A 57,671-nucleotide genomic window follows, 5' to 3' on the forward strand; every position below is an offset into this window, starting at 1 on the left:
AAGTCGGAACTGACCGACTCAGGCTCTAGTTACACGCTTGGCAACAAGACATTAACAGAGTGCGAATTAGTCCTTGAGTATGTTTGACTACATTTTAAGGAACAGATGACCGTGTGGCCAAATACTTAATTGGGCAAGGCTATGTCAGCCAGCAACAAATTGATGAATTACAATGTGCTTTAAATCCATTAAATTGTGCCGATTTAAATCCAAAACAGAATTATATTGCCTAGGGTTTGTTGAGCATTGCATTAAAAAACAAGGCGTGCCAATGGCACGCCTTGTTGGTTCGTCTATCTGCCAATTTAGACAGTAAAATCAAATAATGTGCCTTAAAAAGTTACTCGCTTATAGTCACGGTAAGCAGGCTTCCAAAAGTTTGCTTCTATTGCCTCTCGTAATGCCTCATCACTCATGACAGCTGCAACGCCTGCATCCATTGCTGCTTTTGCGACTCTAAATGCAATAAATTTAGACACCTGCTGAATTTCATTTAAATCAGGCAATAAATCTGCGTTTGGATCCTGCAACAATGGTGAGCAGTCCGCCAGCGCATTACTTGACGCAATCAGCATACTGTCTGTCACACGTGTAGCCCCTGCAGCGATTACTCCTAAGCCTATACCTGGGAAAATATACGAGTTATTGCATTGGGAAATATTATAAAGTTTGCCCTGATAGTTCACTGGCTCAAATGGGCTACCTGTTGCAATTAAGGCCTTGCCTTCAGTCCACTCCAAAATATCGGCAGGAAATGCTTCAACTTGTGAGGTTGGATTTGACAATGGCAACACAATTGGACGCTCGCAATTGGCAGCCAAGGTTTTAATCACCTCTTCAGTAAATAAACCCGGTTGCCCCGAAACCCCAATCAATACCGTTGGCTTGGCGTTTTGAATGACGTCCAACAGCGAAATCACACCTTCAGGATTGTCCCAATGTGCAACACGTTCAGGACTTTGTGCCAATTTACGTTGGAAATCGAGTAAGTTTGGCTGATTGCTGGTGAATAAACCAAAACGATCCACCATATACACACGGGCACGTGCTTCAGCATCGCTCAAGCCTTCCACCACCATTTGCGCCACAATTTGCTCGGCAATACCACATCCTGCAGAACCCGCGCCCAAAAAGGCAATGGTTTGATCTTTCAGCTGCTTGCCTGCCGCACGTGATGCAGCAATTAAACTGCCCACAGATACGGCAGCTGTGCCCTGAATATCATCATTAAAACAGCAAATCTGATCACGATATTTATTCAGCAAGGGCATGGCATTTTTCTGAGCAAAATCTTCAAACTGAATCAATGCCTTTGGCCAACGGCGTTTCACCGCATCAATCACCTGATCGACAAATTGATAGTATTCCTCACCACTAATACGTGGCTGATTCCAGCCCATATAGATCGGATCATTCAGTAATTGTGGGTTATTGGTGCCGACATCTAAGGTAATGGGCAAGGTATAGGCAGGGCTAATACCACCACATGCTGTATATAAAGACAGTTTCCCAATTGGAATACCCATGCCGCCAATGCCCTGATCACCCAAGCCTAAAATACGCTCACCATCGGTAATCACAATCACTTTGACATTCTTTTTATTGATGTTCTGCACAATATCATCAATATGGGCACGGTCTGGATAGGAAATAAAAATACCCCGATGACGGCGGTAAATATCGGAAAAACGCTGACATGCCTCGCCCACAGTTGGGGTGTAAATAATAGGCATCATTTCACTCAAATGCTGTTCAATCAGGTGATAAAACAGGGTTTCATTGGTGTCCTGAATGTTGCGCAAATAAATATGCTTGTTGATGGCATCGCTAAAAGCAGAATATTGCTGATACGAACGCTGGCTTTGTTCTTCAATATTTTCAATTGCATGTGGAATTAAGCCATGCAAGTTAAAACGGGTGCGTTCTTCTTCTGAAAATGCAGAACCTTTATTTAATAAAGGTAATTCTAAAAGGCCGTTGCCCGCATAGGGAATATATAAAGGACGTTTCTGCTGCAAATTTGCGGTTGTCATTGTTCATCTCATTCTAATCGGTTGCTGATGGCGCATGGATTGAGATGCACCATCTGACATCTGACTAGCTTAGCCCGAATTGCAGCAAATAGGGCATTTAGAAGTTTGATAACCAAATCTGAATGATTTTTATTTCTGATAGCCCATGTTATCTAGGCATCGAACCTCATTTATTTGGGTGGTTGCAGTGGCGTCATATCTACAATTAAGCCAGTGAACTTACGCACCAAAGGCAGCACACATAATACGACTGGAAAAGCAAACGCCCAAGAAATCATCCAGTTATGCAACCACAGGGTAAAAAATCCCTCAATCCAGCCCAAATTTCGGACCATGTTAATCAACGAAATGATGCCACTCATCAGACATGATAAAAAGAAAGGCATCACCACCGTGGCCCATTTCATGGGTAATTTGGGTACATTGCCAAAAATCATTGCACGTTGTTTCATGCTCCAGCCTTTTCGCCTCACTGAATGCCGCATACTATGCCATGAATTGCTTGCTTAAAGGATGATTTTTCAGGCAATTTGTTCATGCTTAGCTACAATCGCTGAAATTCGATAAAGCATACAATTGCACTCCCCTAAAGCCCCTGAAATTTGCTATATTTAGCGTTTTTCTGCACATCTATTTTTCGACTAAATATGAATACGGCAATACAAGCAGCGCTCGATCATGCAGTGCAATCCCTTCAAGCTGAAGGTGTACTCCCATCTGACTGGAACAATACGAGTAATTTAACCCGTACCAAAGACCGCAGCCACGGTGATTTCGCATCAAATATTGCCATGATTGCCTCTAAAGCTGCAGGCATGAAGCCACGCGATTTAGCCGAAAAAATTCTTGCTGCTTTGCCTGAAGTTGCAGACATCAGCAAAGCAGAGATTGCAGGTCCTGGTTTTATTAACTTCTTTTTAAATGCCGACCAGCGTTTTAGCGTTTTAGACCAAATTCAAGCACAAAAACAACAATTTGGACGCAGCCAAATCAATGCAGAAAAACGCATTCAGGTCGAGTTCGTTTCTGCCAACCCAACCTCAAGCCTGCACGTGGGTCATGGTCGTGGTGCGGCTTATGGTATGACAGTTGCCAATTTACTTGAAGCCACAGGTGCCAAAGTTGACCGTGAATACTATGTCAATGATGCTGGCCGTCAAATGGATATTTTGGCGACGTCAACTTACTTGCGTTATTTGGAATTAGCAGGTCAAACGCTGGTGTTCCCAAAAAATGCGTATCAGGGTGACTACGTTAAAGACATCGCACAAAGCATTTTAAAACAGGATGGTGAACGCCATGTACGCCCTGTTGCAGATGTATATAACAATGTGCCGGAAGATGTGCAATATGCGGCAGAACTCGATGCCGATGGCAACAAAGTGGTCTTGTCGGGCGACAAAGAAAAACACATTGATGGTTTGATTTTCAATTCACAAACGCTCTTGGGCGACGATTATCGCGTGTTCCATCAAGCTGCGCTAAATGCTATTTTGGCCGACATTAAAGATGACTTGGGCGAGTTTGGCGTCACCTTTAACCAATGGTTTAGTGAAGCGTCATTGACTGAAAAAATTGATGAAGCCCTACAAACACTAGATCAACGTGGTTATCTATACGAACAAGACGGCAATATCTGGTTTAAATCGACCGCATTTGGCGATGAAAAAGACCGTGTGGTGAAACGTCGTAATGGTCAAACCACTTACTTTGCTTCAGACATTGCTTATCACCTGAATAAATTACAACGTGGCTACACAGACCTAATTGATATTTGGGGTTCAGATCACCACGGTTATATTTCACGTGTGAAAGCGGCCATTGATGCACTAGGCTACGACTCGAAAAAATTAACGGTACTATTAGTGCAGTTCGTGAGCTTATGGCGTGGCGGTGAAATGGTACAAATGTCATCTCGTTCAGGTCAGTACGTGACCTTACGTGATTTGCGTAAAGAAGTTGGCAACGATGCTGCGCGTTTCTATTATGTCATGCGCAAATCTGAACAGCACATTGACTTTGACCTAGATTTGGCCGTTTCACAAAGTAAAGACAATGCGGTCTACTATATTCAATATGCACATGCACGTATTTGTCGTATGCTCGAAAAAGCTGCTGCTACGCAATTGAATTTTGATGCGACGACTGCACGTCAGTTTGCCGCTAAACTTGAGCTAGATGCTGAAACTGAAATTTTAGCCAAACTGGCTGCGTATCCTGAAATTTTAGTGCGTGCTGCCAACAGCCATGAACCGCATCAGGTAGGTAACTATTTGAAAGAATTAGCAGCATTGTTCCACGGTTGGTACAATGAACATAAAGTTCTGAATGATGATGCAGCCTTGACCCAAGCACGCTTATTGCTTTCAGTAAACATACAACAAGTCTTGCGTAATGGTTTAGAATTATTAGGTGTCTCTGCACCAGAAACAATGTAAAAGCCCAATAAAAGCATAACAAGAGGAAGTCCACGTGTTTGGAAAAACGCAACGCGGTGTATCTGAGCGACCGAATAAGCCTAAAAAACCACTAATTCCAACGTGGTTAGGCACGCTCGTGGTGATTTTAATCGTGTTGTGTTTTGCTGTAGCCTTAATGCTATGGAAACCGTGGGCACCTGTGCAGCCTAAAGGGCAAATCAATTCTGAGCATTATCAGGAAGATACCAACAAAGACTATCGTTTTTATGATTTGCTGCCACAGCAACAGGTTACGCCAATTCCTGAGCAAGCAGTGCCTGAAACACAGCAACAGAATACCGTAGTCATTGTTGAAGCACCTGCTGCTGTAGAGGCTCCAGCGGCCAGCGAAGCCAATGTTGGTCTGACAGAAATGCCAGCCCCTGTGGTACAAGCCAGCTATATTCTACAAGTGCGTAGTTATACCGACCCAGATGCTGCAGATGCACGTCGTGCCGAAATTATTTTGAATGGTTTATCGGCAGATGTGGTGAAAAGTGTAGAAGCTGGTGAAACTTGGTATCGAGTGATTTCAGGCCCTTATGATTCAGCCGATGCTGCGGTAATTGCTCAGCAAACTTTACAGCATAGCGGCATTGATTCAATTGTCGTAAAACGCTGAGCCTCGTTGTTATCAATCGACCAAAATCAATTAAAAAAAAAGATGCCACGGCATCTTTTTTTAGGTCTGGATAACGATATGCTCACAAGAATCATTGCCAGATTTATATTAACTGCTGCTCACGTTCGCGTGCACGCTGAAATGCAGGACGCTGTTCCACACGCGCCAAATAAGCCGCAATCTGTGGATAATGATGTCCTGTACGGCTTTGCAATGCTTGAAGCGGGAAACCCATTTGAATATCGGCAAAAGAAAAATCCCCTGCAAAATAATCATGTTTGCCCAAATAATCTTCTAAATAAGCAATATGATCTTTTAAACGAGGCTGAATAAATCCTGTTTTAACACCTGCAGTAATTTTTTGCGCCATTGGTCGAACTAACCATGGCACATGCTGCGGCACATTGGTCATCACCAACTGCATCACTAACAATGGCATTAATGAACCTTCGGCATAATGCATCCAGTATTGATAGGCTTGCTGTGCTGAAGCCTGATGCGGTTTAAACTGCCTTTGCGTATCATAATGCTGCTGCAAGTACTCCAAAATTACTGCAGATTCTGCAATGGTCTGCTCTGCATCAGTTAAAATTGGTGCTTTACCCAATGGGTGAATCAGCTTCAACTCATTGGGCGCACTTAAATTGGGCTGACGGTGGTAAAACTTGATTTCATAGTCCAAACCCAGCTCTTCGAGCGCCCACAAAATGCGGAACGAGCGGGATTGATCAAGGTGGTGTAAAGTAATCATAAACGTCCTATTTTGTTTTTATTACATCTGTTTTAAGTGATTGTTATATCTTCTGTTTCACGCAACATTATAAAAAGGCATGGCCTGTATGCCTTTTTATAAGAGACAGATTCAACTCTAGGTTTAACCCAATTCAGTACGAATTTCCACACTGCGTAACAAGGTTTTAGTCACTGGTGTTTTTTGACAGATATTCAGTACTTTTTGCTGTAATTCTACATCCAATACCACTTCAGTTTGCACATGGCGTTCAATCCACTCCCTATAGATTGATATTCCATCATTTATTTTGATGCACGCATTTTTGCGGGGAAAGTCGGTGCTTCTAAACGTGGTCCATCGTAGTCTGGTATTGTGCCAAAACGAGGATCATGATTGATCCATTGCTCACGTGCAATGCTTAACTCTTCTTGGGTACGACCGACGAGATTCCACCACAACAAAATTGGCGACTCAAAAGGTAATCCGCCCAATAGCAACAGACGCGCACCCGCATGTAAATCTAGCTGAATTTCGGTTAAGCCCGGTTCAAGCACCAGCATATTTTCATCGTTTAATTCATGCCCATGCACAGTGGCTGTGCCTTCCAACATCATCAAACCATATTCAAACTTAGGATTCAGCGGCAAACGGGTTGTCGTGCTGGTTTCACTATAAATATCTACCCCTAGCAACTCACTATGTACCAATACTGGCGAAGTGGTATTTAAAAACTCACCGACTAAAATGGTAAATTCCACTCCATCTTGCTGAACCACAGGCAAGTCAGGGTAATGATCAAAACGTGGCGCCATATTGCGCTGATCATCAGGTAAAGCAATCCACAATTGCGCTGTATGCATGTGTGTTTCGGTGTCAGGAGCAACTTCGGTATGTGAAATACCATAACCTGCAGTCATTAAATTAACCTGTTTGGGACGAATCAATTGCTTAGTACCCAAGCTGTCGGTATGCATAATGCTGCCTTCAATCATCCAGGTGAATGTTTGCAAACCTATATGCGGATGCGGCCCAACATCTAAGCCTTCACCTTGTGGAAAATTAACAGGACCTGCGTGATCTAGAAAACACCATGCCCCAATCATGCGTTTATGCCGACTCGGTAAAGCACGTTTAATTAAAGTTCCCTGCCCAATTTCAGCACTACGCAGTGGAAATTCCTGTATAAATTGCTTGACGTACTTATCACAATCGTCTGAATTGGAAAGCTCGGTATAATTGCTATTGCTCATTCTATACCTCTTATATTTCTGTAAATTCCTTGACTATTAAATACGCTAAATCACTAACGAAGAGCAAGATGAAATTTGTTGTTCTGATTTTTATGGTCCAAACTTGAACTACACCTTAAAATATATGGCATAATTTTGACCAAAATTTAAAAAAAATAGAGAAAATACCCAAATTTAGGGAGGTTATTTTTTCTGCATTTTGCGCATAATCCTAACTATAAGTTGTCAATTTGAGTAAATATCGCTATGTCTGTAAAAGCTCGAATGGGGGAACAGACCCGTTCGAAGATTTTAAGCAATCAGGAAGCCTCAGAAAAACTTTTAAAAACAACTGAGTGTGATCTTGAAAACCGACAAGCAATTGAAAAAGCATTGCAGCACCCTGCTGCGCAACTTCCACCACAATTTGAAACACATTTTTATCAACACCAAAATTTACATCAGCGTCGTTATTTACGCCAAGTCAATTACATTGGGCAAATGACGTTCCTGCTGTATTTCTTTATCGATTATTTCATCATTCCAGATGTCACTACGCTCTCGGCCACACTCCGTCTCAGTGCTGTTGTATTGGCGCTGATTGGCAATTATTTCTGCTTTAAATTGATCAAAGATATTCGCCTGCTGGATTTAATTTTACCGGTCAGCGCCACACTGTGCTGCGGTATTTGGTTCTATATCCTGTCGCAATCACAAAGCCCTTGGATTTCCACTTATGTTTATGCCTCGGTCATTTTTGTACTCATGGCCAATCTGTGTATTCAAGTGCGTTTCCGCCCTGCGGTCTATAATTCATTGGTCATGAGCGTACTCATGTTTTTTGGGGTGATTTCCCTCACCAACTTGCAGGATGCCTTAGTTTTTATGGTGATGTATATCCCTGTATGTTTGTTGAGTTTGTATATCAGCTGGATCAATACCCTAAATGCCCGCCATCACTTTTTACGCAGTTTGCTGGATGACTGGAATTTTCATACCTTGCAAGCCTTGGCGCATACCGATGAACTGACCCAACTCAATAACCGACGTCAGTTTGTACACATGGCAGAACACAAAATTCATGCATGGCCTAAATCTGAATCGGTCTGCTTGTTGATGTTTGATGTCGACTTTTTTAAACAAATTAACGATACCTATGGGCACGATATTGGAGATCGAGTCTTACAAAATATTGCAGACATTGCCCGTAAAGAAATGCGCCGCAAGGATATTTTGGCACGCTTTGGCGGTGAAGAGTTTATTGCACTGCTTAGTGAAACCAGCTTAGATGAAGCATTGATGATTTCGGAGCGCTTAAGACAAAAAATTGCTCAGCATGAAATGTGCATTGATAAAAAATGTTTTAATTTCACTGTCTCCATTGGCGTGTCGAGTTTAAAACCACAACAAACCGACTTGCAGACCCTGATTAAAGAAGCCGATTTGGCCTTATATCAAGCCAAACAGCGCGGACGAAATTGTGTCATCAGCTTTGATGTGGGGATGCCTGAGCCCCCTAAATCTACAGTAAAAAAAGAAATTAAATCTTGGATTGTTTAGCATACATAAAAAAAGAGCACATGAAGTGCTCTTTTTTATGTGTAAGAGGAAAACCTAGCTGCCGCAAGCATCTTGCACCCATTTTAAAATCTGTGCTTTAAAATAGGCTCATGTCGTAAAACTGGCAAGCAGCAGTGCTGCTTGAAACCCCTAGCTGCCGCGCGCATAGCGCTTGGCGTAATTCAGGCACGAAGCAGTGCTTCGTGAAATCCCTGAATTACTCCCATTCAATGGTTGCAGGTGGTTTAGATGATACGTCATAAACCACACGTGAAACTTCTGCAATTTCATTCATAATGCGCGTTGAAATACGATCCACCAAGTCATACGGCAAGTGTGCGAAACGTGCGGTCATAAAGTCCACTGTTTCTACGGCACGTAGTGCGATTACCCATGCATAACGACGGCCATCACCTACGACACCAACAGATTTTACAGGTTGGAATACGGCAAATGCTTGAGCTGTTTTGTCATACCAACCACTTGCACGTAATTCCTGCATGAAAATGTCATCGGCTAGACGTAAAATGTCTGCATATTCTTTTTTCACTTCACCCAAAATACGCACGCCCAAACCTGGACCTGGGAATGGATGGCGGTAAATCATGCTGTGTGGCAAGCCTAAAGTAGTGCCAAGTTTACGAACTTCATCTTTAAACAAGTCACGTAATGGCTCAACCAATTCAAAAGCTAAATCTTCTGGTAAACCGCCCACGTTGTGGTGTGATTTAATCACATGCGCTTTGCCTTGTTTGCTGGCAGCAGATTCAATCACGTCTGGGTAAATCGTACCTTGTGCCAAGAATTTTACACCATCAAGCTTACGTGCTTCTTCAGCAAAAACTTCAATAAATTCACGACCAATGATTTTACGTTTTTTCTCTGGATCAACTTCACCAGCCAATGCACCTAAGAAACGCTGTTCAGCGTCGGCACGAATTACGCGAATCCCCATGTTTTCTGCAAACATTTGCATCACTTGATCGCCTTCGTTCAAGCGCAACAAACCGTTGTCTACAAATACACACGTTAATTGATCGCCAATGGCACGGTGCAATAAGGCAGCAACTACAGATGAATCGACACCACCCGATAAGCCAAGTAATACTTTTTCATTGCCAATTTGCTGACGTAATTGTTCTACACGCAAGTCGATGATGTGTTCTGGTGTCCACAAACCACGGCAGCCACAAATTTGATGTACGAAGTTAGACAGTAATTCTGCACCTTTAGCCGTGTGCGTTACTTCTGGGTGGAATTGAATACCATAGAAACGGCGTGTTTCATCAGAAATCATCGCCACAGGGCAGCTTGGTGTGCTTGCCGTAATTTGGAAGCCTTCTGGAATACGTGCCACTTTATCGCCATGGCTCATCCAAACGTGCAATTGGTTTTCACGGTCTTGCAAGTTACCAATCAGTTTGTCACGTACCAAAATATCGACTTCGGCATAACCGAATTCATGCACTGAACCTGCTTCAACCTTACCGCCCAGTTGTTCTGACATGGTTTGTAGGCCATAGCAGATACCCAGTACAGGTACGCCTAAGTTAAATACAATTTCAGGTGCGCGTGGACTACCCGCTTGGTGAACACTTTCAGGTCCACCCGATAAGATAATACCGTTTGGATTAAATGCACGAATGTCTTCTTCCGACATATCGTAGGCATACATTTCAGAATATACACCCGCTTCACGAACACGACGTGCGATCAGCTGGCTATATTGCGAACCGAAATCCAGAATCAGGATACGATCTTCAGTAATTTGAGTATTGGTAGTCATGACAAACAACTATAGAAAGGCAAACGAATTAAGCGCGCTATTCTAGCATTTTTCCACGCCTTGCGCACACTATTCAGACAATCCTAAAAATGGCTATTTTTCTTCGTGATATTGCAGTGACCACATACTCTAAGTTTTAAAAGACTATGCATTTCCTATAGCATAAAAAAAGCAACCTTCTTGAAGATTGCTTAAATTGTTGAGCTGATGTGGAAATCAATGACTTACTTTTTTGCTTCCAAAAGATGGTCTAGACTTATTTTGCCTGCACCGTAAAGCATGATGTAGAAGAAACCGCCAGCCAAACCACCACCAAGTTCTAGCAAAATCACCAAAGGTAGCAGTGAACCTGAAACACCCATAGCTTGCATATAGCCCACTGTCGCATCATAGCCTGCAATTTTGCCCCAACCAGATACAATAAATAAATACGCTAAAAAAGCACGTGAAAATAAACTTACAATGGCTTGCACACTGGCTTTTTCGACCACACTTTTTAACACAACATTTGGATTAAACATCAGATCACCTATATTTTTGATTCATTCTTGAAGACAAATACATCTTAGTTTTTCCAAAATTCAGGATAAATACGCATTTAAAAGACATGTTGTTGCATCTATGCAACGAAAAAGAACCGATGTGGCTGGTCTGGCATCCCTAAAATTGCTGTGAAAATTATTTACCTTTTCATACTGACTTTCCGCCTGTGGACTGCTAGGATTTGAGCACACTTTCGCTTGTTTTTCCCCATGGAACTGATTGATTTTATATTACACGTCGATGAACATTTGCTCGAATTCATCACCCAATATGGGGTATGGATTTACGCCATTTTATTCCTGATTATTTTTGTAGAAACAGGCTTGGTGGTCATGCCGTTTTTACCAGGCGACAGTTTACTTTTTGCAGCAGGTGCACTCGCTGCTTCAACAGGTGTGATGGATCCTTGGTTACTCGGGGTTTTACTATTCATAGCCGCAGTGCTGGGCGATACCCTGAATTATCATATTGGTAAATATATTGGCCCACGGGTTTTCGAGCTTGAATCACGTTTTATTAATAAAAAGCATTTGATCGAAACTCAAAAGTTTTTTGAACGTCATGGGGGTAAAACCATTATTTTTGCCCGCTTTGTGCCTTTTGCACGTACCTTTGCACCCTTTGTGGCGGGTGCAGGTAGCATGAATTATAAATACTTTCTGACCTATAACGTGGTTGGGGCATTTTGTTGGATTGCTTCGTTTATTACCCTAGGCTACTTATTTGGAAATATGCCAATTGTGAAAGATAATTTCACCTATTTAATTTTCGGTATTATTATTCTGAGTGTTTTGCCAGGGGTGATTGGTTTTATTCGCCAAAAACTCAAGAAAAAGCCTGCTTAAGTGTATGCTATTGGAAAAATTCAAGTGTTGAATACTCGACCTATAAGGATGCGCTGCGCATCCTTGGTTTGATCTTTACGTCGATTCTATATTTGTGCCTTTAAAAAAACCGTGCTACCACAGGCAACATACATACCACTAAAAGTAAGGCCGAACCTTTATAGAGCAAATCGGCTGTGACTTTTTTAGTTTCTCTGGCCAAAATCACCCGTCCAAATGACATCCAAAATAATGCGGTAGGCAACAACACCAAACTAAATAGCACATAGACCACAGCTACATTGGTCGGGTTATTCCAAGTTTCTACAGGGAAAATACCTGCAGCAAATAACAAAGCCTTTGGATTTTTAAAAGTTGAGAAAAATAATTGCGCAGGGCGAATGGTTGGATGCTTCTGACTGTGCTGCTCTAAATGCGACTGCTTCCATAAATGAAAGGCCATCCAAAATACATAGCCCGCACTCAAAATATGCAAAATATCAATAAAATACGGCCAGATTGGGGCACTTAAATGAATCAGCAGAGCCCATAAGCTAATTGCATAAGCATAGCCAAATAATTCTGCAGGAATCAGCATACTGGTTTTCGCAATGCCCTGTTGATGCGCTGAACTCGCCAATAATGCATTGGTCGGTCCAGGAATCATCAAGACCGCGATCATGGCCAAGACAAACCACCAACTTTCAATCATAAACACCAAAGTACGCCAGTCAAACAGGAGCACACCTTATATGAAAGCCATAAAAAAAGACAAGTTTTTCTAATACGCCAATACTGACCAAAGCGTATAAATATAACGACAATTCAATCTAAGTTTTTGTTTTTATATGTTTCATTTTAGGGAAGCTCTGAAACATTTTGCTAAAAAATTTTCAGCTATGGCTGTGCCATATAGGCACAACCACAGTGTTTTTTCTTAAGATGTTGCAGGTTTAAGCTTCACTATAATCGGGCAGGCTTTAAATTTTGCAGCCTGCACAATTGCTTCTTGCTCACCCAATAAACGTGCTAATTCGGTATTTTTGGTATTGGATGACTGTCCCATATTCACCGAAACACTTGGTCCAATGCCCCAACCACCTCGGCTGCCCCAGCCACTACCTAAGCCCACGCCGACACCAACGCCTGTACGTTTTGGTGCCTGCACACCACTTTCAATATATTGTTGAATGCGGTTATATTCACTTTGTAATTGCTGGCAATTCAAGGCCTGATAATGCGTAGGTGACACATAAATCGGCTTGACTGTAGTCGCACACGCACCTAACAACACACTACTGACCGCCAAAAGACCGATTGCAAATGTTTTCATGTTCACCTCTGTGTATCACGCTTGCTCAATTTCATTGAACAACGATTGATAGGCCTGCGTCAATTTATGATCTGTTGCCAAATGAATTAATGGCAAATTTTTATGATGTGATTCTTTCATCAACACTGAAGGCGGCAACATGCTGTTCAAGACAGGCAATCCCTCATCTTTAAGTTGCTGAACCACTTCACGCGGCAACTTGGCCTGCGCCTGAAACTGATTCACCACAATCCCTTCAATTTCCAGATGTGGATTATGATCATCTTGGGTTTCCAAAACATTTTCAATCAAGCTTTGTAAGGCACGTTTAGAAAACACATCACAGTCAAAAGGGATGAGCACCCGATCTGCCGCAATTAAGGCAGAGAGCGTAAAAAAGTTAAATGCAGGTGGGGTATCAATAAATACACGGTCATATTGATCAGACAATTGCTGCAGGGCATCACGTAGTTTATAAATTTTATGTTTAGATTCTAAGGCATGTGCCAAACCACCCAATTGTGGGCTAGCAGGAATCACATCCAGATTCTTGAACGGTGACTGATGCACATAAGCTTCTAAACCTTTGCTGCGGTTTTTTAAAATAGAGCCTAGCGCATTGCCCAATAAACCTTTGGACTGATTACCCCCCAAAACCTCTTCAAAATAATTTTCAATATTGGGTTCAAGCGCAGGTTTATCGGCAGAATAGGTCGCATCATCGCCCAGTAAATATTGGCTGGAGTTGGCTTGCGGGTCGAGATCAATTACCAGTGTTTTTAGCCCTTGATGAGCACTGATTGCTGCCAAATTCACGGTAATACTGGACTTTCCAACACCACCTTTCTGATTAAACACCACACGTGTGCGCATTGTCGCCCCTCGTTGAATGACTTCAGTTCTTGTTATATGTTCAGTTTAACCGACCCGCTATGATTGTTGGCGCATAGTGTCTAACAATCCTTAAACTTGCCCTAGCCAAAACTTGGTTTAAGCATAACCAAACCTAAAATGGCAATGAAAGCAATCAGGGCCAGTCCCCAGCCAACACGGCGCTGCACCAGCAAAATACGCTCATCTTTTTTATACGCTTTAATCAAAGAAGAAAGCATCACAAAAAATAAAATAATTTTGGCATAAAACCAAGCTTCGACCTGAAAATCCTTCAGAAATAAGGCAATGACTCCTGTCACCACAATCAGCGTGAGTGCCGAATGCTGTAAAGCCACAAAGACTTTCCATGCTTTAGGGTTTGGAGAGTGATTCAATGTGCCTTTAAATAATGTCATGGCACGCACCACAATCACCAACAGCAACAAAGCCACTGCAGCAACATGAATGTTGTTTAGCATTGATAAATTTTCCATCTATAGCCTTCCCTTACACATCTTTTGGTGCATGTGCACATTCAGGGCTAGACGTATCTTGGCCTTGCCACTCAGAGGCAACAAAGGCATGAATCGCAAGCGCATGAATTTTATTTGGCGCAAGTAAATCACCTACAGCGGCATAAATTTTTTGATGACGTTGTACCGAACGTAAGCCCTGAAAAGCATCACTGACCATCACCACTTTAAAATGGGATTCTTTTCCTGGGAAATAACCGCCATGCCCTGCAGATTCATTCACAACTTCTAAATGACTTGGATTTAAAGCAGCTAAGCGTTGTAACAATTGTTGTTCTAAACTCATGATTGTATTTCCCAAAATGGTTTAAAGGCTGCCTAGCAGTATAACTGCGTTCTATACAATTCTCAGCACTTTGGTAGAATCATTCGTGCTTCGTGCCGTTACAGCGTGTTTTTCTACTCAAATTTGGCGATCTCATCGCCAGTTGTTCTAAAAAATGTCGTTTATTTATGCAATTAAGCTAATTTTTTGCATAAATGGATTGACCCTATTTTTGCATAATGTATTATACACCGCATGCGGGAATAGCTCAGTTGGTAGAGCACAACCTTGCCAAGGTTGGGGTCGCGAGTTCGAGTCTCGTTTCCCGCTCCAGATTCTAAAAGCCTCAGTTGAATGACTGGGGCTTTTTTTTATTAAAAAAATTCACCTCTCCTTCACCAACATCACCCGATAGGGTGAAAATATGTTGATCACGGAGTCTGAGGGCATGGTCTACCGACATAGATATTCCAAGCCCAAGCTTCGCTTTTGTCCAGACCCAAATCTCAGTATGTCTACATCATCACAGCATGCATTTCCCACACATATTGACTGCGCATCAATTGTTTTAATTGTTTAAGGTCTTGATATTTTTCCAGTATCTCTTGTGCTTGAGCTAATTTTTGTTGGGCATGCCGATAGTCTTGCTCATATTTTCGATACAAATCTTGCACTTTAATTTTACGGTTAGAATATAAAAACTGACTCCAATTAAAAGAGTAAATAATGTCATCTACTTGCATTTGTAAAGTTTCTAACTGTTCTTCTAAAAGCAGGTTATACGCTTTTAATTGTTGATTGGCGAAAGATAGATTGTGCTGCTGACCCAACTGAATTTGCAAATTTAGCAAGGTCAATAAATCATTGGCTTCATAAGCTTGATTGGCTTGCTGCATCAATGCGGTTTTTTCTTGTTTTTTCTGCTCATCTTGCTCACGATCTGGGTGAATCCACGCTGTAATTTTTAAGTAAATCGTTTTGATGGATTGATTTGCCAGTTTCTTTGCTTCTTCACGCTGTTGCTGTTTTTTTGCTGCTTTGGCTTTTTCACGGGCAATTTGCTGTTCGGCAAAAGCTTTTTGAGCACCACTCAACTGACTTAAAAAATCTAGCTCCTCTTGATCTTGCATTTTTTGTTCAAATTTTTCTATAAAATCATCTAAATCTAATGGGTCATGTTGAAAATCAAAAAAATCTAGATCTAGGTCATATTCTTCACAGAGAAAATGTTTCAAACTGTCCAACTTGAGCTGTGCTAGTCGTTCTTGTTCAGAAGCATCATCTTCAAAGCCACCTTGCTCAAAGTTTTCTTCTGCGAACTCAGACTCAGTTTTAGCCTCTAACATCTCATCTAGATCATCTAAGTCTGGCCGCTCAAAATCATAGCCATAATGATTCAGCAATTCTGTTAAAAACTGAACTTGTTCGGCAGACATCTGCTGCGAATCTAAGAGCTGTAAACTGAGTTGCTCAATTTTTTGAGCAAGTTTAGTTTGTTGGGCTGCCGTCATTTTTTGTTGTTTTTGCTGAAGCAATTGTTGAATTTGCTGAAATATAATTTCACGCAATTGCGTATAGGTTGGTAAAATTTCTCGGCTGGCCCGTGCCTGAATATCGGCTTGTGCGGTCTGCCATTCATTCAAACGTACTTGTTCCTGCTCAATTTTTTGGCATAATTTCTGAAATTTTTTCTGTGCCGCAGAAAGTTTCTGCTCTGGCTCTAAAGTACTTTTCTGTAATTTCATCTTCAATCATATCGAACACATAAGTCTGAGCCGTATTTTAACCAACTTCACTCAATAAAAAACACCCTTGCCATCACAACACCTTTTCTCATCCATGGTCTTTGACCTGCTCCATCTTGCAACAGCCCCACACACGGTTAATGACCTGAAACATCTTCAAGCAATTGATCTTCTATTCTGTACAGCACATTGCACATAGTTCGATTATCATAGGCAGCAATACGACTTTTCCAAATATTCAGGATAATACATGAGCAAACTCACTTGTTTTAAAGCCTATGACATTCGCGGAAAATTGGGCACAGAACTCAATGAAGAGATTGCCTATAAAATTGGTCGTGCTTACGGACAAATTTACCAACCCAAAACCATTGCAATTGGCTGCGATATCCGTCTCAGCAGCGAAAGCTTAAAGCAAGCCACCATTCGTGGGTTAAATGATGCAGGGGTCAATGTGCTAGATTTAGGCATGACAGGTACAGAAGAAGTCTATTTCGCAGCTTTCCATTTAGACGTGCAAGGTGGCATTGAAGTGACTGCTAGCCATAACCCCATGAACTACAACGGCATGAAACTGGTACGTGAAAATGCACGTCCGATTAGTGCCGATACAGGTTTAAAAGACATTCAGGCTTTGGCAGAATCAGGCGAATTTACCCCAGTTGAGCACAAAGGCAGCACCCAAAACTACAATATTTTGCCTGAATTTATTGAACATTTAATGACTTATATCGAGCCTAGCAAAATTCGTCCTATGAAACTGGTCATGAATGCAGGCAATGGCGCTGCAGGACATGTGGTCGATGCTATTGAGCAAAAATTCAAAGCCCTGAATATCCCCGTTGAATTGGTCAAAATTCACAATGATGCCGATGGTACTTTCCCCAATGGCATCCCAAACCCAATTTTAGTGGAAAACCGTGATAGCACCCGCGATGCCGTATTGCAGCATCAAGCCGACATGGGCATTGCTTGGGATGGTGACTTTGATCGCTGTTTCCTATTCGATGAAAAAGGCCGATTTATTGAAGGCTATTATATTGTTGGCTTATTGGCGCAGGCATTTTTACTCAAACAAGCAGGCGAAAAAATTGTGCATGACCCGCGTTTGGTCTGGAATACCTTTGATGTAGTCGCGCAATATCAGGGTGAAGCGATTCAATCTAAATCTGGACATGCCTTTATTAAAGATGTAATGCGTGAGCACAATGCCGTTTACGGCGGTGAAATGAGTGCACACCACTATTTCCGTGATTTCGCCTATTGTGACAGCGGCATGATTCCATGGTTATTGGTAGTTTCGGTATTGTCTGAAACAGGACAATCACTATCCAGTCTGGTCGAAGAAATGATTGCCAAGTTCCCATGTTCGGGCGAAATTAACTTTAAAGTAGCCGATACTCAAGCCACCATCCAAAAAATCTTTGAGCATTATGCCAGCCAAAACCCAACAATTGACCAAACCGATGGCGTAAGTCTTGACTTTGGGGCATGGCGTTTGAATGTGCGTGCTTCAAATACTGAGCCATTATTACGCTTAAATATTGAAAGCCGTCGTGATCAAAACCCACGCCCGATGCAGGACTATGTGGATGAGTTGACGCAATTAATTCAAGCTTAATCTAAAAAATCAAAGCAATATAAAAATGGGATTCAAAACTGATTCCCATTTTTTATGCTCTAAACTTTGTGGCTGAATGTATAGCTGGAATCATTCATCTTAACGATAACCATTCGGATTCTGCTTTTGCCAGTTCCAACTATCGGCCAACATATCTTCTAAGCCATATTGTGGAGTCCAGCCCAATTCTTGCACGGCACGGCTATTATCTGCAAAAGAGGTTGCCACATCGCCTTCACGACGTGGTGCAAACTCAAATGGAATCTGCACACCATTGACCTGTTCAAAAGTATTCTTCACTTGCAGCACCGAAATCCCATTGCCCGTACCAATATTCCAAGCACGGCAACCCTGTGCAGTCAAACGGTTATTCAAGGCACATAAATGCGCATTGGCCAAATCGACCACATGAATATAATCGCGCACCCCTGTACCATCTGGCGTGGCATAATCCTGCCCAAAAATCGACAATTTTTCACGACGTCCCACCGCCACTTGGGTGACATAAGGCATTAAATTATTTGGAATACCTTGTGGGTCTTCGCCAATGCAACCGCTTTTATGTGCCCCCACAGGATTAAAATAACGCAATAGCGCAATTGACCAACGTGCATCGGCAAGGGCTGCTTTTTGTAAAAGCTGTTCCACAATCAGTTTGGTATAGCCGTAGTTATTGCTTGGCATGCCCGTTGGCATCTCTTCATGTAACGGCGAAATATTGGCTTCGTCATATACTGTAGCCGATGAACTAAACACCAGTTTAAACACATGCGCGCGTTGCATCGCCTGAATCAAGCTAATTGAACCCGCAATATTGTTATCAAAATAGCTCAGTGGAATTTGTTGGCTTTCTCCCACTGCTTTGAGTCCTGCAAAATGAATCACCGCATCAATTTGATGTTGCGCAAACACAATATCCAAAGCAGCAGCATCACGAATATCACCTTGAATAAACTGCAAGGTTTTTCCCGTCAATTGCTGCACCCGCGCCAATGAGTCTGCCGAGCTATTGGATAAATTATCTAGCACCACTACGCTGTGCCCTGCATTCAGCAACTCGACACAGGTATGTGAACCGATATAGCCGGCACCGCCTGTTACTAAAATATTAGCCATCTATTTTTCCTAATAAAATTTTTAATAAACCTTGGGTCGATGCATCGAGTGCAGATAAATCCTGTTGCTGCCCATTTAAAATCGGCAAGAGCTGATTGGCAATTTCCTTGCCTTTTTCTACGCCCCATTGGTCAAAGGGATTGATATTCCACAGCACCGATTGTACAAAGACTTTGTGTTCATACAAAGCAATCAACATGCCCAAACTATACGGATTGAGTTCTTGCAATAAAATACTGCTACTTGGCTGATTACCACTGTACTGCTTATACGCCGCTAAGCCATCTAATTCCTGCTGATCTAGAGCCTGATTTCCAAAGGCCAAAAGCCGCGACTGTGCCAAGCAGTTGGACAAGGCCAAATGGTGCTGCTCCACCAAAGCCTCGGCATTTTCGGCATAAGTAAATTGATTGGCATTATAACGCTGCACAGGAGCAATAAAATCGCAGCTAACCGCATGTGTGCCTTGATGCAACAATTGATAGAACGCATGCTGTGCATTCGGCCCAACCTCACCCCAAACAATCGGACAGGTATCCAAGTTAACCGCCTCACCATTACGCTGAATGGATTTACCATTGGATTCCATTTCCAGTTGCTGTAAATACGAAGCGAAGTATTTTAAGCGTCCATCATAAGGCAAGACCGCATGAGTCTGAATATTCAGGAAGTTATTATTCCACACCCCGAGCAAGCCCATCAATACAGGGATGTTCTGATCAAATGCAGCAGTTTGAAAATGCTGATCAACCGCATGTGCACCTGCTAAAAACCGTTGAAAACCCGCAACGCCAATGGTCAGGGCAATCGGTAAGCCAATACACGACCATAAAGAATAGCGGCCGCCGACCCAATCCCAAAGTAAGAGCTGATTTTCAGAGCAAATTCCCCAAGCAGTCATTTTATCGGCTTTGGTAGATACCCCAATAAAATGATGCTTCAGAATTTGCGCATGTGTACCCAAGGCCTTTTCTAGCCATTGTTTCACGGTCTGCGCATTGGATAAGGTATCAATGGTGCCAAAAGACTTGGACGAAATAATAAATAAAGTGGTCTCAGGACGCAGACGATGCAGCAATTCAGATAGCTGGCTGCCATCCATGGTAGACACAAAATGTACATTCAGTGGTTTTTCAGTTGCCACTTTAAAATCAGATAAGGCTTGGGTCACCATCAACGGGCCTAAATCTGAGCCACCCACACCAATATTGACCACATCCTGAATCACTTCACCCGTGGCACCACGGTATTGGCCTGCATGGATTTTTTCCACCAAGGCATACATACGCTCAAGCTGGGTATGGACTTGCTCAGTCAATGCAGCGTAGGCATCGGTCTGTTCGGAAGCACTTGCTGCTGGGCTGGTCGCAGGCAAACGCAAGGCCCAATGCATCGCATCGCGCTGTTCGGTGTAGTTGATTTTCTCTGAGCCTGTTGCCGTTGAAAATAAACGTTGAATCCACTCAGCAAGCTGACTCTGCTGTGCAAACTGAACCAGAGTCTGCAACACCTTGGCATCAATCCGATGCTTGCTATAGTCAAACAGTACACTGTCCAAAGCTACCGAGAAACGCTGAAAACGCTGTGGATCTTGAGCAAACAGCTGATTTAAATGCAGCTGCTGAAACTGTTGCTGCAATTGTTGTAATTGCTGCAAGGCGGTTTGCTGTGGCTGATTATTTGCCTGTGATGTTGTGGTACCCATCATTAGCGACCGACTCCCATATAAGCAAAACCTTGTGCCTTCACAAATTCAGGATCATAAATATTACGACCATCCAAAATCAGTGGATGCTGCATTTGCTTTAACAGCGTGGCGTAATCCAGACTCCAGTACTGTTTCCATGCGGTCAGCAAACACAATGCCGAAGCTCCTTCTACCGCTTGGTATTGGTTTTCGCATAAAATCAGATCATCACGCTGACCATACTGTGCCGCAATTTCAGGCAAGGCTTGTGGATCGTGCAGTTTTACCGTGACACCCTGTGCCCACAACGCAGGTAACATCACATGAATTGGAGAGTGTTGCACCCGTGCGGTATTTTCTTTAAAGGCCGCGCCCCAAATCGCCACGGTTTTGCCGTTTAAATCGCCCTGATAATAATTCCATAGCTTTCTAAACAAGAGTTCTTTTTGTTGTTCGTTGATGTCCCAGACCTGCGCCAACAGCTGACTTTTCACCCCTGTGGTCGATACAGTACTGGCAAGGGTCAAAATATCATGGCTAAAGTTTTCACCACCAAAACCCGCCCCTGGGTACATATACGATGCCCCTATGCGGCTGTCAGCGGCCATGCCCTGCCGCACATGTTCAATATCAATTCCCAGTTTTTCTGCCACCACTGCCAAGTCATTGATATAACTAATACGGGTCGCCAACATGCCTGAAATACTCAGTTTAGTAAATTCAGCATCCAGCACGGGCATAAACAGGTATTGCTGCGCACGTGGAAATAAAGGGCGGAGTAATTCTTTGAGTTTGACTTGCGCACGTTTATTTTCACAACCCACCGTGAGTTGCTGTGCGCGGGTCATACTTTGAATGGCATTGCCCTCTTGAATCATGTCGGGTAAATACATCCAGTCATCTTGTGGCAAGATTTTTTGCAGGCGCTGTGTGCCATTTAAGCCCAAAGTCGAGGCATTGATCATCAATTTAGGGTGAATGATCGGACGTTGTTGCAACTGCCCCAAAACGGTTAAGGCGTGGGTTTCTTCAGTCGGGTTCAGACTCAGTACATACACATCCACATCTAAAGGCAATTCAGCAAAATCACAATAGTGTAAAAAGCCTTTACTGCGTTGTTGTTGCAATAACAGGCTCAAAGCTTGGTCTTGAAAGCTGAGATGTTGCTGTTCTAGTGGATGAGCAGCATCCTGAAAGATATCGCACCAATACACCTGATGCCCACATTCTGCCAAGAGTGCAGACATCACGCCTGCATAGAGGGTTTTTCCAAAGACTGCGACTTTCAAAATGTGTTCCTGTGTATTGGTTGATGCTGTTTATTTCACGTGGGTTCCTCCCTTTTTTAAAGGGAGGTTAGGAGGGATTTTTACATTTCATCCTTTCCTACATCATATATGAATAACTTTTCAGGTTTTTTAATCCACCTCCTTGCGCCATACATGGCTCACCTTTTTCAAAGGGGGAAGTTCGCACTAGCAAAAGCTTTATAATGGATGTTCCTCCCTGAGCAAGAGTTTAAGCACTGCTTTAAATTCTTGCGTAAGAAGGGAGGCTAGGAGAGATTTTCTAATCTTCCCCCCCTTAATCACCTTTATGACTCAAGCTTTAACTCTTGAATCAAGGCTTTAAAATCATCACCTAATTTTGGATGATCGAGTCCATAATGCAACACTGCTTTTAAGTAACCCAACTTGCTGCCACAGTCAAAAGTCTGACCTTGCATACGATAAGCTTCCACCACACTATTTTGCTGCAACATGGCAATGGCATCGGTCAATTGAATTTCATTGCCTGCCCCTTTAGGGGTATTTTCGAGCAAGGTCATAATTTCTGCAGGCAAGACATAACGCCCCACTACCGATAAATTAGAAGGTGCCGTGCCGACTGCAGGTTTTTCTACAATGCCCTGCATCACGGTACTCTCGCCTTCTGCGGGTGCTGCGGCTACATCGACAATACCGTATTGATCGACCAAATGATCTGGCACTGCTTCGACCATAATCTGTGCGGCATGGCTTTGCTCAAAACGCTGAATCATGCGTGCCAAGTCATTTTGTGTAGCATCATCTTTAACCAATACATCGGGTAACAGCACTGCAAAGGCGTCATTGCCCACTACAGATTTAGCACATAAAACTGCATGCCCTAAGCCTAAAGGTTGTGGCTGACGTACACTCACAACACTGACATGTGCAGGTAAAATTTCGGTAATTTCTTTGAGCAAATCCAGTTTTTGTTTTTGTTCCAAAGTGGTTTCTAGCTCAAAGTTACGGTCAAAGTAGTTTTCAATGGAGGCTTTAGAGGAATGGGTCACCAAAATAATTTGCTCAATCCCTGCTGCAACTGCCTCGCGTACTACATATTCAATCGCAGGACGATCGACCACGGTCACCATTTCTTTGGGAATGGCTTTACTGGCAGGCAGAAAACGGGTGCCTAAACCTGCAACGGGTAAAATGGCTTTCTTAATCATATGTCTTAACCTGATCTCGATATTTTAATTTACTTTGACTTCTTTACCACGGACATAACCATCCACATAGTGTTCAAGCTGCGCCAAAGCCCAGTCGATATCACTTTGAATTGCGGTTAACTCATTTAAACGCTCAAAGACCAACAACAATTCATCTAGCGGATACATTTTCTCAAAAGAACGTAAAATACGGCTGTGTTGAGTAATTTCGGTATTATCGGCATCAATCAGCAACTCTTCATAGAGTTTTTCACCTGGGCGTAAGCCTGAATATTGAATTTCAATATCACCTTCCTGACTGCCTGTTTCTCGTACTTTTAAACCACTCAGGGCAATCATTTGACGGGCCAAGTCCTGAATTCGTACAGGCTCCCCCATATCGAGCAGGAATACATCGCCCCCCTGTCCCAAAGCACCCGCCTGAATCACCAATTGTGAGGCTTCTGGAATGGTCATAAAGTAGCGTGTCACGTCAGGATGAGTCACGGTAATGGGCCCACCTTTAGCAATTTGCTGTTTAAACAAGGGCACCACCGAACCCGACGAACCTAAAACATTACCAAACCGTACAATGCTGATTTGGGTCTGATCTTGCGCTTCTGCCATGGCTTGACAATACAATTCTGCCATACGTTTAGACGCCCCCATGACATTGGTCGGACGCACGGCTTTATCGGTAGAAATGAGTACAAAGGTTTCTACACCTGTTTTGACCGCTGCATTTAAGCTAAATGCCGTCCCAATCGCGTTGTTTTTCAGACCTGCCAATGGGTTACATTCTACCAAAGGCACGTGTTTGTAGGCAGCGGCATGGTACACGGTTTGAATCGCATACTGTTCCATCACCCGTTCCAGTTTGGCCTGATCGAGCACTGAACCTAAAATCGGGATAATCGTGACATCATTGTTTAAGCGTAATTCTTTATCAATGCTATACAACGCAAATTCGGTCAGTTCATAAATCACCAATGCTTTGGGTTTATTTTTGACAATTTGACGACACAGTTCAGAGCCAATTGAGCCGCCCGCGCCTGTCACCAAAACCATTTTGTCTTGAATATTTTTAGCCAACAGTTCGGGCACAGGCGGCACTGGATCACGCCCCAACAAGTCAATAATATCGACTTCCTGAATATCCGATACGCGAATTTCACCATCGACCAGTTTGGTCAGTCCTGGAATTTCGGTAATTTTAATATGTGCAGGTTCTAAAAATTTGACGATTTCGCTTTTACGCATCCGCCCGACAGAAGGCAACGCAATCAGAATTTCATCAATATGCTTTTTCGGCATGACTTTTAATGCTGTTTCTGCATCATAGACTTTTAAACGGCCCAACTGTTGCCCAGTGAGTGACGGGTCATCATCAATAAATAACACGGGTAAGTGTTCATCTGAACTATATAAAGCCGCCGCAATTTGCTGCCCTGCATTGCCCGCGCCATAAATCGCGATGCGTTTTTTTTGTACATCGGCCTGTAAATAAGAACGCACGATGAAGCGAATAAAACCACGACTAAACCAGACCCATGCGAACATGAGAAAGCCAAACATGAGTGGAATAGAGGTGGGAATAAAGGCATCGGTAAAATATGCCAACGCATACAACCCTGCCACAGTCAAAGCCGTACCCACCCCCAATTTGACCATAAACAGTTCGCTGTAGGTGCGCACAATAAAGCGATACACCCCAAAAATAAACAGCGATACAACGGCAATCACACTTGCCCATACCGAACCAAAAGCCAAGTTGGGCACCACTTCTGCGCCTAGGTCAAACTGGCGAATGGCATAACATAGCCACAGCAAGACAGGAAAAACACAAAAATCCAGCACTATTAAAAATGCGAGTTTGACTAAGCGGGGGGATTCTACAGCAGGTTCTATAATGGATTTCATAAATATACAATTATTAATATTTGAATTTTAAAACACCGTATTACTTTAATGCAGAATACAGGTTCCAACCTCTAAAAATGAATGTGCAGCGATAGTTTGACCACCTGCGACTTTTACCCCCACGCTTAAATGGGCAAATTCCTGAATGACAACGTCATGATCTAATAATGTACCAATATTCAATATTACACCATCATTGATCACAGTTTTACGACTAATTACACACCCTGCCATCACACTCACCCCTAGACCGATTTGAGCTGTTCGACTCACAACCGTTTTAGGATGAATCACCGAAGTCAATTCTATACCCAAGGCGCGCAAGGTCTGTTGCCATTGCTGCCGTAATGTATTATTGCCTACTGCCACAATCGCTTGAAGCTGCGTATTCTGCAACTGGTGTAAATTGGCAATATTTGTCACAATGTTATAGTCCGCCACATGCTGTGTTGCAGGCCAACGGTCATCGGCAAATAGAATCTCTTGCCATTGTCCACTCAGTTCTGCAGCTTCTGCAACGGCCAAACCGTATCCCCCAGCACCTAAAATTAATAAACTGGGTTTATTAAGCATCTGCATAACCTGCCTTGAATTTTATAGCCACAAATAACAATGGCACATAGGCAATCAGTACTGCCCATTCAGGGTACGCCCATTGTTGTGTAACCGTTATATAAGCGATAGGAAATAACCACAATAGGTTAATGGCTGCGACAGCCAACGTTACGGGGGTATGACTCCCCCATTTACGCGATAAAATTTGATAGCTATGGCTTCGATGCGCATCATACATTTTATAGCCACTCAACACGCGTTTAATAAGGGTATATGTTGCATCGACCACAAACACACCTAAGCAAATGATCCACGCACAAAACAGTGCCAAGTTTTCTTTTAGGGCAATGAGCGCCAAAATACCCAAAGTGAGACCGAGAAATCCGCTACAGGCATCGCCCATAAAAATTTTGGCTTTTGGAAAGTTCCATAATAGAAAACCAAATACACAAGCGGCCAATAACCACAGGATATCTGAATTAAGTGAGGTATTTAGTATAGCGTATAAAATTGCCATACTGACTGTGGTGGTGATGGCCTCAACACTGGCAATGCCGTTAATGCCATCCATAAAGTTATATAGATTCAGCAACCACACTAAAAAGAGCGCAGCTATGATATTGGCAATAAAACCGAGTTGCAGTCCATTAAAAATGATAATTTCACTAAAGCCACCTAAGCTAAAGACCACGCCTATAGCAACTAAAAAGTGAATTGCCAAGCGTATCATCGCATTAATATGACCATGGTCATCTAAAAAACCCAACAAGGCAATGACAAAGCCTGCTGCCATCAGGGTTAAACCTATATGCACTGTCAGCTGCTGGCTATAAATTAACACAGTCAGTGCCAATAAGTAGCTACACACCACCGCAACCCCACCACCGCGTGGTGTGGGCACACTATGGGAGCTACGTTCATTGGGGTTGTCTATAATATTTTTCTTGAGGGCGTAATGCCGCATATAACCTGTGAATAGTAATGTCAGTATAAAAAATACGATGCTCAGTGCAAAAATTGACATGCGTAAATTACTCTTTCATTTTTAAATAATTTTGACCCGCTTGCAGCATCGCTTGCTGGGTACTCAATGGCGCTGTCCAACCCAACAACTTCTGAGCTTTGGTCGTATCAACTTCTAGTGACTCAAACAACTGTTCATAGAGTTTGGATTTGCCAATACATGCAGCCGCTAGTTTCATAAGAGGCTGTGGAATATAAATAAAACGTGCAGGTTTTCCCATGCCCTGCTTTAAATATTGCACCAACTCACATGTAGAAATACTAATCTGATCTGCCACTAAAAAGGTTTGATTGGCTGCATTTGGATGTTCAATACAGGTTTGAATAAAGTCTACCAAATTTTCAAGTGCAACAAAGCTGCGTTTATTGTTTGTGCCTGCAAAAGGTAAAGGTAAATTGCTCGCAACCAATTTGAGTAGTCGAGCAAAGTTACCTGGTGCATGAGCAGCGTAAACTAAAGGTGGACGAATAATAACTAATTCTGTGTCTGATCCTGCAAATAGCTTTTTAAGTTCTTCTTCAGCTTCTAGCTTAGAAACTGCGTAATCCGCATGAGGTTGTGGTAGAGCTTCTTCTGTAAATGGTTGCTGTGGCGTCACTGCACCATTTACACCTATAGAACTCATAAATATGAAGCGTTTTACTTTTTTATCTAAAGCCTGACGAGCTAATTGTAAAGTGCCTTCTACATTCACTTTTCGAAATTCGCTCAATGGGTCTGTTGTTTGTTCATTTAGAATATGAGCACGACCTGCCAAGTGAATAATGACGTCTATATTGTCAGGTAAATCTGCTGTAAAAATATTGTTAGCAACAAGCTGTTGAACTGTTGAAGGGAGTAAGCTATTTTGAGCACGAACTAAAACAATAATGTCATATAAGCTATTAATTTTTTGTACTAAAGCTGCACCTACAAAACCTGTTGCACCTGTTATCAAAATTTTCATAAATATCAATTAAATAAATTATAACAAATAAAATCTTAAATACTCTTCCCAAACTTTCTCTTGACTAAAGCTCTCCAATACCCAAGCACGTGAACCAGAATAGCTCTCCTTAAATCTGTCAGGATTAGCTTTTGCATCATTAATAGCTCTAGCTATAGATTGATAATCTTGAAAAAGAAACCTTTTACCTGAAACATTATTCAATACACTATCTCTTAAGCCTGAAATATCATAACAAAAAGTTGGTGTATTACAACTTGCTGCTTCAATAGCAACATTTCCAAAACCTTCCCTATGACTTAGAAATAAATGCAAATCCGCTTGAGAAAAAAATTCTGCTGGGCTATCAACATGATTATAATATTTAACATAATCATGCTCAGCTAATATATTATTTAAAACAGATTGCGATTCATCATCTTCAACACGGCCAACTATCTTAATTTCTAAATTCTCTGAATTAATATCTTTTAAAATCTTATATAAATCTTCAATTCCCTTGTCGAAACAGACTCTACCTATAACAACAATAGAGAATAGTTTATTATTTTTTTCAAATTTTACAGGGGAAAATTTAATTGTATCAACTCCGTTAGATGAGCCTGCACCTATTACAAAGCTTTTATTTTTAGTCGTTAAATTTTCATTTAAATACATCTTCTTTAGCTCATTAGATATAAAAATAACCTGATGAGAAACCTTCAAACAAACTTTATCCAACAACTCAAAAAATATACGTTTTTTTCCCACAAAGTTTTCATAAGCTCGACCACGCACTAAAGCTATTCTTCTTTTTTGAAATGCAAAACAGGATGATAAACTACCTAAAAGTAATGCTTTAGGTGTGGAATATACAATAGCATCAAAACGATTAAACAAGAAAAACCAAAACAATTGAATAAGAGCTATAAAATCAACAAAAACAGAAGGTTGACGAACTATTTTAATACATTTTACATGACCCACATTTCTTGATTTCAATTTTTCAATATCTGAATAATTACCACCGCATACTAAAGTGATGTCTACATTTGGTTGGCTTGCAAAGTATTCTAACTGACCTCTGCACAAAATATTAAATTGGGAGGCTTCTGTCATAACAAAACATATCTTTTTCACAAATTACTCACTTACTTAATTATTTTAGAAATAATATCTTGGTGATATAAAATTAAGGATTTATCAACAGATTTTCTGTTTCTAATTTTTATAATATTTTGTAGTAATCCAAAGCAATTTAAGAAATCAATAGTTAAGATTTTAACTCTTGAAGAAAAAAGGACTTTCAAAGTGGGTTTTACAGCATACTGTTTGTATACTTTTATTCCATCTCTATAAGATCTTTTCATTTTTTCGGCTGTAACTAAACCCTCTTCTCTATAATAATATAAAGCTTCTGGTAGTACTGCTAGTTTTAGATCATTATTTGAAATGGTCCTACACCACAATTCAAAATCTTCAGTTCTTGGTAAGCTCTGATCATATTTGTTTCTTAAGTACCAATCTCTTTTCGCTAAAATAGATGCATGTACTATTGGGTAATGTCTTTTCACTTCAGAAAAATCTGTATAAATTTCCCTCAAACAACGTATTCCTCTAACTTGGTTTTTATCATTAATTGATACTAACCCCGTTGAAACAAGATCAAACTCTTTATTTTTTTCTAAAAAATCTAATTGAATTTTTATACGATCAGGATGCATTAAGTCATCTGCATCCATACGTGCAATATATTCACCTTTAGACTCATCAATAATTTGATTTAAGCGATAAGGAAGCTTTTTATTTAAACCATCTGAAATGACTCTAATACGATTATCTTTTTTTGCAAAACTTTCGGCTATCTTTAATGAACTATCAGAAGATCCATCATTAACTAGAATTAATTCCCAATCCTCGAAAGACTGTTGAATTACGGATTTAATAGCATCTGCCAAGTAAGGCTCTGCATTGAAAAATGGAATTCCTATACTAATTTTCATTAAAAAATCCTAAAAATTTCGTTTAATCGATACGGCATTAAATTACTAAAACCTAGTATCATTGTATAATAAATGAGAGCTAGAACTATGAATATAAAATATATAAATTTATTATTTATTTTTCTTATTACAATAGGAATTAGTAAGGAAACCGCCCAGACAAAATAAAACAAAAGGCGTTGAGGGCCGGAAGGATTAGTTGCTAATAATGCAACTGGTATTAAAAATGCTACCCCATACAAACTTAACTGTAACAAAATATAGTATTCAGGGTTTTCTATTTTATATTTTTTGTAAAATATATATAAGAATATAGAAATAAAAGAATAGAAAAATAAAGTTAAATACCCACCAGCATTCTCTGAAACTTCAGCATAGCTGCTATACTTTTCATTAGTAGATGCTAAATACTTGATAACAATATTACTTAGTAAAAATGACCCTAAGAATACAGCTAAGGTTTTAAATTCTATTTTAAATTTTAAATGAATAATTAAATAGAACAGCAACATTATCAAAGCACTCTTATGAAAAGAGCTAGCTAATATTATAATAAGTGTATATTTTAAAAAATTCTTATTTATTAAGTAGGGAGTAGCTAAAGCTACAATAGCCATTGCTATACCTTGCCGTAATCCATTGAAGTAAAAAAGATAAAAACCAAAACTTACAAAAATTATAACTGATAGAAGATAATCTTCAGATTTTTTTCTAAAAATGTAGAGATAACTCCCTACTACTATCACAGAGGAAACAAAAAACAACCAAAAATAGTTGTGTGTAAATTTTAAAATAGAATACTCTAATAATTGGTAACCATATTCTAAGTCCGAACGAAATATATAATAATTTGAATCAATTAAGTTTCTAAAATTCGATGTATAATTACCTGTATCTGTTCCTACCAAATAACTTCTAATACTTGCAAATAATACTAATAAAAAAAAAGGTACCCAGAAAGCATTTCTGTTTAAAGATTTTTTTTCTAAAAAAATCCAAAACATCACAAATCCTAGAAGTAATAAATATGGAAACATTTTAGGTTAATTTCCTATATTCGATTTTTTTAGATCTTTATAAAAATTTAATAAGTCTGTTGCATTTTTTTTAACATCAAAACCAGAAGCTTGTAGGCATGTATAAATTTCACTTTGAGAAACAGATTTATCTTTTTGATTCATCAAAGCTTTAACCCACGTATCCACATTATCTAAAGACAAAAAATTTACCAAACCTAAATCTAAATCAACTTCTGGAGCTATTCTATCAGAAATTAAACTTAACAAACCCACTGCTTGGCTTTCCACCAAAACAACAGGAAATCCTTCATGCAAGGATGGCATTAACATCACATCAGATCCTGCCATAAGATGAGGTACATCAGACCTAACACCCAATAGAAAAACATTTACCTCTAAACCATAATCTTGTATATTTTTTCTAATAGAATCTTCTAGAGGACCTTGACCTACGATGAAAAAAGTAAAGTTAATACCATGCTCTTGTAATCTTTTAGCAATTTCTAAAGAAAAATCATGATTTTTAACTTCATTCAATCTACCCACTTGGATGATTTTCAAACCTTCAAGATCACTTTTAATCGTTTTCCAATAATTTTTTTTACTTAATGAAATGTCATTATATAATTGCAAATCAATTGCATTATTTAATAACCACACGTTTTCTGATGTATTAAATAAATATTCAGCTGCTTCTTTACCACACGCAATTTTTTTTGTTGATAATATTTTATTTAAATATATAGCAAATTTTTCATATAACTTAGCTATAATTCCAGATTTTCCATTACTCGTATTATGTGAATGCGAAATTCTATGTGGAACTCCTGCCTTCTTTGCTGCTAATAAATGAAAGGCATTATTGAGCAACATATGTGCATGCACAATATGATATTCTGAATGTTGTGTTAGAAATTTGGTTAATTTTAACATACGCCTGATAGAGTTATTTGCAATAATAGGAATAATTTTTCCTCCCAGTGCTAAAATTTCCTCATCGTAGTCACCTTTTTGAGTGGTAAAAGTAATAAAGTCGAATTGGACCTGCGTACGATCAATATTACGATATAGGTTCATAAGCATTGTTTCTGCACCAGCTCGATCCATCTTTCCTACTATATGCAATACTCTTACCACTTATACTTCCTCTAAGCTAAATCAAAATTAAATTTCTTTAATAAAATTATTACAAGTATTTTTCATACTCATAGCTAATTTTAAATAATTATCTTTATTACTGATTTGGATGTTTTCATTTATTTTATCACCTTCAAATGAAAAATTAGTTGTAAATTTTCCTGAATTAACATCTACATCTATCCTATTAAAAAGTTCCAAAATTCCTTCAAATCTGCAAGTATCATCAAATGAATCAAAGCCATTAATATAGATTACTGGAGTGCCCATCGCTAAACAAGGTAATGCACAATGAATTCTCGAGGTAATAACCAACTCAGCTGTTGAATATTTCTGCAATATATCTTTAGCAATTTCAAACTTATCATTATCTGTCAAACCTTTACCAGGAATAACTTGCTGAATATAGGTAGCTTTATTTAACAAACTATTTGAAAATATATTTTTCATATGTTTATTAACTTTATTTAGTTTAAAAATATTTCCATTTAATATATATCTAAAGATTCCTTTCGGATAGTTTTTTAGATAGTCAAAACTTGGATAATTATAAAGTGGATCTACTATATATATACCACTTCTACTTGTGGTTTTAGCTCTAAATCGATCCAAAGTAAGAGTTAAACAACCTGAAAAATATGCATTAATGCCCTTTTCATTTAGTAAATTAACTGTATATTGATCACGACATCCAATTGGCTCATTTTTTTTAAAAAATTTAATAGCTTCCTCATTTAAAATTGTTGAAGCAGCAGCACTATTTAAATGAAATGAAATTAAAAGAGGTTTAATTTTTTCTGAAGGAATCCAATTATTATTTCTAGTATGTGTATACCAACCATTCATAATGAGCTTAATAGAATTTCCAGTATATAGTGCAGCTTCTTCTCTATTTATATAACAATCAACTTCTCCCAAAAAACCCTGAGCTGCTATACTTTGAATATAATCACCTACATTAAATGTACCGGCAGATGACTCCTTATACACCAGAACACCAGAACCATATTTTTTCATATCAACTACCTTTTAAATTTAAAATATAAAGTTAATTTATTTTCAACAAACTGCTTTAAAGCTTTACGCTCATTAAGTGAGAAGCAAAATGCTATTAAATATATAATATATATAAACTCAATAAAGAGCAAAATAACTACCTTCTCAGACAAACTAAAATCCTGCTTACCTAAGTAGAAAAATTGGCTATACACAATTCCACCCATAAATAAAAGAACTAAAAATAAACTTCTAAAGTAGTTCAAGGTTAAATTTCTATCAACAGATTTACTATTGAAAAAGTATATATATCTATAGATTAATGCTATAAAAGAAATTATCACAGTTGATAAGAAAGCTAATTTTACTGACTTAGTAAGTTCTAAAAGAACATAAGTTAAAGGTAAATTAAACAAAAATATTATTGATATTATTATTTGATAGTTTCTAATATTTCCCTTAGCATGGGCAGACATCCAAAAGGGCCCAGATAAAGCTTCTATAATTGCTATTAAAATTATCATCTTTGCGAAAAAAGAAACTACTTGTGGTAAATTATCATTTAACCATAGACTTAATATATAATCTGTATATATTAAGAAGGGAATTGACATGATCGAAACTAAAAACAATGAATATTTAGAAGAATTTAACACTAATACATTATGTCTTACTATATTGTTTTCTGCGTATGATTTAACAATTTGTGGATTAAAAGCTAATTGTAAATTAGAAACAAAACTACTTAGGAGGGATTTTATTTGTTGAGAAATTGCAAGAGATGCATTTATTACTAGACCAATTAATATATTAAAAATTAAAACCGTACCCTGATTTGAACTTAAAACTGAAACTTGTCCTAATATATTCCAACCTGAAAACCCCAACATATCTTTATATATTTTTTTATCTAATATAAAATTATATTTTACTTCTTCACTAAATTTTTTACTTGCACACCAGATGTAAATAGTTGTTATTAATACACCTATTAAAAGCAAAGAAAAACTATAAAAAATTAAAGAATTTATAATATCTTTGCTATAAAATACACAAATTGCTCCTACTAATTTTAACAAAACTTCAAGCATCCCAATATAAGCAAAGTAGTTCATTTTTTCTTTAGCTATTATTATACTTTGATATGGAACACTTATTATTGATATAATTGTAGTTAATATAGAACACTGATATACAATATTAGCTTCTCTAATTAATTCATTTGGTATATTTAAAATATTATTTACTAACCATAATCCTAAAGTTTCCAATAATAAAAGAACCATTATCGCAATAAAAAAATGTATATTTATTGCTGCTGAAAAAGTATTATTTATATAAGTTACTTTTTCACTAGCTATTGCCACATTTAAATAACGCTGTGTGGCACTTCGCATAGCACTATTAAAAAATGAAAATAAAAGTAAAAACCCAGCTATTAAATTAAATAAACCATACCCCTCTATACCTAAAGCATTATAAATAACTTTTACAGTATATAAAGACACCCCTATTATCAATAACATTCTAATATATAAAAAAAATGTATTCTTTAATATTTTTTTATTTTGATTCATAAAAATATACCAGATTAGTTTTTTATTATATTATTAACATACCATTTCATAGCCAAATTAATTCCATGGCTAATATGATATTTAGGTTGATAACTCAATATTTTCTCAACTTTTTCAATACTTGCTTGAGAATGTCTTACATCACCAGCACGGAAATCACGATATACAGGCTCTTTAGTATAAGTCACACCATTTTCATTTAACGCAGCTTTAATGGCATTAAACAAATCATTCAGCGTAGTACGATCCCCTACTGCGACATTATAGACCTGATTTTTAGCTTCCTCATTTTGCGTAGTTGCTGCCAGAATATTGGCCTGCACTGTATTTTCAATAAAACAGAAATCACGGCTGGTTTCACCATCACCATTAATGAATACATCATCACCAGCAATCATAGCTGCGGTCCATTTAGGGATCACCGCTGCATAAGCACCGTTCGGGTCTTGACGTTTTCCAAACACATTAAAGTAACGTAAGCCAATTGCCTTAAAACCATAAGTCCTTGCAAATACATCTGCGTATAACTCATTCACATATTTGGTTACCGCATAAGGCGAAAGTGGGTTACCAATATTTTCTTCCACTTTTGGTAACGCTGGGTGATCACCATAAGTAGAACTACTGGCAGCATAAGTAAAGCTAGATACTTTAGCATCACGAGCTGCCACCAACATATTTAAAAAGCCAGTGATATTGGCAGCATTGGTCGTAATTGGGTCAGCAATAGAACGTGGCACAGAACCCAAAGCTGCTTGGTGCAATACATAGTCCACATTTGCACAAGCCTTTTGACAATCTTCCAAGTTACGAATATCACCTTCATAAAACTTAAAATTTGCCCATTGCTCTGTACTCACCAAGTTTTGTACTTCGTCCAAATTATACTGGTGACCTGTGGCGAAGTTATCTAAACCCACAACCTTCTGATTCAGCTTCAGTAAAGTTTCTAATAAGTTTGAGCCAATAAAACCTGCTACACCTGTTACCAGCCAAGTTTTTGGTGCTTGTTGTAATTGCTCACATACTGTTTGATATTGGCTCATTTTAGCTTGTCATTCCTTATTCTTTATTTACACTTTACTTAAAGTCGAATATCGGCTTCTTTTGCATCTAGCACATATTTTAAATCATATAGCACGTGCGCTTGTTTACCCAAAGCACGAATTTGCGCTGCACCCATCTGTTTAAACTGCTCATGTGCCACCGCTAAAATAATCGCATCATAGCTATTGTTACTCACAGACCGTACAGGGATGATGCCATATTCATGCTCGGCTTCCTGCACATCTACCCAAGGGTCATATACATCTACATCTATTTGATATTCTTTAAGCTCATTCACAATATCAATAATTTTGGTATTGCGAATATCTGGGCAATTTTCTTTAAAACTTAAGCCCAAGACTAAAACTTTAGCACCTTCCACCTGAATTTTCTTTTTAATCATACCTTTGACTAGCTGAGTCACCACATAAGCGCCCATACCATCATTTAAACGACGACCCGCCAGAATAATTTCAGGGTGATAACCAATTGCTTGTGCTTTATGAGTTAAATAGTACGGATCCACCCCAATACAGTGACCACCTACCAAGCCTGGACGGAATGGTAAGAAATTCCATTTGGTACCAGCAGCCTGCAATACTGCTTCGGTATCAATACCCATTTTGTTAAAAATCACAGCAAGCTCATTAATCAGGGCAATATTGACATCACGCTGAGTATTTTCAATGACTTTTGCTGCTTCAGCGACTTTAATACTGGTTGCTTTATGGGTACCGGCTTCAATAATTAGGTTATAGACCTGATCGACAAAGTCTGCAACTTCAGGCGTAGAACCTGAGGTAATTTTCAGAATATTGATCACACGGTGCAGCTTATCGCCCGGGTTAATCCGTTCTGGGCTATAGCCTGCAAAAAAATCCTGATTAAATTTTAAACCAGACACTTGTTCCAGAACTGGAATACATGCTTCTTCAGTCGCACCTGGATATACCGTAGACTCATATACCACCACATCGCCTTTTTTAAGCACTTTTCCAATACTAGTTGACGCTTTGATGAGCGGGGTTAAATCTGGCTGCTTAAACTCATCAATTGGGGTAGGCACAGTCACAATAAAAAAGTTACAGCTTTTTAAATCTTCTAAATTTGCTGAATAGCTTAAATGTATCGCTTGTTTAAGTTCTTCTGACGACACCTCTAAAGTATGATCTTGCCCACTCTGTAATTCTTGTATGCGTTTTTGGTGAATATCAAAACCCACCACTGGCAATTTTTTTCCGAATTCAACTGCCAAGGGTAAACCAACATAGCCTAAACCAATGACGGCAATTTTTAGCTCAGAGAGTTGTAGCATTTTAGCGCCTATAAATTTATATCTGTATTATATGAAAAAGAGTCTTTCGGCAGGAATACTAGCAGAAATTTATGAAATTTCTATTATGATTTGTGCTCAAATTACTTGAAACAGATCACAGTGTATAGTTTTGGTGAATATTCACCTTTTCATTTAGAATAACGACCTAATTTTTACTTAATATCATTTTTTACTTGATGCTTCTGACAAATATGCAAATTGAATACAAATTGCTATGTACCTATTTTACAAGTTCGGTAAAATGACAGTAATTTACTCAAAACGATTTTAAAAAATTTAATAATGGAATCTCGCGTGCGACACTTTCAACTGGCTGTTTTATTGGCATGTGGCATTGCCACGACGGGGTGCGCTGTCACCTCTGGTTTACAAACCTACGACTTACCTCGCGAAGGGGTTTACACCACCGACTTGGGTACAGCAGTCAATGTGATCAAACTCACCCAAGACTCAATGCTTGCGGTGCAGCCTGCAGTTCACAATATTCAACAAGACTATGCGCATTTATTTCATACACCACAGCGTCAATACACCTTAAGTTCAGGCGATATTCTCTCCATTTATTTATGGGCATATCCTGAAATTACACCACCAACCAATACCATTAGTAACGAAAAAGCCGTTGAGTCAAATGGTTATCAAATTGACTCACAGGGTTATATTCAGTTTCCGATTATCGGGCGTTATAAAGCTGCAGGTAAATCTTTAGCGCAAGTGAATCGTGAGTTGCGCGGTCAATTGGCACGTTATTTAAAAACCCCAGACGTGATTGTACGAGTCTTGTCTTACCAAGGACAGCGATACTCGGTACAAGGCAATGTCATGAAAGGCGGGCAGTTCTATTTAAATGATCAACCTGTCAGTGTCTATACCGCCTTAGGTATGGCAGGCGGGGTCAATGCCCAACAAGGTGACAATGCCTCAATGACTTTAGTGCGTCAGGGGCGTAGCTATCAACTCAATACCTTAGAGTTGGAAAAAGCAGGCTTGTCATTGCACAACTTAATCATCCAGCCGAATGACACCTTGTATGTCAACAACCGCGAAAACCAAAAAATTTATGTGATGGGCGAATCAGGCAAAAATCAGTCCTTACCTATGCGTGATCAGGGTATGAGTTTAAGTGATGTATTGGGTGAAAGTTTAGGCTTAAACCCACTGTCTGCCAGTCGTAGTAAAGTTTATGTGGTGCGTAGCCAGCCCAATGCGGCACATACCGAAGTCTATCACATGGATTTAACCAGCATTGCTGACTTTGGCCTAGCCAATCAGTTTAAAATGCGTAGCAATGATATTGTCTATGTTGATGCTTCAGGCTTAGCACGCTGGCAACGTGTGGTTAACCAAATTATTCCATTCTCAAATGCTTTATATAACCTAGATCGTTTGGGGAACTAATGAAAATTAATAACATCTTGGTGGTCTGCATTGGCAATATTTGCCGTAGCCCCATGGCAGAATACTTTTTAAAACAGCAATATCCTCACTTACATATCGAATCTGCGGGTATTTCTGGCTTAGTGGGCCACGCAGCCGATGACAAAGCCAATTTATGCATGCAACGTCACGGCATTGATATGAGTCCACACGTTGCAAAAAAACTCAATGCAGATTTAATTAAAAAAGCCGACCTGATTTTGGTCATGAGCCAAAATCAGCAAAAGCATGTGGAACAAACTTGGCCATTTGCTAAGGGTAAAACCTTTAGATTGGGGCATTGGCAAAGTAAAAACGTTGCTGACCCCTATCAGCACGATCAGACTGTATTTGATGAGACCTGCAGGTTGATTCAAACCTGCATTGCCGATTGGAAAAAATATATCTAGTTTATTGATATTCTAGCTTTTTTTAAAATTCTACTTTTTTGATATTTAAACTATGAGCCAAACCGCCAACACCGAAGACACCATTGATTTAAAGGAATTGTTTTTTTCCTTAATCGCTCAATGGAAGTTGATTATCCTTTGCGTTCTACTCAGTGTAGTCTGCGCTTTATTATATTTAAGAACCACACCAGACACCTATGCAGTAGATGCCTTGGTACAGGTGGAAGACAGTAAAGGTGCCTCTGCAGCCTTATTGGGTGATCTATCCAATATGATTGAGCAGAAATCGCCTGCACAAGCAGAAATTGAAATTTTAAAATCACGTTTGGTGTTGGGTAATGTGATTGATCATCTGAATTTAAATATTCGGGTTTCAGGTACAGAAGACAGTTTCTGGAACCGTTTACTGGCCAAACATGAATATGACAGTGAATATTCAGCTCAATCGGTACTATTTAAAGACAATCAAAAAAGTTTTGATATTCGCCAGTTCGATATTCCCCAATATTTTCAAGATAAAAACTTAATTCTCAAGTTTGAACAAAGCAAATACAGCCTAACCGATGCAGCGACTAAACAAGTGGTTTTTTCAGCGCCTTTAAACCAAACGAGCCAATTACAGTCTGAATTTGGGGTGTGGAAAGTCGCAATTTTTAGTCAAGACAGCTTTAATGCCACTTATAACATTCAAAAACAAAGCTTGCCTGCCGCAATGAAAACCTTAACAGCTAATTATTCTGTGGCTGAAAAAGGTAAATTGACGGGTGTGCTGGGCTTGAATTACCAAGGGCAAGACAAACAACACATTACCCAAGTTTTGAATGCAATTTTAGCAGCTTACAGCCAACAAAATATTGAACGTCGTACTGCAGAAACGGCACAAACTTTAAAATTTTTGGAAGACCAACTGCCTGAACTTAAGCAACAGTTAGACGTGGCAGAACGTGAGTTTAACCGTTTCCGCCAACAGTTTAATACGGTCGACGTTACCAAAGAATCTGAGTTATATTTGACCCAAAGTATTACTTTAGAAACCCAAAAAGCACAGTTAGAGCAACAAGTGGCTGAAGCTGCGGCCAAATACACCAACGAACACCCTGTGATGCAGCAAATGAATGCGCAATTGGGGGCAATTAACAAACGCATTGCAGAGTTAGACGGCACACTCAAACGTTTGCCAGAACTACAACGCCAGTATTTACAACTGTTCCGTGAAGTTGAGGTAAAACAACAGCTGTATACAGGCTTGCTTAACTCTTACCAACAACTGCGTATTGCCAAAGCAGGTGAAATTGGTAATGTGCGTATTGTCGATACTGCGGTAGAACCGATTGAGCCAATTAAACCAAAGAAATTACAAATTCTGATTTTGTCCGTTTTCTTGGGTGGTTTTCTGGGCACATTATTGGCCTTACTGCGTAATATGTTACGTTCAGGTATTAAAGACTCGAATCAAATTGAAAATGAATTGGATTTACCTGTTTATGCCACTGTGCCTCGCTCACCTGTGCAAGAAAGTCGTATTAAGATTCTGAAAAAGAAAAAGAATATTCCTATTCTTGCAGTGAAAAACAGTGATGATATTGCGATTGAAAGTCTACGCAGCATGCGTACTGCGATTCACTTTGCTTTAAGCAGTGCCAAAAATAATATCATTACGATTTCTGGTCCTGCACCAGAATTAGGTAAATCTTTTATTTCAACCAACTTAGCGACCATTTTGGCGCAAAGTGATAAGCGTGTATTACTGATTGATGCTGACTTACGTCGTGGCTATATGCATAAATACTTCAACTATGATGCACAACCAGGCTTGGCAGAATACTTAAATGGTCAGCACGAGTTAGGCAGTATTGTACGTAGTACTGAAGTTGAAAATTTAAGCATCATCAGTCGCGGCAAAAGCCCTGCCAATCCGTCAGAGTTGTTAAGCACGCAAAAATTTGCAGACATGCTCACGCACTTGTCGAGTCAGTTTGACCATATTCTGATTGACACCCCACCAATTCTTGCTGTAACCGATGGAATTATCATTTCGCAATATGCAGGCGTGAATTTGGTGGTTGCACGTTATGCCACGACCCAAATGAAAGAGCTTGAACTCACCGTCAACCGCTTTGAACAGGCTGGTGTGAAAGTGAATGGCTTTATTTTAAATGATATCCAACGTGAAGCAGGTGGTTATGGCTACGGTTATAACTATGCTTATGCCTATAAAGCCAATAAGGATGATGATTAATTTTAAGTACTCGATGGGCTGAAATCAGTCCACCACCCCAATATTCCCCACCTTTGAAAGGTGAGCCGTATATGCTTGTGCGACTTCCCCCTTTGAAAAAGGGGGATTGAGGGGGATTTAAAGAACCTGAAAAGGTGAACCATGCATGGCGTAAGGAGGGTAACTCAAAAAACAAACCACTTCATTTAAGAAATTATGAATAAAAAACATGCAACCTTATAATAAAAATTTAAAACATAACGCACGACAGTTAAGAAACAATATGACCGAAGCCGAGCAGAAACTCTGGTTACGACTGCGCCAAAAACAAATCTTAGGCTTACAGTTTTATCGGCAAAAGCCTATTTTGAATTTTATTGTAGATTTTTACTGTCCTGCGGCAAATTTAATTATTGAATGTGATGGCAGCCAACATTTAAACGAAAAAGGCTTAAAGTACGATCTATTGCGTGATCAGGTTTTGGCACAATTAAATTTAACTATTTTAAGATTCAATAATTTACAAATTTTACATGAACTCGATGCAGTCATCCAAACCATTGAAAATGTGATTTTAAGTCGACACGCTGATAATCCCTCCTAGCCTCCCTTTAAAAAGGGAGGAACTCCACCATTTACAGAAGAATTTTCTTTTGAAATTTACAACACTACTCAACAATTCACATTGCAAAAAACCACGTAGAAACCTATGTTGGTTACATTATATAAACCCTGAGAATGTATAAGAATGATTGCACCTAAAGTACTGCTGGCAACACTGGCATTAAGCTCATCACTAAGCTTTGCCCAAGGCATTGTCTTAAACGACCAAAATTTACGTACCGATTTAAACTGGCTAAATCAGCAAGGTGTTATTCAAATCAGTACATCAACTTGGCCCATGAGTGGTGATGAGATTCAACGTGTACTTTCTCAAGCTAAAATTAGCAATACCAATCAGCAAAAAGTCATAGATGCAGTGGTGGCACATTTGAATGCCAATAACCAGCTGCTCAAAGCATCCCTAATTACAGAAACAGATCAAAAGCATATTCCTCAGGCTTTTGGCGACCAACAAAAAGCACAATATCAAGCAGGTTTGGAACTCAATGCAGGCAATCAATACTGGGATACTAAAATTCGGGTCAATGCAGAAAAAGACCCACAAATTGATAACGATCAAGATGTCAATGTTGAAGGTTCCTATATTGCAGGCAAGCTTTTGAATCAATGGCTCATTGCAGGGCAAATTCCAACCTATTGGGGCCCTGCGCATGACGGTAGTTTAATTCGTGGCGATGCCAGCCGCCCTGTCTATGGTGTAACCATGCAACGTGCCGAACAACAGGCGTTTAACAATAAATGGCTGTCTTGGATTGGCCCATGGCAATACCAAGCTTTTGCAGGTCAATTGCATGATTACGATGCTGTGCCCGATGCAAAACTGATAGGTTTACGCGTTACAGCACAGCCACTGCATTATTTAGAACTTGGGGCATCACGTGCAATCCAATGGGGTGGTGAAGGTCGACCTGAAAGTTTTGATTCACTCTGGGATGCAGTGATTGGTAAAGATAATGTGTATGGTGATACCACCAATCCCTCTAACCAAGTGGCAGGATTTGATGCACGTTTGAACCTACACCCCTTGGTACAAGTTCCAATGGGAGTCTATGCACAATATGCAGGTGAAGATGAAGCAGGTGGCTTACCCGCTAAAAAAATGTATCTGGCTGGGGTAGATTATTCATCAAGCTATCAAAATATGCCGTTCCAACTCTATACCGAATGGGCAGATACCCGTACCAATGGTAAAGCACAAGGTATTACTTATAATCACAGTGTCTATAAAGGTGGTTTCTATCAACATGGCTACCCTTTAGCGCATGCCATGGGTGGTGATGGACAAATGATTTCAGTGGGTGGTGATATACGTTTTGATCGCCTGAACCGTGTTAATGCACGTATGCTATTTGCCAAATTCGATCAGGCTGCTAATCGCCCAAACAGCCGTAAAACTAACGCCGCCTTCCCTGAAAAAGGTCAGTTAAAAGCCTTAGATTTAACTTGGACACATTATTTACGCCCAGATATTCCACTAAAATTAAATGGCTGGATCAGCGATTCAGATATTCATGGCAATGATGGTGGTGCGTCTATTGGTATTGAGTTTCCTTTAGAAAAAGGACTATTTTCTTATTAAGTCTTGTTAAATTACCGCACACACTTTTGCAGTCGGTAAACTAAACTATGGATGAAATCTGCATGGGTTTCATCCATTGCATTTTGCATTACATTCTAAAGCCTACACGGGCTAAACTTAACGTAAAATTTCAGGCAACCCCTTATAATTACGGTTTTTACCCAATTCAATTTTCATCTTTTGCAGCATTTGATACGGTTGTTGCTGTACAAACATATTCACAAAGCTTAAAGGAATCGCTCCTTCAGGGTTAGCATAGCCATAAGTGCTGACTTTGACTTTATGATTGCTCAATTTCTGAAATGTCCAATCTCCCTCATACTGCCGAATACGCACATAGTCAGGATTTAGCGGATAGCCGCCTTCAATGGCTGTGTTTTGAATGCTGATGACTCCCTGCGCATCTTTGCTCATTTTGCCTTTAACCACTAAATCTCGGTCTTTCAAGGGAAAGGGAAAATCTAGCACCATATACAGTAAAAACTCACCTTTCTGATCATCTCGTGACAAGACTTTCACGCTGCCTACATAAGGCACCCATTTCACAGCATGATCAACATCTAAAATTAAAGCAGCTGCTTTTTCTAAAGGCACATTAAAGGTGGTTTCTGCCTTGTATAAAAATACAGGACTAGACTGCTGTTGATAGGTCCAGACTTTAATATTGTTTTTATGAATACTGAGTTTGGCATGTTCAAGGCTTTGCGCATGCGTGATACAGCTACAGGCGATCAGGCCAAGAATTGGCAGAATTTTTTTCATTGTCTTGTGCATCTTATTTTAGTTTTGTGTAGGGTCTGATGCTTCATCATCCATGACATCAGACCCTAGTTTTAACTGCAGATCACGATTTGTTCAAGCAGTTTTTATTATTTTATCGTCAGCGACGATTTAAACTTGAATATCGTTAAAGCCTAGTACATCTTTCATGTCGTATTTACGGGCTTCACGTCCAACTACCCAAGCTGCCGCACGAACAGCACCTGCAGCAAAGTTCATACGGTTGGTGGCTTTATGGGTAATTTCCACGCGCTCACCGTCGGCAATAAACATTGCGGTATGTTCACCGACAATATCGCCACCACGAATGGTTTGAAAGCCGATGCTCTTGCGTTCACGGGCACCGGTATGTCCTTCACGGCAGTAAACCGCATCTTGTTTAAGATCACGACCAAGTGTAGCCGCAATCGCCTCACCCATCATTAATGCCGTGCCTGATGGTGCATCAACTTTGTGACGATGGTGTGCTTCAATCACTTCAATATCAACAGTATCGCCAAAAACTTTGGCTGCCAATTCCAGTAGTTTGATTGATACGTTTACCCCAACTGAATAGTTGGCTGCGTATACCACTGGAGTTTGTTGTGCCGATTCTTCCAAGACAGCTTTTTGTTCATCGTTCATGCCCGTGGTGCCAATCACAATGGCCACGCCTGCTTCACGGCAAAGTTTTAAGTGCTGTGCGGTTGCCGCAGGTGCCGTAAAGTCGATTACGACATCACAGTCACCCAATACTTGCTCTAGGCTACCCACTACTTTTACACCCAATGTGCCAACACCTGCTAACTCCCCTGCATCTGCACCCAACAGGCTGCTTTCTGGGCGTTCAACTGCTGCAGCCAATTGATAGCCTGCTTCCTGAACGGCCTGAATTAAGATGCGTCCCATACGACCGCCTGCGCCTAATACACCAATGCGTGGAGTTGCTGACATAGCATATTCCTAAAATAGATTCTAAATTGTGCTTACTATATCAAAACTCGCTGCTCAGACTAAGTTTGCTGCGCAAGTTTCTGGGTTTATTTTTATCGGAAAATTACTGTCTTTGGGGGAGTAAGTCAGACTTTAGATCATACTGGCTAATTTTTAGGAGATTACCATTAAAAAATTAGCAGCAAAAAGCTGTTTTTTATGTGAATTTCACAAATTTGCAAACTTGTATGCGCAGACTAGCCTGCACGCATGAGAACAATTGCAAAAATGAAAGGGGATTAACATGCATTCAAAGAAAATGGTCGCAGCATTACTGCTCAGCATGACCGCAGGACACGTTTTGGCAGAACCCGCAATTCAAGCAGGCGATACGCTAGAAAGCCTGTCTAAAGTCCGTATTAGCGTAACGTTACAAGAACCCTTAGCGGTTGATGTGGATGCACCTGAGCTTGAAACAGAAGCAGCGCAAACTGTAAATGCTGCAGCAACTGAAAATACAGTTCAACCACAAACTGCCGTTGAAGCTGCAAGCTCAGAAAATGTAGATGTTTTAGACATAGATGTGCCTGAAGTCGAATAAGATTATAGGTTGCATAACAAAAAGCACCAAGCGTACCAAACAAAATACCAGCTCATTAACTGACTGGTATTTTTTTGAATTCTAATAAATATTAGATACGCGAAAAGTCATCCGCAACTGTTCGAGACAGGACTACATCAAAAAGTTAATGTTTCTGCGATTAAGCCGTTTATTGACGACATTGGACGAGTTTTGCGGATGACAGATGGTTTTGGCTACTTTTCCCGAAAGAAAAGTAGTATTTGAGCTCCAAAAATTGGATTAAAAAAAAGAAGACTCCGCCATGTCTATTATTTGAATAATGAAAAATATCATCAACTAAATTTCAAATAATATGCCACATAACTGCACACGGCAAAAAACTAAATTAATCAAACAAACGATCAAAGAAAGACTTCTTCTTTGGTGAAGACTGGCTGCCCTCACCTTCCATCGTCGCCTGTAACTCTTTTAACAATTCACGCTGACGTGCGGTCAAGTTCACTGGAGTTTCCACCACGATACAGCATAACAAATCGCCCTGCATGCTGGTACGTACAGGTTTTACCCCTTTGCCACGCAAACGGAACAATTTACCTGTTTGTGTTCCCTCAGGTACTTTCAGGCTGACACGACCATCAAGCGTTGGAATTTCAATTTCCTTGCCTAGGGCTGCATCGGCAATGCTAACAGGCACATCCATATACAGGTCGGCACCATCACGCTGGAAGATTTCATGCTCACGCACCACCACTTCTACGTATAAGTCACCCGATTGACCATCACGAATCGCTTCACCTTTACCAGTTAAGCGTACACGGTCGCCATTGTCCACGCCTGCAGGAATAGTGACTTCCAAGGTTTGCTGACGGTCAGCAACACCCGAGCCATGACATTGGTTACATGGGTTTTTGATGATTTTGCCTTGACCACGACAGGTGCTACAAGTTTGTTGTACCGAGAAGAAACCTTGCTGCATACGCACCTGACCCGCACCATGACAGGTTGGACAGGTTTCAACATCGTTTGGATTTTTTGAGCCTTTGCCATCACACGCTTCACACGGTGCTGGTGCAGTAAAGGTAATGGTTTTTTTCACCCCTTTTACCGCTTCTTCAAGGGTCAGTTCCATCACATAGCGTAAGTCTGAACCACGGCGTGCACGTTGCTGGCCACGACCACCGCCACCGAATGCACCACCGAAAATATCACCAAACTGGCTAAAAATGTCTTCTGCGCTAAAACCACCGCCGAAGCCACCACCACCGCCCATGCCACCTTCAAAGGCATTGTGCCCCATGCGGTCATACATGCTGCGTTTTTCAGCATCCGATAAAATTTCATAGGCTTCTGCAGCTTCTTTAAATTTTTCTTCAGCTTCTGGGTTGTCTGGGTTACGGTCTGGATGATATTTCATCGCCAACTTACGGTAGGCTTTTTTAATTTCATCATCACTAGCGGTTTTGGCTACACCCAAAACCTCATAATAATCACGTTTAGCCATGTCTGGCGATGCTCCTCACGGAATTCTATTTAAAACTGAACTGATGTGTGAAATTGGGGTAAAACTGAGTTTTACAAGGGAAGACTGCTAAAAATTTTAGCCACGTGCTGAATACAAGCGAAATGCTGTTAAAACACCGCTTTATTTTTTAAAAATTTGGACAGCCCTTTAATCCAAGCATTGAGTAAAAATAAGAAAGCGATCACGGCAAACACCACGCCCGCTACGGTGCAGGCTTTGACCCATAAAAAGGCATCCCAAGGAAAGAATGCCAAAGGAATAAACCACAGTGCAGCAAACAGTGCCAATACTGTGTAAATCACCACATTGCGCATGATCCATAACGCCTGCGCCTGTAACCAGACTTCGGTACTGTCCACCACAATCACTTTACGTGCATACCAATACGCCAAAGCACCACTCACCACAGTAAACAAAGCAAAAAACATAAACACGTAAGAGATCGCAACGGAACGGCGAAACTTTACCAAGTTATCTTGCTTCATAATGTGATTAAACCCCATGTGTGCCATGCTTTATTTTTTAATCTGGCGCATGCTGTGACGTATGCTAAGGCTGAAAAATATAAGGTGCTACTATATTGAAATTTTCCAAGTTTCGCACCCGTTATTATGTCACTTTTACAGATTATGTGGATTTTTTTTCACTTTAAACCACTGCGCATACAGTGCAGGTAAAAAGAACAGCGTCAACAAGGTTGCCACAATTAATCCCCCCATAATCGCCACGGCCATCGGGCCAAAGAAAATACTGCGAGAAAGTGGAATCATGGCCAAAACGGCCGCTAATGCTGTGAGTACAATCGGACGGCAACGGCGTACCGTGGCATTAATGATTGCATCCCACTGTGACTCTCCTGCAAGAATGTCTTGTTCAATCTGATCAATTAAAATCAGGGAGTTGCGCATGATCATACCCGACAAGGCAATTGTGCCGAGCATCGCCACAAAGCCAAAGGGTTTGTTAAACAACAATAAGAACAAGACCACACCAATGATACCTAGCGGAGCAGTCAAAAATACAATAAATGCACGTGACATACTGCGTAGCTGAATCATCAACAAGGTCATCACCACAGCCAAGAAAAACGGTATACCTGCATTAACTGACTTTTGCCCTCGTGCTGACTCTTCAACTGTGCCGCCAACTTCAATTAAATAGCCACTTGGCAAAGTACCTTTATAGCTTTCAAGCTCAGGCTGAATCTGATTCACCACCGTTGCAGGTTGTAAACCTGTACTAATGTCCGCACGAACAGTAATGGTTGGCAAACGATTACGATGCCAAATTAAACCTTCCTCAAAACGGTATTCAATTTGTGCAATTTGTGCCAATGGCACCGATGTTCCACGTGAAGTCGGTACAGCCAAACTGCTTAAAGATGCAACATCTAGGCGCTCACTTTGATCACCACGTAAGCGGATTTCAATTAGCTCACGTTTTTCACGATATTGATTAATTGCTGCACCACTAATGGAGCTATTCAGGAAGTTAGCCAAATCCAGACTGGATACCCCCATTTGACGGGCACGGTCTTGATCAATTTGCAATTGAATCACCTTGCTCGGCTCACCCCAATCTAAATGCACATTGGTGGTATTCGGATTGGCACTGACTGTGGCAGCCACTTGCTGCGCCCACTGTCGTACTTGAGCAAGGTCTTCTCCTGAAACACGGAATTGCAATGGATAACCCACAGGTGGGCCATTTTCCAGCAAAGAAACGCGGGTACGTACTTCAGGCAACAATAAACGGATTTGCTCCGATAAATTACGGCGAATTTCATCTCGATCATCTAAAGATGAAGCCAGCACCACAAATTGCGCAAAACTGGCTTGCGGCAATTGCTGATCTAGCGGCAAATAAAAACGTGGCGAACCTGTACCTACATAAGCCACATAATTGTCAATGCCCTCCTGTTGTGCCAAAAAGTCTTCCACTTTTTTGACTGCGGCCTCGGTGGCTTTGAGCGATGCACCTTCTTCTAGTTTTAAATCGACCAAAATTTCCGCCCGATTGGAAGGCGGGAAGAATTGTTGAGGTACCAGTTTAAACATTGCAATCGACAACACAAAAATCGCAACAGTGGCCGTAATTACGGTTTTACGATAGCGCACACAGGTATTTACCCATGACCGAAATACCTGATAGAAACGGGTTTGATACGGGTCATGCGCCTCACCAGCCTGATGTGCCACAGGCTGTGGCTCAGGTTGTTTACGCAAACGTGCCCAAAGACGTTGATACCACGGTGCGCGCTGCACATGTCGCTGAAAATCTGGCAATAATTTATCGCCCAAATACGGCACAAACAGCACTGCGGCAAACCATGATACTACTAAAGCAATGGTCACTACCTGAAAAATTGAACGGGTATATTCCCCTGTACTTGATGCCGCTGTGGCAATCGGCAAAAAGCCTGCTGCGGTAATCAATGTACCCGTCAACATTGGGAAAGCAGTGGTTCGCCACGCATGCCCTGCGGCTTGCAAACGGCTGAAACCCTGTTCCATTTTAATTGCCATCATTTCAATGGCAATGATGGCATCATCCACCAACAAACCTAGGGCAAGAATTAAGGCACCCAGTGAAATTTTGTGCAGCCCGACATCAAACAAATGCATGCCGGCAAAGGTCATGGCCAAGACCAGTGGAATAGAAAATGCCACCACCAAGCCTGTACGAAAACCCAGTGAAAAGAAGCTGACCAGCAATACAATAATCACTGCTTCGGCCAAGACTTTCATAAACTCATTCACACTGTGTTTGACCGCAACAGGTTGATCAGACACTTTTTGCAGCTGCATACCCAAAGGCAAAGTCTTTTGCAAACGAGCAAATTCAGCTTCCAGATTTTCACCTAAAGCCAGAATATCACCGCCTTTACGCATAGACACGGCAATACCGATGCCATTTTCGCCCATAAAGCGCATACGTGGCTGGGCTGGCTCGCTAAACCCACGATAGACCTCGGCAACATCACCCAGTTGAATAGTGGTGCCATTCACCAACAATGGCATTTGTTTCAGCTCATCAACACTGTGCAATGCTCCGCTAACACGGACCTGAATACGGTCAGACTCAGTTTCAAAAAAACCTGCACTGGCCACGCTGTTTTGTTGCTGTAAGGCTTGCTGAATAGCAGTGACAGGAATGCCAAGTTGTGCAGCTTTAGTATTGGATAGTTCAATCCAGATTTTTTGGTCTTGTAACCCAACCAAATTGACTTTGGCTACATCTTTCACTCGCTGTAACTGTAGCTGCAAACGGTCGGCATATTCTTTAAGGGTGGCATAGTCATAGTCTGCGCCTGTCAGCACATAAATATTGCCAAAGGTGTCGCCAAATTCATCATTAAAAAATGGGCCTTGTACCCCTTGCGGCAGTTCATGGCGAATGTCATTGACCTTTTTACGCACCTTATACCAGACATCGGGAATTTGACTGGAACGCATGGAGTCTTTGGCAATAAAAGTCACCATAGACTCACCTGGCCGTGAATAGGCCATGATGCGTTCATAATCGCCCGTACTCATTAACTCTTTTTCGATGCGGTCTGTGACCTGTAACGACACCTCTTTGGCACTCGCACCCGGCCAATAGGTTTGAATTACCATCACTTTAAATGTGAATGGCGGGTCTTCACTTTGTGCCAGTTTTGAATAGGAGAAGATACCGACGATACCCAACAACAGCATCAGGTAAACCACTAGGCCTTTATTTTTCAGCGCCCATTCAGACAGATTAAACTTCATGCTTAAGGCTCCGTCTGTGTGGTGGTTGCACTTGTCGCAGAGTGACTTGCTGGCGTTTGCAGCACAGTTTTAACATCTATAGATTGATTGTCACGGTTAATCGGGCGAATTTTTTGACGATCACGCAGTAAATGTACACCGCCCATCACCACATAATCCTGTGGCTGTAAACCGCTGAGTACAGGTACGCTGTCACGCCCATAAGCCCCTAAGCTAACGGGTACTTGACGTACAGTCGAATCAGGCTGCAAAACCAAAACAAAAGCTTGTTGCTCGGTTGCCGACACGCTAGACAACGGTACATATAACCCTTGGTGGGCTTGGCGAGTGAGAAATACCCGTGCACTTTGCCCCAGTTGAGTGTTGGCATTATTTTCCCGCAATGCGACTTTGACTTTAAAGGTACGTGACTGATCTGCTGCAGGTGAAATTTCCCGCACCGTACCAGCCAGACGGGCATCAGGTTGTGACCATAAACTTACTGTAGCCGCTTGCCCGACTTTGATATCAGTCACCGCCTGTTCAGGTACGCCAATCACCACTTCACGCTCACCCGCAATGGCCAGTTGATACGCCACTTGCCCTGCGGGCAAAACCTGACCAACCTCAATAAAACGCTCTGTAATCACCCCATTTTTTGTGGCACGTAGTTGGTTATAGGCAGTTTGATTGCTACTAACGGCATAGTTGGACTGTGCCTGTTTCAGCTGCGCCATGGCATGTTGATGTTGATTTTTTACTGCATCGTATTGTGAGCGACTGACTGCATTCATAGGTAAAAGTTGTTGAAAACGCTGCAATTCATCACTGGCCACTTTTGCAGCAGATTCCGCACTTTCCAGTTGTGCCCGTGCTGCATTCAGTTGTAACGCAGCATCTTGCACATCTAAAGTAGCTAAAACTTGCCCCACTTTGACCTGATCGCCTACATCAACAAAACGCTGTGTGACCTGCCCAGCCACACGAAATGCCAAAGCAGTTTGCTGACGTGCCTGCACTTCACCTGCATAGCTTTTTTGTTCTGTATGCAAACTGCTCGGTTGCGTCACCATCACTAAAGGGACTTCCTGTTCAACCGCTGTGTTTTGTTTGTTACATCCCATTAAGGCAAGACAGCAAATCAGCATCAGGCTGGCAATGGCATTCTGAATTATGTTCATCAGGTTCGCTCTTATTTAAAATTCATTTTTAGGGCAGAATACGATAGGGGCTGCTGACACTTCGTCTATGTTTGCGACGACGCATATTTTTTAGCTGATTTAAGGCATGAGGTAGGAAATTTAGTCATTCTAAATGACTGGCTCATAACGCAATAGCAGCAAAAAATATGCTCGTCCTGAAAGGCTGCGGCTAAAACTTTCTCAGATTACGTTATGAAACTTGGCAATAGTCTCGCTATTCCCTGCGTTTCATGCCTGATCTGCTCAGTTTTAGCCTACAGCGCAAATCATTTATGAAATATCAGCAGGCCCTATATTAAATTGATTAGTTTTTAATTAATATACCACTAGGTACATTAATTAAAACTGAAGCGTCATTTTCCAGTTGTACTGATGCTAATTAGGAGGAGCGTGTGCAGCTTAATGTCGGACGACCAAAAGATTTAGAAAAACGCCAACGCATTTTAATGTCGGCAAAACACTTGTTTTTAAAACTGGGCTTTCATGGTTCAAGTATGAATCAGATTGCGCGTGAGGCAGGTGTAACCAAATTAACGGTCTATAATCACTTTCAAGACAAAGCCACGCTATTTTCCTGTGCCATTGAAGAAACCTGTGAAAGCCTGCTTAATGCCCAGCCCTCGCACTTAAGCGCAAATAGCGATTTTAGGCAAGCGTTATACCAAGCCTGTGAACTGTCCTTAACTTTGGTGAATATGCCTGAGGCAATTAAGCTAGAACACTTATTGATGGAACTGGCCTCTGAGCAAAATCCGTTGGCATTACAGTTTTACAATGCCTCACATGCCAAACTCAGAGCCATGTGGGAAAACTTCTTCCGCCAAGCCGTTGCATTGCAGTTTATTGAAGCAGATGCGCCTAAAACCCAAACTGAACTGATTGTGTCGCTCCTGCATGGTTTACGCCACCATGAAGTCCTACTTGGTGTAAGAGCCGTACCCAACCCAACAGAATGTCAGCACATTATTAATCACGCCATTGAAATTTTTATGCTGCGTTATGGCTGAACAGGCTAATTTTGCTGCCTCTTCTTACGTGATTTACAAATTCAAATCACGCAGTTTTAAGAAAATAAACAAACTCAACACTAATCACCATTCGATACGCAGGAATGTCATCCACAACCTGCGTGGTATTCGTTTTATTACTGTTTCTGCGAAACAATGAATAAGAGATAAACTGTAAGCAGGTTTTGTGGATGACAATGGTTTTGCCTACTTTTCCCGAAAGAAAAGTAGGTCGAACCGAAGGTTAATCCAGCTGTTTTCGTAACTTAGCAAAACGCTGCTCCCCCCTCATCACTACATATTGGTAGCAACTATGCATAAAAAATACTCTCAATGAGCATAAAAATTCACTTGGGACTCTAATACATTGATTATCTTAGAACCCATTACAAAAAAGGTTTATCTAAAGCGGGGGTTCTTTTACCAAATAGCATTCCACTCCACCCTGTATTTCTCTCCTAAATACTGCTGCTTGGCACTATAAGCTCAGATGCGCAAAATCCATGCAACTTTTGTAGATAGCCCGCTTGGATTGTAGATAAATCGGGGTATAGTCTTTTTAGAGTAGAAAAACACAGAACATGGAGAACAACGAATGATTCAACAAATTGATGCTCCTCTACGCGATGACGTACGCTTACTTGGGAACTTGCTGGGCGAAACCCTCAAGTTACACGCAGGACAAGATTTGTTTAATCAGGTCGAACAAATTCGAGCATTATCTAAAGGCGCACGTGATGGACAAGCCGAAGCAGAAAAACAGCTCGAACAACTATTTTTAAGCCTCGAAGATGATGAAATCTTACCGCTGACCCGTGCCTTTACCCACTTCCTGAACTTTGCCAACATTGCCGAGCAATACCATGTGGTGCGCAGCCGTCGTCAGAGTGAGTTTGATGAACATGCGGTTTCTCCCAACCCTTTAGACCGCTTATTTGAAAAATTTAAACACCATGAAATTTCTGCAGAAACTTTGTTTCAACAAGTCTGTGAACTAAAAATTGAACTGGTACTGACTGCACACCCAACTGAAGTCAGCCGTCGTACCCTGATTCAAAAATATGACGATATTAATGACTGCCTATTTAAAATGGATCAGCAAAAACTGACCCCACGTGAACGTCAGGCAGTTTTGGCAGATTTAAAACAGCTGATCAGCTCGGCTTGGCAAACCGATGAAATTCGTCAGCATCGCCCAACTCCAGTCGATGAAGCCAAATGGGGCTTTACCACCATAGAGCAGACCTTATGGAATGCCGTGCCTAAATTCATGCGTGAATTAGACGGCATTGTGCAAGAACATTGTGGGCAAAACTTGCCGCTAACCGTTGCCCCTGTGCGTTTTGCTTCATGGATGGGTGGTGACCGTGATGGCAACCCCAATGTCACTCATAAAGTCACTCAAGAAGTGCTGTGGCTATCACGCTGGAAAGCTGCAGAATTATATTTACGCGATATTGAAAACTTGCGTTGGGAACTCTCGATTCAGCAATGCAGCCCAGAACTGGCCGATGCCTTAGGACATTTCCATGCAGAGCCATATCGTGAATATTTACGTGACACTCGCGAACGTCTAAAAGCCACCCGTGATTGGTTGGCTGCCAAATTACAAGGCAAAGATGGCGATGACAGCTTGGTGATTAAAAGTAAAGATGAACTGTTACAGCCTTTATTGCTGTGTTATCGCTCACTCACCGCTTGCCAGCTATCAGAGATTGCCAATGGCAAATTGTTGGATCTGATTCATCGGGTCAACTGTTTTGGCATTGAATTACTGAAACTGGATATTCGTCAGGAGTCTGGACGTCATCGCCAAGCTATTTCAGCTATTACCGAATACTTAGGTTTGGGCAATTTTGAAACTTGGACAGAACAGGCACGTCAAAACTTCTTGCTACAAGAATTACAAAGCAAGCGTCCGTTATTGCCAAAATTCATGCAGGAACCTGCACAAAGTCTGATTCAACACCCAGATGTGCAAGAAGTCTTTGCTACGATGCGTACTTTGGCTGCACAGCCGCAAGAAAGCTTGGGTGCCTATATTATTTCCATGGCGGAATATCCAAGTGATGTTTTGGCAGTGTTACTGCTACAAAAAGAAGCGGGTATTCAGCATCCTTTACGTGTGGTGCCGCTGTTTGAAACCCTGAAAGATTTAGATGGGGCTGCGCAAACCATGAATACCCTGTTTGGGATGCATTGGTATAAACAGCATATTCAGGGCAAACATGAGGTAATGATTGGCTATTCAGACTCAGCCAAAGATGCGGGCTTTATGTCGGCTAACTGGGCACAGTACCGTGCGCAAGAAGAATTAACAGCTGTAGCGCAACAACACGCTGTACAGTTGACCTTATTCCACGGTCGTGGTGGTTCAATCAGCCGTGGTGGCGCACCGACTCAGCAAGCGCTGTTTTCACAACCACCTGGCTCTATTTCAGGTGCAATTCGCGTCACAGAACAAGGCGAAATGATTCGCTTTAAATTCGGGCTTGAAGGCGTTGCTTTACAAAATCTGGAAGTCTATACCGCGGCAACCTTAGAAGCGACCTTAATGCCACCGCCAGTTCCTAAACCTGAGTGGCGCGAGTTGATGCACAACATGACTGAGTTATCAGTACAGGTGTATCGTCAAACTGTGCGTGAAAATCCACATTTTGTGAAATATTTACGCACCGTTACGCCAGAACTAGAATTGCAGATGTTGCCGCTCGGTTCTCGTCCTGCAAAACGTAAAGTCAGCGGCGGAATTGAATCCTTACGTGCCATCCCGTGGGTGTTTGCATGGACGCAAATCCGGTTGATGCTGCCTGCTTGGTTAGGTACAGGCGCAGCAATTAACCAAACAATCGATCAGGGACAAAAAGCCACTTTAGATGAAATGCTCAGCGATTGGCCTTATTTCCAGACTTTAATTGATATGTTGGAAATGGTGTTGTCTAAAGCCGACAGCAATATTGCATTGTATTATGAGTCACACCTGACCGATGACGAAGACTTGAAACAACTCGGTGAGCAACTGCGTCAACGCCTGCGTGATGCCGTAACAACGTTACTGACCCTCAAAGGTGAATCGCAATTGCTCAGCAGCAATGATGTGCTAGATCAATCAATGCGGGTGCGTAAACCGTATTTATTGCCACTGCATTTGCTACAGGCAGAGTTGATGAAACGTCGTCGCCGGTATTTGGCAGAACAACATGCCGAACATACCCCTGTCGATCATGCCCTTATGGTGAGCATTGCAGGGATTGCAGCAGGCTTACGCAATACAGGTTAAGCCTCTACGAATAGCACAACAAGCAGAGTCATGTACTCTGCTTGTTGTGCTATTCACTCACTTAGAAATGGCTTGGGCTCATGCTTCATAAAGCCAAACACAGTGGACATAATAACGTGAAAGCAGACATGGACTAAGACATGCGTTACGAGGCAAAAAAACCAGCCTAAATTATGTGCAATTAAATTTATTCTTAGTCTGTTTTCATCCCACTAATGCCGCAATACATTCTTTAAATTTATAAATAAAATTACTTATTTATATTAAATTTAATTTTTAACAAATAGTAAAATTTAATTCTAAAAATAAGCAACTGGTCAGTTTCCTCGCAAAATTTTTTAAAAATTTATGCAATACAAGGGTATGATGTGCTCAATTTAGCTTTTGAGTGCTCACTTTATGTCCAATTGGTTTCCCAAATGGCGCCCTTATGAAGGCAACATTGATGCGCGTCCTGTAGGGACCAATGAGTATCTACCGCCTGCACAAACCGTTGTATTGGGGATACAACACGCGTTTGCCATGTTTGGTGCTACGGTACTTGCACCTTTCTTAATGGGCTTTGACCCGAACCTTGCCATTTTAATGTCAGGGATTTGTACCATCCTGTTCTTTTTCATGACAGGTGGGCGCGTTCCAAGTTATTTAGGTTCGAGCTTTGCCTTTATTGGGGTAGTGATTGCTGCCACAGGCTATGCAGGTGCAGCAGGTGGTTTAAATGCCAATATTGGGGTCGCGGCAGGCGGGATTATTGCCTGCGGTATTTTATATGCCCTGATTGGCTTTTTGGTGATGGCCACAGGCACCCGCTGGATTGAAAAATTGATGCCACCTGTAGTGACAGGTGCAGTGGTGATGATCATTGGTTTAAACCTTGCCCCAGTCACGGTCAAAGCCGTTGCAGGCAATCCATTTAATATGTGGATGGCATTGGTGACTGTACTGTGTATGGGCATCATTGCAGTCTTTACCAAAGGCTTGTTGCAACGCTTACTGCTCCTGATTGGCTTATTGCTGTCTTATCTGATCTATTTTATTGTCAGCAATATCATGGGCTTGGGTACGCCAATTAACTTCACACCAATTCAGCAAGCCGCGTGGTTTGGTGTTCCAGACTTTCATGCGCCTGTATTTGATGTGAATGCCATGCTGATTATTGCCCCAATTGCCTTCATTTTGGTGGCAGAGAACTTGGGACACATTAAAGCAGTCGGTGCCATGACAGGTGAAAACCTCGATCCACACATTGGTAAAGCCTTTGTAGCCGATGGTGTTGCCACAACACTCGCAGGTGGTGTCGGTGCGCCGGGTATGACTACCTATGGTGAAAACATTGGGGTGATGGCTGTTACCCGCGTGTATTCCACGATTATTTTTGTGGTGGCGGGGATGTTTGCTATTTTCCTTGGCTTATCACCGAAATTTGGGGCAATTATCCATACCATTCCTACCGCCATTTTAACGGGTGC

Annotated in this window: 48 protein-coding genes, 1 tRNA gene and 1 pseudogene (1 of these 50 running past the window's edge); 15 read left to right on the top strand and 35 right to left on the bottom strand. The window is 40.9% G+C overall.

Annotated elements, in window-relative coordinates:
• Nucleotides 1–332: 332 nt before the first annotated feature.
• Nucleotides 333–2,033 (bottom strand): NAD-dependent malic enzyme, encoded by a 1,701-nt coding sequence (locus HHA41_RS06130; RefSeq protein ID WP_168460970.1) that lies wholly within the window; start codon nucleotides 2,031–2,033, stop codon nucleotides 333–335.
• Nucleotides 2,034–2,203: 170 nt separating this feature from the next.
• Nucleotides 2,204–2,485, bottom strand: a complete 282-nt coding sequence (locus HHA41_RS06135; RefSeq protein WP_168418956.1) for a DUF2798 domain-containing protein — start codon at nucleotides 2,483–2,485, stop codon at nucleotides 2,204–2,206.
• Nucleotides 2,486–2,680: 195 nt separating this feature from the next.
• Between HHA41_RS06135 and argS the strand changes: the two genes are divergently transcribed.
• Nucleotides 2,681–4,471, top strand: coding sequence for an arginine--tRNA ligase (gene argS / locus HHA41_RS06140; RefSeq protein WP_168460971.1), 1,791 nt, complete (start codon nucleotides 2,681–2,683; stop codon nucleotides 4,469–4,471).
• Nucleotides 4,472–4,505: 34 nt separating this feature from the next.
• Nucleotides 4,506–5,114, top strand: a complete 609-nt coding sequence (locus tag HHA41_RS06145; RefSeq protein WP_104852865.1) for an SPOR domain-containing protein — start codon at nucleotides 4,506–4,508, stop codon at nucleotides 5,112–5,114.
• 103 nt (nucleotides 5,115–5,217) lie between these two features.
• Here the strand turns inward: HHA41_RS06145 and HHA41_RS06150 are convergent, their stop codons facing one another.
• The 3 genes and pseudogenes from HHA41_RS06150 to HHA41_RS06160 form a co-directional block, all read right to left on the bottom strand.
• The gene (locus HHA41_RS06150; protein WP_168460973.1) at nucleotides 5,218–5,865 is read right to left on the bottom strand and encodes a glutathione S-transferase; all 648 of its coding nucleotides are present in this window, start codon (nucleotides 5,863–5,865) and stop codon (nucleotides 5,218–5,220) included.
• 123 nt (nucleotides 5,866–5,988) lie between these two features.
• A pseudogene (locus HHA41_RS13115) lies at nucleotides 5,989–6,129 on the bottom strand (OsmC family peroxiredoxin); the annotation flags it as partial.
• A 20-nt stretch (nucleotides 6,130–6,149) separates the two neighbouring features.
• Nucleotides 6,150–7,097, bottom strand: a complete 948-nt coding sequence (locus HHA41_RS06160) for a pirin family protein (RefSeq protein ID WP_096902217.1) — start codon at nucleotides 7,095–7,097, stop codon at nucleotides 6,150–6,152.
• A 246-nt stretch (nucleotides 7,098–7,343) separates the two neighbouring features.
• Between HHA41_RS06160 and HHA41_RS06165 the strand changes: the two genes are divergently transcribed.
• Nucleotides 7,344–8,636: a GGDEF domain-containing protein gene (locus tag HHA41_RS06165; protein WP_171458217.1), complete on the top strand. Its 1,293-nt coding sequence runs from the start codon at nucleotides 7,344–7,346 to the stop codon at nucleotides 8,634–8,636.
• Nucleotides 8,637–8,853: 217 nt separating this feature from the next.
• Here the strand turns inward: HHA41_RS06165 and guaA are convergent, their stop codons facing one another.
• On the bottom strand, nucleotides 8,854–10,422 hold the full coding sequence (gene guaA, locus HHA41_RS06170) for a glutamine-hydrolyzing GMP synthase (RefSeq protein ID WP_004970232.1): 1,569 nt from the start codon (nucleotides 10,420–10,422) through the stop codon (nucleotides 8,854–8,856).
• Nucleotides 10,423–10,646: 224 nt separating this feature from the next.
• Nucleotides 10,647–10,943: a DoxX family membrane protein gene (locus tag HHA41_RS06175; RefSeq protein WP_168460975.1), complete on the bottom strand. Its 297-nt coding sequence runs from the start codon at nucleotides 10,941–10,943 to the stop codon at nucleotides 10,647–10,649.
• Nucleotides 10,944–11,174: 231 nt separating this feature from the next.
• Here HHA41_RS06175 and HHA41_RS06180 point away from each other — a divergent pair, with 231 nt between their 5' ends.
• On the top strand, nucleotides 11,175–11,810 hold the full coding sequence (locus tag HHA41_RS06180; protein WP_168418963.1) for a DedA family protein: 636 nt from the start codon (nucleotides 11,175–11,177) through the stop codon (nucleotides 11,808–11,810).
• 100 nt (nucleotides 11,811–11,910) lie between these two features.
• Here HHA41_RS06180 and HHA41_RS06185 read toward each other — a convergent pair whose 3' ends face one another.
• From HHA41_RS06185 to HHA41_RS06205, 5 genes are all read right to left on the bottom strand, one after another.
• Entirely contained in the window at nucleotides 11,911–12,501 is a 591-nt protein-coding gene (locus tag HHA41_RS06185) for a LysE family transporter (protein ID WP_168418964.1), read from the bottom strand.
• A gap of 225 nt (nucleotides 12,502–12,726) precedes the next feature.
• Nucleotides 12,727–13,122: a hypothetical protein gene (locus HHA41_RS06190; RefSeq protein WP_168460978.1), complete on the bottom strand. Its 396-nt coding sequence runs from the start codon at nucleotides 13,120–13,122 to the stop codon at nucleotides 12,727–12,729.
• Between the two features lie 15 nt (nucleotides 13,123–13,137).
• Nucleotides 13,138–13,974, bottom strand: coding sequence for a ParA family protein (locus HHA41_RS06195; RefSeq protein WP_168460980.1), 837 nt, complete (start codon nucleotides 13,972–13,974; stop codon nucleotides 13,138–13,140).
• A gap of 101 nt (nucleotides 13,975–14,075) precedes the next feature.
• Nucleotides 14,076–14,468, bottom strand: coding sequence for a SirB2 family protein (locus HHA41_RS06200; protein WP_104852855.1), 393 nt, complete (start codon nucleotides 14,466–14,468; stop codon nucleotides 14,076–14,078).
• A gap of 13 nt (nucleotides 14,469–14,481) precedes the next feature.
• Nucleotides 14,482–14,793 carry a BolA family protein gene (locus HHA41_RS06205; RefSeq protein ID WP_168418968.1) on the bottom strand — a complete coding sequence of 104 codons (312 nt, stop codon included), beginning with the start codon at nucleotides 14,791–14,793 and terminating at the stop codon, nucleotides 14,482–14,484.
• A 236-nt stretch (nucleotides 14,794–15,029) separates the two neighbouring features.
• Between HHA41_RS06205 and HHA41_RS06210 the strand changes: the two genes are divergently transcribed.
• Nucleotides 15,030–15,105: transfer RNA gene (locus HHA41_RS06210), tRNA-Gly, on the top strand.
• A gap of 182 nt (nucleotides 15,106–15,287) precedes the next feature.
• Here HHA41_RS06210 and HHA41_RS06215 read toward each other — a convergent pair.
• On the bottom strand, nucleotides 15,288–16,517 hold the full coding sequence (locus HHA41_RS06215; protein ID WP_168460982.1) for a hypothetical protein: 1,230 nt from the start codon (nucleotides 16,515–16,517) through the stop codon (nucleotides 15,288–15,290).
• 250 nt (nucleotides 16,518–16,767) lie between these two features.
• Here HHA41_RS06215 and HHA41_RS06220 point away from each other — a divergent pair, with 250 nt between their 5' ends.
• Nucleotides 16,768–18,138, top strand: a complete 1,371-nt coding sequence (locus HHA41_RS06220) for a phosphomannomutase CpsG (RefSeq protein WP_168460984.1) — start codon at nucleotides 16,768–16,770, stop codon at nucleotides 18,136–18,138.
• A 99-nt stretch (nucleotides 18,139–18,237) separates the two neighbouring features.
• Here HHA41_RS06220 and galE read toward each other — a convergent pair whose 3' ends face one another.
• The 16 genes from galE to tviB form a co-directional block, all read right to left on the bottom strand.
• Entirely contained in the window at nucleotides 18,238–19,254 is a 1,017-nt protein-coding gene (galE, locus tag HHA41_RS06225; RefSeq protein WP_168460986.1) for a UDP-glucose 4-epimerase GalE, read from the bottom strand.
• Nucleotides 19,247–20,962 (bottom strand): glucose-6-phosphate isomerase, encoded by a 1,716-nt coding sequence (pgi, locus tag HHA41_RS06230; RefSeq protein WP_168460988.1) that lies wholly within the window; start codon nucleotides 20,960–20,962, stop codon nucleotides 19,247–19,249. The genes galE and pgi overlap by 8 nt, the downstream gene beginning before the upstream one ends.
• Nucleotides 20,962–22,230, bottom strand: a complete 1,269-nt coding sequence (locus tag HHA41_RS06235) for a nucleotide sugar dehydrogenase (protein ID WP_168460990.1) — start codon at nucleotides 22,228–22,230, stop codon at nucleotides 20,962–20,964. The genes pgi and HHA41_RS06235 overlap by 1 nt, the downstream gene beginning before the upstream one ends.
• A gap of 305 nt (nucleotides 22,231–22,535) precedes the next feature.
• Nucleotides 22,536–23,417 (bottom strand): UTP--glucose-1-phosphate uridylyltransferase GalU, encoded by an 882-nt coding sequence (gene galU, locus HHA41_RS06240; RefSeq protein WP_168460992.1) that lies wholly within the window; start codon nucleotides 23,415–23,417, stop codon nucleotides 22,536–22,538.
• Between the two features lie 24 nt (nucleotides 23,418–23,441).
• Complete coding sequence (locus HHA41_RS06245; RefSeq protein ID WP_168460994.1) at nucleotides 23,442–25,316, bottom strand: nucleoside-diphosphate sugar epimerase/dehydratase; 1,875 nt, start codon at nucleotides 25,314–25,316, stop codon at nucleotides 23,442–23,444.
• A gap of 45 nt (nucleotides 25,317–25,361) precedes the next feature.
• Nucleotides 25,362–25,889, bottom strand: coding sequence for an acetyltransferase (locus HHA41_RS06250; protein ID WP_168460996.1), 528 nt, complete (start codon nucleotides 25,887–25,889; stop codon nucleotides 25,362–25,364).
• Nucleotides 25,882–26,895, bottom strand: coding sequence for a glycosyltransferase family 4 protein (locus HHA41_RS06255; RefSeq protein WP_168460998.1), 1,014 nt, complete (start codon nucleotides 26,893–26,895; stop codon nucleotides 25,882–25,884). The genes HHA41_RS06250 and HHA41_RS06255 overlap by 8 nt, the downstream gene beginning before the upstream one ends.
• A 7-nt stretch (nucleotides 26,896–26,902) precedes the next feature.
• On the bottom strand, nucleotides 26,903–27,841 hold the full coding sequence (locus HHA41_RS06260) for an NAD-dependent epimerase/dehydratase family protein (protein ID WP_168461000.1): 939 nt from the start codon (nucleotides 27,839–27,841) through the stop codon (nucleotides 26,903–26,905).
• Between the two features lie 18 nt (nucleotides 27,842–27,859).
• Nucleotides 27,860–28,939 (bottom strand): glycosyltransferase, encoded by a 1,080-nt coding sequence (locus HHA41_RS06265; RefSeq protein ID WP_171525263.1) that lies wholly within the window; start codon nucleotides 28,937–28,939, stop codon nucleotides 27,860–27,862.
• 32 nt (nucleotides 28,940–28,971) lie between these two features.
• A complete protein-coding gene (locus tag HHA41_RS06270) occupies nucleotides 28,972–29,823 on the bottom strand; it encodes a glycosyltransferase family 2 protein (protein ID WP_168461004.1) in 852 nt (283 codons plus the stop codon).
• Nucleotides 29,823–30,827 carry an EpsG family protein gene (locus tag HHA41_RS06275; protein ID WP_252726723.1) on the bottom strand — a complete coding sequence of 335 codons (1,005 nt, stop codon included), beginning with the start codon at nucleotides 30,825–30,827 and terminating at the stop codon, nucleotides 29,823–29,825. Before HHA41_RS06275 ends, HHA41_RS06270 begins: the two co-directional genes overlap by 1 nt.
• Nucleotides 30,828–30,866: 39 nt before the next feature.
• On the bottom strand, nucleotides 30,867–31,979 hold the full coding sequence (locus tag HHA41_RS06280; protein ID WP_354667272.1) for a glycosyltransferase: 1,113 nt from the start codon (nucleotides 31,977–31,979) through the stop codon (nucleotides 30,867–30,869).
• 27 nt (nucleotides 31,980–32,006) lie between these two features.
• Nucleotides 32,007–32,996 (bottom strand): polysaccharide pyruvyl transferase family protein, encoded by a 990-nt coding sequence (locus HHA41_RS06285; RefSeq protein WP_168461008.1) that lies wholly within the window; start codon nucleotides 32,994–32,996, stop codon nucleotides 32,007–32,009.
• Between the two features lie 5 nt (nucleotides 32,997–33,001).
• Nucleotides 33,002–34,552, bottom strand: coding sequence for a hypothetical protein (locus HHA41_RS06290; RefSeq protein ID WP_168461010.1), 1,551 nt, complete (start codon nucleotides 34,550–34,552; stop codon nucleotides 33,002–33,004).
• A gap of 14 nt (nucleotides 34,553–34,566) precedes the next feature.
• The gene (locus tag HHA41_RS06295; RefSeq protein ID WP_168461012.1) at nucleotides 34,567–35,598 is read right to left on the bottom strand and encodes an NAD-dependent epimerase/dehydratase family protein; all 1,032 of its coding nucleotides are present in this window, start codon (nucleotides 35,596–35,598) and stop codon (nucleotides 34,567–34,569) included.
• 38 nt (nucleotides 35,599–35,636) lie between these two features.
• Entirely contained in the window at nucleotides 35,637–36,914 is a 1,278-nt protein-coding gene (gene tviB, locus HHA41_RS06300) for a Vi polysaccharide biosynthesis UDP-N-acetylglucosamine C-6 dehydrogenase TviB (RefSeq protein ID WP_168461014.1), read from the bottom strand.
• 315 nt (nucleotides 36,915–37,229) lie between these two features.
• Between tviB and HHA41_RS06305 the strand changes: the two genes are divergently transcribed.
• The 5 genes from HHA41_RS06305 to HHA41_RS06325 all read left to right on the top strand — a co-directional run bounded on the left by HHA41_RS06305 (nucleotide 37,230) and on the right by HHA41_RS06325 (nucleotide 43,182).
• Nucleotides 37,230–38,333, top strand: coding sequence for a polysaccharide biosynthesis/export family protein (locus tag HHA41_RS06305; RefSeq protein ID WP_168461016.1), 1,104 nt, complete (start codon nucleotides 37,230–37,232; stop codon nucleotides 38,331–38,333).
• Nucleotides 38,333–38,761 carry a low molecular weight protein-tyrosine-phosphatase gene (locus HHA41_RS06310; protein WP_168461017.1) on the top strand — a complete coding sequence of 143 codons (429 nt, stop codon included), beginning with the start codon at nucleotides 38,333–38,335 and terminating at the stop codon, nucleotides 38,759–38,761. Before HHA41_RS06305 ends, HHA41_RS06310 begins: the two co-directional genes overlap by 1 nt.
• Nucleotides 38,762–38,813: 52 nt before the next feature.
• Entirely contained in the window at nucleotides 38,814–41,000 is a 2,187-nt protein-coding gene (locus tag HHA41_RS06315; RefSeq protein WP_168461019.1) for a polysaccharide biosynthesis tyrosine autokinase, read from the top strand.
• A 208-nt stretch (nucleotides 41,001–41,208) separates the two neighbouring features.
• Nucleotides 41,209–41,583, top strand: a complete 375-nt coding sequence (locus HHA41_RS06320) for an endonuclease domain-containing protein (RefSeq protein WP_166135360.1) — start codon at nucleotides 41,209–41,211, stop codon at nucleotides 41,581–41,583.
• Nucleotides 41,584–41,727: 144 nt separating this feature from the next.
• Nucleotides 41,728–43,182, top strand: coding sequence for a capsule assembly Wzi family protein (locus tag HHA41_RS06325; RefSeq protein WP_168461020.1), 1,455 nt, complete (start codon nucleotides 41,728–41,730; stop codon nucleotides 43,180–43,182).
• A gap of 117 nt (nucleotides 43,183–43,299) precedes the next feature.
• On the opposite strand, the gene HHA41_RS06330 is transcribed toward HHA41_RS06325, so the two are convergent.
• Together HHA41_RS06330 and dapB are read right to left on the bottom strand one after the other, a co-directional pair.
• A complete protein-coding gene (locus tag HHA41_RS06330) occupies nucleotides 43,300–43,944 on the bottom strand; it encodes an START domain-containing protein (RefSeq protein ID WP_168461021.1) in 645 nt (214 codons plus the stop codon).
• A gap of 129 nt (nucleotides 43,945–44,073) precedes the next feature.
• Complete coding sequence (gene dapB, locus HHA41_RS06335) at nucleotides 44,074–44,895, bottom strand: 4-hydroxy-tetrahydrodipicolinate reductase (RefSeq protein ID WP_168418337.1); 822 nt, start codon at nucleotides 44,893–44,895, stop codon at nucleotides 44,074–44,076.
• Between the two features lie 283 nt (nucleotides 44,896–45,178).
• Here dapB and HHA41_RS06340 point away from each other — a divergent pair, with 283 nt between their 5' ends.
• On the top strand, nucleotides 45,179–45,475 hold the full coding sequence (locus HHA41_RS06340; protein WP_168461023.1) for a hypothetical protein: 297 nt from the start codon (nucleotides 45,179–45,181) through the stop codon (nucleotides 45,473–45,475).
• A gap of 367 nt (nucleotides 45,476–45,842) precedes the next feature.
• Here the strand turns inward: HHA41_RS06340 and dnaJ are convergent, their stop codons facing one another.
• From dnaJ to HHA41_RS06360, 4 genes are all read right to left on the bottom strand, one after another.
• A complete protein-coding gene (gene dnaJ, locus HHA41_RS06345) occupies nucleotides 45,843–46,958 on the bottom strand; it encodes a molecular chaperone DnaJ (RefSeq protein WP_168461025.1) in 1,116 nt (371 codons plus the stop codon).
• A gap of 128 nt (nucleotides 46,959–47,086) precedes the next feature.
• Nucleotides 47,087–47,464, bottom strand: coding sequence for a hypothetical protein (locus tag HHA41_RS06350; RefSeq protein ID WP_168418340.1), 378 nt, complete (start codon nucleotides 47,462–47,464; stop codon nucleotides 47,087–47,089).
• A 135-nt stretch (nucleotides 47,465–47,599) separates the two neighbouring features.
• Nucleotides 47,600–50,734 carry an efflux RND transporter permease subunit gene (locus tag HHA41_RS06355; RefSeq protein WP_168461026.1) on the bottom strand — a complete coding sequence of 1,045 codons (3,135 nt, stop codon included), beginning with the start codon at nucleotides 50,732–50,734 and terminating at the stop codon, nucleotides 47,600–47,602.
• Nucleotides 50,735–50,736: 2 nt separating this feature from the next.
• On the bottom strand, nucleotides 50,737–51,894 hold the full coding sequence (locus tag HHA41_RS06360; RefSeq protein ID WP_252726724.1) for an efflux RND transporter periplasmic adaptor subunit: 1,158 nt from the start codon (nucleotides 51,892–51,894) through the stop codon (nucleotides 50,737–50,739).
• A 413-nt stretch (nucleotides 51,895–52,307) separates the two neighbouring features.
• Here HHA41_RS06360 and HHA41_RS06365 point away from each other — a divergent pair, with 413 nt between their 5' ends.
• From HHA41_RS06365 to HHA41_RS06375, 3 genes are all read left to right on the top strand, one after another.
• Entirely contained in the window at nucleotides 52,308–52,922 is a 615-nt protein-coding gene (locus HHA41_RS06365; RefSeq protein ID WP_168461028.1) for a TetR/AcrR family transcriptional regulator, read from the top strand.
• A gap of 595 nt (nucleotides 52,923–53,517) precedes the next feature.
• A complete protein-coding gene (gene ppc, locus HHA41_RS06370; protein ID WP_168461031.1) occupies nucleotides 53,518–56,202 on the top strand; it encodes a phosphoenolpyruvate carboxylase in 2,685 nt (894 codons plus the stop codon).
• 399 nt (nucleotides 56,203–56,601) lie between these two features.
• A protein-coding gene (locus HHA41_RS06375; protein ID WP_168461033.1) for a solute carrier family 23 protein crosses the window boundary here: on the top strand, nucleotides 56,602–57,671 show its 5' portion. 229 nt of this gene lie beyond the right edge of the window; the window shows 1,070 of its 1,299 coding nt (coding positions 1–1,070); its start codon is at nucleotides 56,602–56,604; its stop codon lies off the right edge, out of view.

This window comes from Acinetobacter sp. A1, assembly GCF_012371315.1.
Lineage (GTDB): Bacteria > Pseudomonadota > Gammaproteobacteria > Pseudomonadales > Moraxellaceae > Acinetobacter.

Excerpts from the sequence above, each read along its gene's own strand:
- HHA41_RS06325 (WP_168461020.1), top strand. The coding sequence starts at position 41,728 with ATGATTGCACCTAAAGTACTGCTGGCAACACTGGCATTAAGCTCATCA.
- HHA41_RS06175 (WP_168460975.1), bottom strand. The coding sequence starts at position 10,943 with ATGTTTAATCCAAATGTTGTGTTAAAAAGTGTGGTCGAAAAAGCCAGT.
- HHA41_RS06350 (WP_168418340.1), bottom strand. The coding sequence starts at position 47,464 with ATGAAGCAAGATAACTTGGTAAAGTTTCGCCGTTCCGTTGCGATCTCT.
- HHA41_RS06355 (WP_168461026.1), bottom strand. The coding sequence starts at position 50,734 with ATGAAGTTTAATCTGTCTGAATGGGCGCTGAAAAATAAAGGCCTAGTG.
- HHA41_RS06265 (WP_171525263.1), bottom strand. The coding sequence starts at position 28,939 with ATGACAGAAGCCTCCCAATTTAATATTTTGTGCAGAGGTCAGTTAGAA.
- ppc (WP_168461031.1), top strand. The coding sequence starts at position 53,518 with ATGATTCAACAAATTGATGCTCCTCTACGCGATGACGTACGCTTACTT.
- HHA41_RS06250 (WP_168460996.1), bottom strand. The coding sequence starts at position 25,889 with ATGCTTAATAAACCCAGTTTATTAATTTTAGGTGCTGGGGGATACGGT.
- HHA41_RS06185 (WP_168418964.1), bottom strand. The coding sequence starts at position 12,501 with ATGATTGAAAGTTGGTGGTTTGTCTTGGCCATGATCGCGGTCTTGATG.
- HHA41_RS06275 (WP_252726723.1), bottom strand. The coding sequence starts at position 30,827 with ATGTTTTGGATTTTTTTAGAAAAAAAATCTTTAAACAGAAATGCTTTC.
- pgi (WP_168460988.1), bottom strand. The coding sequence starts at position 20,962 with ATGATGGGTACCACAACATCACAGGCAAATAATCAGCCACAGCAAACC.
- HHA41_RS06255 (WP_168460998.1), bottom strand. The coding sequence starts at position 26,895 with ATGTCAATTTTTGCACTGAGCATCGTATTTTTTATACTGACATTACTA.
- HHA41_RS06295 (WP_168461012.1), bottom strand. The coding sequence starts at position 35,598 with ATGAGCCAATATCAAACAGTATGTGAGCAATTACAACAAGCACCAAAA.
- HHA41_RS06135 (WP_168418956.1), bottom strand. The coding sequence starts at position 2,485 with ATGAAACAACGTGCAATGATTTTTGGCAATGTACCCAAATTACCCATG.
- HHA41_RS06160 (WP_096902217.1), bottom strand. The coding sequence starts at position 7,097 with ATGAGCAATAGCAATTATACCGAGCTTTCCAATTCAGACGATTGTGAT.
- dnaJ (WP_168461025.1), bottom strand. The coding sequence starts at position 46,958 with ATGGCTAAACGTGATTATTATGAGGTTTTGGGTGTAGCCAAAACCGCT.
- HHA41_RS06320 (WP_166135360.1), top strand. The coding sequence starts at position 41,209 with ATGCAACCTTATAATAAAAATTTAAAACATAACGCACGACAGTTAAGA.
- HHA41_RS06245 (WP_168460994.1), bottom strand. The coding sequence starts at position 25,316 with ATGAAATCCATTATAGAACCTGCTGTAGAATCCCCCCGCTTAGTCAAA.
- HHA41_RS06205 (WP_168418968.1), bottom strand. The coding sequence starts at position 14,793 with ATGAGTTTAGAACAACAATTGTTACAACGCTTAGCTGCTTTAAATCCA.
- HHA41_RS06190 (WP_168460978.1), bottom strand. The coding sequence starts at position 13,122 with ATGAAAACATTTGCAATCGGTCTTTTGGCGGTCAGTAGTGTGTTGTTA.
- tviB (WP_168461014.1), bottom strand. The coding sequence starts at position 36,914 with ATGCTACAACTCTCTGAGCTAAAAATTGCCGTCATTGGTTTAGGCTAT.
- HHA41_RS06150 (WP_168460973.1), bottom strand. The coding sequence starts at position 5,865 with ATGATTACTTTACACCACCTTGATCAATCCCGCTCGTTCCGCATTTTG.
- HHA41_RS06220 (WP_168460984.1), top strand. The coding sequence starts at position 16,768 with ATGAGCAAACTCACTTGTTTTAAAGCCTATGACATTCGCGGAAAATTG.
- HHA41_RS06165 (WP_171458217.1), top strand. The coding sequence starts at position 7,344 with ATGTCTGTAAAAGCTCGAATGGGGGAACAGACCCGTTCGAAGATTTTA.
- galE (WP_168460986.1), bottom strand. The coding sequence starts at position 19,254 with ATGGCTAATATTTTAGTAACAGGCGGTGCCGGCTATATCGGTTCACAT.
- HHA41_RS06315 (WP_168461019.1), top strand. The coding sequence starts at position 38,814 with ATGAGCCAAACCGCCAACACCGAAGACACCATTGATTTAAAGGAATTG.
- HHA41_RS06360 (WP_252726724.1), bottom strand. The coding sequence starts at position 51,894 with ATGAACATAATTCAGAATGCCATTGCCAGCCTGATGCTGATTTGCTGT.
- HHA41_RS06180 (WP_168418963.1), top strand. The coding sequence starts at position 11,175 with ATGGAACTGATTGATTTTATATTACACGTCGATGAACATTTGCTCGAA.
- HHA41_RS06200 (WP_104852855.1), bottom strand. The coding sequence starts at position 14,468 with ATGGAAAATTTATCAATGCTAAACAACATTCATGTTGCTGCAGTGGCT.
- HHA41_RS06215 (WP_168460982.1), bottom strand. The coding sequence starts at position 16,517 with ATGAAATTACAGAAAAGTACTTTAGAGCCAGAGCAGAAACTTTCTGCG.
- guaA (WP_004970232.1), bottom strand. The coding sequence starts at position 10,422 with ATGACTACCAATACTCAAATTACTGAAGATCGTATCCTGATTCTGGAT.
- HHA41_RS06285 (WP_168461008.1), bottom strand. The coding sequence starts at position 32,996 with ATGAAAAAATATGGTTCTGGTGTTCTGGTGTATAAGGAGTCATCTGCC.
- argS (WP_168460971.1), top strand. The coding sequence starts at position 2,681 with ATGAATACGGCAATACAAGCAGCGCTCGATCATGCAGTGCAATCCCTT.
- HHA41_RS06130 (WP_168460970.1), bottom strand. The coding sequence starts at position 2,033 with ATGACAACCGCAAATTTGCAGCAGAAACGTCCTTTATATATTCCCTAT.
- HHA41_RS06290 (WP_168461010.1), bottom strand. The coding sequence starts at position 34,552 with ATGAATCAAAATAAAAAAATATTAAAGAATACATTTTTTTTATATATT.
- HHA41_RS06195 (WP_168460980.1), bottom strand. The coding sequence starts at position 13,974 with ATGCGCACACGTGTGGTGTTTAATCAGAAAGGTGGTGTTGGAAAGTCC.
- HHA41_RS06310 (WP_168461017.1), top strand. The coding sequence starts at position 38,333 with ATGAAAATTAATAACATCTTGGTGGTCTGCATTGGCAATATTTGCCGT.
- HHA41_RS06330 (WP_168461021.1), bottom strand. The coding sequence starts at position 43,944 with ATGAAAAAAATTCTGCCAATTCTTGGCCTGATCGCCTGTAGCTGTATC.
- HHA41_RS06340 (WP_168461023.1), top strand. The coding sequence starts at position 45,179 with ATGCATTCAAAGAAAATGGTCGCAGCATTACTGCTCAGCATGACCGCA.
- HHA41_RS06270 (WP_168461004.1), bottom strand. The coding sequence starts at position 29,823 with ATGAAAATTAGTATAGGAATTCCATTTTTCAATGCAGAGCCTTACTTG.
- galU (WP_168460992.1), bottom strand. The coding sequence starts at position 23,417 with ATGATTAAGAAAGCCATTTTACCCGTTGCAGGTTTAGGCACCCGTTTT.
- HHA41_RS06260 (WP_168461000.1), bottom strand. The coding sequence starts at position 27,841 with ATGAAAATTTTGATAACAGGTGCAACAGGTTTTGTAGGTGCAGCTTTA.
- dapB (WP_168418337.1), bottom strand. The coding sequence starts at position 44,895 with ATGTCAGCAACTCCACGCATTGGTGTATTAGGCGCAGGCGGTCGTATG.